Source organism: Candidatus Terasakiella magnetica (assembly GCF_900093605.1).
GTDB classification, from domain to species: Bacteria; Pseudomonadota; Alphaproteobacteria; order Rhodospirillales; family Terasakiellaceae; genus Terasakiella; species Terasakiella magnetica.
The window spans coordinates 230,687-288,357 of sequence record NZ_FLYE01000001.1 but is presented as its reverse complement, the minus strand read 5'-3'; the positions used below and the strand labels follow the sequence as shown (position 1 = coordinate 288,357).

Annotated in this window: 54 protein-coding genes and 3 tRNA genes (2 of these 57 running past the window's edge); 35 read left to right on the top strand and 22 right to left on the bottom strand. The window is 44.5% G+C overall.

Annotation, left to right across the window (positions count from 1 at the left end):
* Both MTBPR1_RS00990 and MTBPR1_RS00985 read right to left on the bottom strand, forming a co-directional pair.
* A protein-coding gene (locus tag MTBPR1_RS00990; RefSeq protein ID WP_069185680.1) for an AsmA family protein crosses the window boundary here: on the bottom strand, window positions 1-713 show its 5' portion. 1,153 nt of this gene lie to the left of the window's left edge; the window shows 713 of its 1,866 coding nt (coding positions 1-713); its start codon is at window positions 711-713; the stop codon falls past the left edge of the window.
* A 96-nt stretch (window positions 714-809) separates the two neighbouring features.
* Entirely contained in the window at window positions 810-1,208 is a 399-nt protein-coding gene (locus MTBPR1_RS00985; RefSeq protein ID WP_069185679.1) for a rhodanese-like domain-containing protein, read from the bottom strand.
* Window positions 1,209-1,307: 99 nt separating this feature from the next.
* On the opposite strand from MTBPR1_RS00985, the gene trmFO reads away from it, so the two are divergent.
* Both trmFO and MTBPR1_RS00975 read left to right on the top strand, forming a co-directional pair.
* Window positions 1,308-2,660, top strand: coding sequence for a methylenetetrahydrofolate--tRNA-(uracil(54)-C(5))-methyltransferase (FADH(2)-oxidizing) TrmFO (gene trmFO, locus MTBPR1_RS00980; protein WP_069185678.1), 1,353 nt, complete (start codon window positions 1,308-1,310; stop codon window positions 2,658-2,660).
* On the top strand, window positions 2,661-3,878 hold the full coding sequence (locus tag MTBPR1_RS00975; RefSeq protein WP_069185677.1) for a threonine ammonia-lyase: 1,218 nt from the start codon (window positions 2,661-2,663) through the stop codon (window positions 3,876-3,878). It abuts the gene before it with no gap.
* Here the strand turns inward: MTBPR1_RS00975 and MTBPR1_RS00970 are convergent, their stop codons facing one another.
* Window positions 3,879-4,706 carry a squalene/phytoene synthase family protein gene (locus tag MTBPR1_RS00970; protein ID WP_069185676.1) on the bottom strand — a complete coding sequence of 276 codons (828 nt, stop codon included), beginning with the start codon at window positions 4,704-4,706 and terminating at the stop codon, window positions 3,879-3,881. It abuts the gene before it with no gap.
* Between the two features lie 64 nt (window positions 4,707-4,770).
* Between MTBPR1_RS00970 and MTBPR1_RS00965 the strand changes: the two genes are divergently transcribed.
* The 4 genes from MTBPR1_RS00965 to MTBPR1_RS00950 all read left to right on the top strand — a co-directional run bounded on the left by MTBPR1_RS00965 (window position 4,771) and on the right by MTBPR1_RS00950 (window position 8,121).
* A complete protein-coding gene (locus MTBPR1_RS00965; RefSeq protein ID WP_240492837.1) occupies window positions 4,771-5,496 on the top strand; it encodes a squalene/phytoene synthase family protein in 726 nt (241 codons plus the stop codon).
* Entirely contained in the window at window positions 5,493-6,326 is an 834-nt protein-coding gene (locus MTBPR1_RS00960; protein WP_069185675.1) for a phytoene/squalene synthase family protein, read from the top strand. The genes MTBPR1_RS00965 and MTBPR1_RS00960 overlap by 4 nt, the downstream gene beginning before the upstream one ends.
* On the top strand, window positions 6,323-7,435 hold the full coding sequence (locus MTBPR1_RS00955; protein ID WP_069185674.1) for a hydroxysqualene dehydroxylase: 1,113 nt from the start codon (window positions 6,323-6,325) through the stop codon (window positions 7,433-7,435). Before MTBPR1_RS00960 ends, MTBPR1_RS00955 begins: the two co-directional genes overlap by 4 nt.
* 92 nt (window positions 7,436-7,527) lie before the next feature.
* On the top strand, window positions 7,528-8,121 hold the full coding sequence (locus MTBPR1_RS00950) for a superoxide dismutase (protein WP_069185673.1): 594 nt from the start codon (window positions 7,528-7,530) through the stop codon (window positions 8,119-8,121).
* 69 nt (window positions 8,122-8,190) lie between these two features.
* Here the strand turns inward: MTBPR1_RS00950 and MTBPR1_RS00945 are convergent, their stop codons facing one another.
* The 4 genes from MTBPR1_RS00945 to yajC are packed head-to-tail and all read right to left on the bottom strand — an operon-like array spanning window position 8,191 to window position 11,541.
* The gene (locus MTBPR1_RS00945) at window positions 8,191-8,571 is read right to left on the bottom strand and encodes an Mth938-like domain-containing protein (protein WP_069185672.1); all 381 of its coding nucleotides are present in this window, start codon (window positions 8,569-8,571) and stop codon (window positions 8,191-8,193) included.
* Window positions 8,571-9,524, bottom strand: a complete 954-nt coding sequence (gene secF / locus MTBPR1_RS00940) for a protein translocase subunit SecF (protein ID WP_069185671.1) — start codon at window positions 9,522-9,524, stop codon at window positions 8,571-8,573. Before secF ends, MTBPR1_RS00945 begins: the two co-directional genes overlap by 1 nt.
* 14 nt (window positions 9,525-9,538) lie before the next feature.
* Window positions 9,539-11,098, bottom strand: a complete 1,560-nt coding sequence (gene secD, locus MTBPR1_RS00935) for a protein translocase subunit SecD (protein WP_069185670.1) — start codon at window positions 11,096-11,098, stop codon at window positions 9,539-9,541.
* Window positions 11,099-11,127: 29 nt separating this feature from the next.
* Window positions 11,128-11,541 (bottom strand): preprotein translocase subunit YajC, encoded by a 414-nt coding sequence (gene yajC / locus MTBPR1_RS00930; protein WP_069185669.1) that lies wholly within the window; start codon window positions 11,539-11,541, stop codon window positions 11,128-11,130.
* Window positions 11,542-11,675: 134 nt separating this feature from the next.
* Between yajC and MTBPR1_RS00925 the strand changes: the two genes are divergently transcribed.
* Window positions 11,676-12,533 (top strand): ATP-binding protein, encoded by an 858-nt coding sequence (locus MTBPR1_RS00925; RefSeq protein ID WP_069186056.1) that lies wholly within the window; start codon window positions 11,676-11,678, stop codon window positions 12,531-12,533.
* Between the two features lie 183 nt (window positions 12,534-12,716).
* Window positions 12,717-13,589, top strand: coding sequence for an ABC transporter substrate-binding protein (locus MTBPR1_RS00920; RefSeq protein WP_165602588.1), 873 nt, complete (start codon window positions 12,717-12,719; stop codon window positions 13,587-13,589).
* On the opposite strand, the gene xth is transcribed toward MTBPR1_RS00920, so the two are convergent.
* On the bottom strand, window positions 13,579-14,349 hold the full coding sequence (gene xth, locus MTBPR1_RS00915) for an exodeoxyribonuclease III (RefSeq protein ID WP_069185667.1): 771 nt from the start codon (window positions 14,347-14,349) through the stop codon (window positions 13,579-13,581). The genes MTBPR1_RS00920 and xth overlap by 11 nt on opposite strands.
* A 47-nt stretch (window positions 14,350-14,396) precedes the next feature.
* Here xth and MTBPR1_RS00910 point away from each other — a divergent pair, with 47 nt between their 5' ends.
* Window positions 14,397-15,083, top strand: coding sequence for a hypothetical protein (locus tag MTBPR1_RS00910; protein ID WP_069185666.1), 687 nt, complete (start codon window positions 14,397-14,399; stop codon window positions 15,081-15,083).
* A 9-nt stretch (window positions 15,084-15,092) separates the two neighbouring features.
* Here MTBPR1_RS00910 and erpA read toward each other — a convergent pair whose 3' ends face one another.
* Window positions 15,093-15,422 (bottom strand): iron-sulfur cluster insertion protein ErpA, encoded by a 330-nt coding sequence (erpA, locus tag MTBPR1_RS00905; RefSeq protein ID WP_069185665.1) that lies wholly within the window; start codon window positions 15,420-15,422, stop codon window positions 15,093-15,095.
* Between the two features lie 104 nt (window positions 15,423-15,526).
* Between erpA and MTBPR1_RS00900 the strand changes: the two genes are divergently transcribed.
* From MTBPR1_RS00900 to MTBPR1_RS00830, 15 genes are all read left to right on the top strand, one after another.
* Window positions 15,527-16,717 carry a deoxyguanosinetriphosphate triphosphohydrolase gene (locus MTBPR1_RS00900; RefSeq protein ID WP_069186055.1) on the top strand — a complete coding sequence of 397 codons (1,191 nt, stop codon included), beginning with the start codon at window positions 15,527-15,529 and terminating at the stop codon, window positions 16,715-16,717.
* On the top strand, window positions 16,714-18,465 hold the full coding sequence (argS, locus tag MTBPR1_RS00895) for an arginine--tRNA ligase (RefSeq protein ID WP_069185664.1): 1,752 nt from the start codon (window positions 16,714-16,716) through the stop codon (window positions 18,463-18,465). The genes MTBPR1_RS00900 and argS overlap by 4 nt, the downstream gene beginning before the upstream one ends.
* On the top strand, window positions 18,465-19,526 hold the full coding sequence (locus MTBPR1_RS00890; RefSeq protein WP_069185663.1) for an SPOR domain-containing protein: 1,062 nt from the start codon (window positions 18,465-18,467) through the stop codon (window positions 19,524-19,526). The genes argS and MTBPR1_RS00890 overlap by 1 nt, the downstream gene beginning before the upstream one ends.
* Window positions 19,510-20,547, top strand: a complete 1,038-nt coding sequence (nagZ, locus tag MTBPR1_RS00885) for a beta-N-acetylhexosaminidase (protein ID WP_069185662.1) — start codon at window positions 19,510-19,512, stop codon at window positions 20,545-20,547. Before MTBPR1_RS00890 ends, nagZ begins: the two co-directional genes overlap by 17 nt.
* Window positions 20,548-21,240, top strand: coding sequence for a site-2 protease family protein (locus MTBPR1_RS00880; RefSeq protein WP_069185661.1), 693 nt, complete (start codon window positions 20,548-20,550; stop codon window positions 21,238-21,240).
* 5 nt (window positions 21,241-21,245) lie between these two features.
* Window positions 21,246-22,043 (top strand): segregation and condensation protein A, encoded by a 798-nt coding sequence (locus tag MTBPR1_RS00875; RefSeq protein WP_240492836.1) that lies wholly within the window; start codon window positions 21,246-21,248, stop codon window positions 22,041-22,043.
* Window positions 22,040-22,681 (top strand): SMC-Scp complex subunit ScpB, encoded by a 642-nt coding sequence (gene scpB / locus MTBPR1_RS00870; RefSeq protein WP_069185660.1) that lies wholly within the window; start codon window positions 22,040-22,042, stop codon window positions 22,679-22,681. The genes MTBPR1_RS00875 and scpB overlap by 4 nt, the downstream gene beginning before the upstream one ends.
* Before the next feature lie 121 nt (window positions 22,682-22,802).
* Window positions 22,803-23,036 carry a twin-arginine translocase TatA/TatE family subunit gene (gene tatA / locus MTBPR1_RS00865; RefSeq protein WP_205631196.1) on the top strand — a complete coding sequence of 78 codons (234 nt, stop codon included), beginning with the start codon at window positions 22,803-22,805 and terminating at the stop codon, window positions 23,034-23,036.
* Window positions 23,037-23,063: 27 nt separating this feature from the next.
* Window positions 23,064-23,459: a Sec-independent protein translocase protein TatB gene (gene tatB, locus MTBPR1_RS00860; RefSeq protein WP_069185659.1), complete on the top strand. Its 396-nt coding sequence runs from the start codon at window positions 23,064-23,066 to the stop codon at window positions 23,457-23,459.
* A 12-nt stretch (window positions 23,460-23,471) separates the two neighbouring features.
* Window positions 23,472-24,293 carry a twin-arginine translocase subunit TatC gene (gene tatC / locus MTBPR1_RS00855; RefSeq protein WP_338031264.1) on the top strand — a complete coding sequence of 274 codons (822 nt, stop codon included), beginning with the start codon at window positions 23,472-23,474 and terminating at the stop codon, window positions 24,291-24,293.
* Between the two features lie 12 nt (window positions 24,294-24,305).
* On the top strand, window positions 24,306-25,583 hold the full coding sequence (serS, locus tag MTBPR1_RS00850) for a serine--tRNA ligase (protein ID WP_069185658.1): 1,278 nt from the start codon (window positions 24,306-24,308) through the stop codon (window positions 25,581-25,583).
* Window positions 25,584-25,598: 15 nt separating this feature from the next.
* The gene (gene surE, locus MTBPR1_RS00845) at window positions 25,599-26,369 is read left to right on the top strand and encodes a 5'/3'-nucleotidase SurE (RefSeq protein ID WP_069185657.1); all 771 of its coding nucleotides are present in this window, start codon (window positions 25,599-25,601) and stop codon (window positions 26,367-26,369) included.
* Entirely contained in the window at window positions 26,366-27,001 is a 636-nt protein-coding gene (locus MTBPR1_RS00840; protein ID WP_069185656.1) for a protein-L-isoaspartate(D-aspartate) O-methyltransferase, read from the top strand. Before surE ends, MTBPR1_RS00840 begins: the two co-directional genes overlap by 4 nt.
* Before the next feature lie 78 nt (window positions 27,002-27,079).
* Window positions 27,080-28,039, top strand: a complete 960-nt coding sequence (locus MTBPR1_RS00835; RefSeq protein ID WP_165602587.1) for a murein hydrolase activator EnvC family protein — start codon at window positions 27,080-27,082, stop codon at window positions 28,037-28,039.
* Window positions 28,040-28,249: 210 nt separating this feature from the next.
* On the top strand, window positions 28,250-28,528 hold the full coding sequence (locus tag MTBPR1_RS00830) for a hemerythrin domain-containing protein (protein ID WP_069185654.1): 279 nt from the start codon (window positions 28,250-28,252) through the stop codon (window positions 28,526-28,528).
* A 159-nt stretch (window positions 28,529-28,687) separates the two neighbouring features.
* Here the strand turns inward: MTBPR1_RS00830 and MTBPR1_RS00825 are convergent, their stop codons facing one another.
* The 9 genes from MTBPR1_RS00825 to MTBPR1_RS00785 all read right to left on the bottom strand — a co-directional run bounded on the left by MTBPR1_RS00825 (window position 28,688) and on the right by MTBPR1_RS00785 (window position 41,927).
* Entirely contained in the window at window positions 28,688-31,630 is a 2,943-nt protein-coding gene (locus MTBPR1_RS00825) for an ATP-binding protein (RefSeq protein WP_069185653.1), read from the bottom strand.
* A 1-nt stretch (window position 31,631) separates the two neighbouring features.
* Window positions 31,632-32,714 (bottom strand): ABC transporter substrate-binding protein, encoded by a 1,083-nt coding sequence (locus MTBPR1_RS00820; RefSeq protein ID WP_165602586.1) that lies wholly within the window; start codon window positions 32,712-32,714, stop codon window positions 31,632-31,634.
* A gap of 206 nt (window positions 32,715-32,920) precedes the next feature.
* Window positions 32,921-34,768 (bottom strand): dihydroxy-acid dehydratase, encoded by a 1,848-nt coding sequence (gene ilvD / locus MTBPR1_RS00815; RefSeq protein ID WP_069185651.1) that lies wholly within the window; start codon window positions 34,766-34,768, stop codon window positions 32,921-32,923.
* 89 nt (window positions 34,769-34,857) lie between these two features.
* Window positions 34,858-35,379, bottom strand: coding sequence for an HAD family hydrolase (locus MTBPR1_RS00810; protein WP_126464936.1), 522 nt, complete (start codon window positions 35,377-35,379; stop codon window positions 34,858-34,860).
* A 71-nt stretch (window positions 35,380-35,450) separates the two neighbouring features.
* On the bottom strand, window positions 35,451-35,972 hold the full coding sequence (locus tag MTBPR1_RS00805; protein ID WP_069185649.1) for an AAA family ATPase: 522 nt from the start codon (window positions 35,970-35,972) through the stop codon (window positions 35,451-35,453).
* An 84-nt stretch (window positions 35,973-36,056) separates the two neighbouring features.
* Window positions 36,057-38,693, bottom strand: coding sequence for a valine--tRNA ligase (locus MTBPR1_RS00800; protein WP_069185648.1), 2,637 nt, complete (start codon window positions 38,691-38,693; stop codon window positions 36,057-36,059).
* 106 nt (window positions 38,694-38,799) lie between these two features.
* On the bottom strand, window positions 38,800-39,558 hold the full coding sequence (locus tag MTBPR1_RS00795; protein ID WP_069185647.1) for a DUF2497 domain-containing protein: 759 nt from the start codon (window positions 39,556-39,558) through the stop codon (window positions 38,800-38,802).
* Window positions 39,559-39,633: 75 nt separating this feature from the next.
* Window positions 39,634-41,031, bottom strand: a complete 1,398-nt coding sequence (locus MTBPR1_RS00790; RefSeq protein WP_069185646.1) for a TolC family outer membrane protein — start codon at window positions 41,029-41,031, stop codon at window positions 39,634-39,636.
* A 242-nt stretch (window positions 41,032-41,273) separates the two neighbouring features.
* Entirely contained in the window at window positions 41,274-41,927 is a 654-nt protein-coding gene (locus MTBPR1_RS00785; RefSeq protein ID WP_069185645.1) for a protein-L-isoaspartate O-methyltransferase family protein, read from the bottom strand.
* Between the two features lie 264 nt (window positions 41,928-42,191).
* Here MTBPR1_RS00785 and MTBPR1_RS00780 point away from each other — a divergent pair.
* The 7 genes from MTBPR1_RS00780 to MTBPR1_RS00750 all read left to right on the top strand — a co-directional run bounded on the left by MTBPR1_RS00780 (window position 42,192) and on the right by MTBPR1_RS00750 (window position 48,373).
* Window positions 42,192-42,265: transfer RNA gene (locus MTBPR1_RS00780), tRNA-Cys, on the top strand.
* Window positions 42,266-42,277: 12 nt separating this feature from the next.
* Window positions 42,278-42,353, top strand: a tRNA-Asn gene (locus MTBPR1_RS00775).
* A 44-nt stretch (window positions 42,354-42,397) separates the two neighbouring features.
* Window positions 42,398-42,473, top strand: a tRNA-Asn gene (locus MTBPR1_RS00770).
* A 237-nt stretch (window positions 42,474-42,710) separates the two neighbouring features.
* The gene (locus MTBPR1_RS00765; protein ID WP_069185644.1) at window positions 42,711-43,175 is read left to right on the top strand and encodes a helix-turn-helix domain-containing protein; all 465 of its coding nucleotides are present in this window, start codon (window positions 42,711-42,713) and stop codon (window positions 43,173-43,175) included.
* Between the two features lie 250 nt (window positions 43,176-43,425).
* Window positions 43,426-44,157 (top strand): Crp/Fnr family transcriptional regulator, encoded by a 732-nt coding sequence (locus tag MTBPR1_RS00760; protein ID WP_069185643.1) that lies wholly within the window; start codon window positions 43,426-43,428, stop codon window positions 44,155-44,157.
* A 112-nt stretch (window positions 44,158-44,269) separates the two neighbouring features.
* Entirely contained in the window at window positions 44,270-46,927 is a 2,658-nt protein-coding gene (locus MTBPR1_RS00755) for a bifunctional acetate--CoA ligase family protein/GNAT family N-acetyltransferase (RefSeq protein ID WP_069186051.1), read from the top strand.
* Window positions 46,928-47,053: 126 nt separating this feature from the next.
* A complete protein-coding gene (locus MTBPR1_RS00750) occupies window positions 47,054-48,373 on the top strand; it encodes a TolC family outer membrane protein (protein WP_165602585.1) in 1,320 nt (439 codons plus the stop codon).
* 101 nt (window positions 48,374-48,474) lie between these two features.
* Here the strand turns inward: MTBPR1_RS00750 and MTBPR1_RS00745 are convergent, their stop codons facing one another.
* Window positions 48,475-50,721, bottom strand: coding sequence for a CHASE2 domain-containing protein (locus tag MTBPR1_RS00745; protein ID WP_069185641.1), 2,247 nt, complete (start codon window positions 50,719-50,721; stop codon window positions 48,475-48,477).
* Between the two features lie 255 nt (window positions 50,722-50,976).
* Here MTBPR1_RS00745 and MTBPR1_RS00740 point away from each other — a divergent pair, with 255 nt between their 5' ends.
* From MTBPR1_RS00740 to MTBPR1_RS00725, 4 genes are all read left to right on the top strand, one after another.
* A complete protein-coding gene (locus MTBPR1_RS00740; RefSeq protein WP_240492835.1) occupies window positions 50,977-52,710 on the top strand; it encodes a peptidase domain-containing ABC transporter in 1,734 nt (577 codons plus the stop codon).
* Window positions 52,707-53,996 carry an HlyD family type I secretion periplasmic adaptor subunit gene (locus MTBPR1_RS00735; protein WP_069185639.1) on the top strand — a complete coding sequence of 430 codons (1,290 nt, stop codon included), beginning with the start codon at window positions 52,707-52,709 and terminating at the stop codon, window positions 53,994-53,996. The genes MTBPR1_RS00740 and MTBPR1_RS00735 overlap by 4 nt, the downstream gene beginning before the upstream one ends.
* 111 nt (window positions 53,997-54,107) lie before the next feature.
* Window positions 54,108-54,908: a motility protein A gene (locus MTBPR1_RS00730; protein WP_069185638.1), complete on the top strand. Its 801-nt coding sequence runs from the start codon at window positions 54,108-54,110 to the stop codon at window positions 54,906-54,908.
* A 17-nt stretch (window positions 54,909-54,925) separates the two neighbouring features.
* Complete coding sequence (locus tag MTBPR1_RS00725) at window positions 54,926-55,708, top strand: OmpA/MotB family protein (RefSeq protein WP_069185637.1); 783 nt, start codon at window positions 54,926-54,928, stop codon at window positions 55,706-55,708.
* Window positions 55,709-55,732: 24 nt separating this feature from the next.
* Here MTBPR1_RS00725 and MTBPR1_RS00720 read toward each other — a convergent pair whose 3' ends face one another.
* From MTBPR1_RS00720 to MTBPR1_RS00710, 3 genes are all read right to left on the bottom strand, one after another.
* On the bottom strand, window positions 55,733-56,134 hold the full coding sequence (locus MTBPR1_RS00720) for a hypothetical protein (protein WP_126464932.1): 402 nt from the start codon (window positions 56,132-56,134) through the stop codon (window positions 55,733-55,735).
* Window positions 56,135-56,149: 15 nt separating this feature from the next.
* Window positions 56,150-56,611 (bottom strand): hypothetical protein, encoded by a 462-nt coding sequence (locus MTBPR1_RS00715; protein WP_069185635.1) that lies wholly within the window; start codon window positions 56,609-56,611, stop codon window positions 56,150-56,152.
* A 369-nt stretch (window positions 56,612-56,980) separates the two neighbouring features.
* Window positions 56,981-57,671, bottom strand: the 3' portion of a protein-coding gene (locus MTBPR1_RS00710; protein ID WP_069185634.1) for an MBL fold metallo-hydrolase. Its footprint extends 131 nt past the window's final position; 691 of the gene's 822 nt are visible here — the last part of the coding sequence; its start codon lies off the right edge, out of view; the stop codon is at window positions 56,981-56,983.

Genomic DNA, 57,671 nt, shown 5'->3' with positions numbered 1-57,671 from the left:
TCGAGCTTTAGGGTTAACTTGCTGCGAAACCCTCTCAGAAAATCATCGGGGCGTTGTAATCTAATTCTTAAATCAACGCTGCGTTCATTGACATAAGCATTGCTATAAAGCGTAAAATCACGCACTTCAGCTGGTTTTACAATATCAATATTGATTTTCTCAGCCTTGATCGTGTGATTTTTTTTCTTATTCCAGCGAACAATACCTTCAGAAATCTTGGCATTTTCAATGACAGATCTCTCAATGAAATACTGAATAACTTCTAAATAGCGCACGTCTTCTTTGCGCGCTGTCCCCAGTTGGTTTCTTAAAAAATCTGGTAAATACGGTGTGAAATCACCATTGATTGTCATTTTTGGTGATACAAGGTCAAATTCATCAATGCTGATTGTGCCTGTTAAAAACTGAAAAAACTTGAGCCTTAAGTTCAGTTTTTTGACAGAGCCAACAATCTCTATTTTTGTATCTGTCTGGCCATAAAAGCCAATATCATTGGCAACAATATTTATTTCAGGAAACAGGCTAACGTCGAAACCACCGTCAAAATTAAATTCAAGCCCTGTTGAGCTTTCTAGGCGGCTTTCAAGGATCGACTGATAAATAACTGACGGTAAGATAAAAGGCACGGCAAGCAAAAGCAGGAAAAGACCACCAATCATGATTGGTAGTTTGCTTTTCACTAATTTGACTTCAAAACCGTCAATCTTAAACATCTATAACCCTTGTATCGTCAAACAATTAGGCAATTGTTCGTACAATTTTTCAGTACTTTACAGAGAGTTAAATGTAACGACAATAGCTGTCTTTGTTTATCCGAGCGGAAGTTTGTATTTCTGCCATGCCTTCATGCCGCCTTTAACAACAGACACATTGGTAAAACCAAGGTTTTTCATGCTTTTTGCCGCCATTGCAGCACGTTGTGAGGACAGGCACATTACATAGACCTTATGGTCAAGATATTTGCGCTTTTCCTCAATATTTTCGCCAATCTCATGGGGTTGCACATTAATGCTGTTTAAAGCATGGCCTGATTCAAATTCTTCAGGGGTGCGCACATCAATCATCACTGCATTTTCATCATCTTCCATGCGTTTAAAAACGGCCTGTGCATCCACAAAAGGCACACCAGCGAGAAGACGCGGCAACATGCGCAATGAAATAAAGGCAATGGCGATAACAACGATGGATGTAAAGAGTGGTGAATCCATAAGATTTTTCCTGTTACATTAGTTAACCATTTTGTATCTATTTTTATAAAGATACGCAAGGCTCTTGCTAATTGTTTAAACAATCTATATGTCGTGAATATGACAAAAACACTTCACATTATTGGTGGTGGTTTGGCTGGTAGCGAAGCTGCTTGGCAAGCGGCCCAACGCGGGATCAAGGTTGTCCTGCATGAGATGCGCCCCGTGCGCCCAACTGACGCCCACCATACAGGCACATTAGCAGAGCTTGTTTGTTCCAATTCCCTGCGCTCTGATGATGCACAACATAATGCTGTTGGGCTCATGCATGAAGAGATGCGCCGTTGTGGCTCCCTCATCATGCGCTCAGCTGATGAACATGCTGTTCCAGCTGGTGGTGCTTTGGCTGTGGATCGTGATGGTTTTGCCACTGCGGTACAATCAGCCCTTGAAGCCCATGAAAATGTTGAAATTGTCCGTGAAGAAATTACCGACATTCCCGGTGAAGAATGGGATCAGGTGATCATCGCCACAGGGCCGTTAACGTCTGAGCCCCTCGCCAATGCGATTAAAGCGCTAACGGATGAAGATTCACTTCATTTCTTTGATGCCATCGCCCCGATTATTGATAAAGAAAGTATCGATTTTTCAAAAGCGTGGTTTCAGTCCCGCTATGATAAAGGCGATGGTTCTGATTACATCAACCTGGGTATGACGCGGGAGCAATATGACCAGTTTATTGATGACTTGATTGCTGGGGATAAGATGGAATTTAAAGAGTGGGAGAAAAACACCCCCTACTTTGAAGCCTGCTTGCCCATTGAAGTTATGGCAGAACGTGGTCGTGAAACCCTTGCCTTTGGCCCCATGAAGCCCGTTGGGCTAACCAACCCCAATGATCCAGATACAAAACTTGCCGCTGTTGTACAGCTTCGCCAAGATAACAAGCTTGGGACGCTCTATAATATGGTGGGTTTTCAAACCAAGTTAAAACATGGCGAACAGGTGCGTATTTTCAAAACCATTCCGGGCTTGGAAAATGCAAATTTTGCCCGCCTTGGCGGTATCCACCGAAATACATTTATCAATTCCCCTCGCCTGTTAAATGACACGCTCAAACTTAAAGGCCGAAACAATATTCGTTTTGCAGGTCAAGTCACTGGCTGTGAAGGCTATGTTGAAAGTACGGCTGTTGGTTTGATGGCAGGGCGTTTTGCTACGGCTGAATTAAGTGATCAAGAAATCAGCACGCCCCCACAAGTCAGCGCCCTTGGTGGTATCTTAAATCACATCACTGGTGGCGCGGATGCCTTGACATTCCAGCCCATGAACATCAACTTTGGTTTACTCCCGCCAATGGACGTGCGAAATGAACGGGGTAAACGAGTTAAAGGTAAAGAGAAAAAAGCTGCGGTTACAGCGCGCGCGCTCAAAGCCTTGGATGAATGGCTGGAAAAAACGGACCGGGTATAAATGATATCGATTGAGGCAATAGAACAGGCGCAAAAAACCATGGCAGATCATTTGCTATGTACGCCCTTGGTTTATTCTCAATCCTTATCAGACCTAACAGGGGCAGAGGTTTTTCTAAAACTAGAAAACCTGCAAACCACCGGATCATTTAAATCGCGCGGCGCGTTGATTAAACTTGCCCATTTAAGCAAGGAAGAGGCGGCAAAAGGCGTTGTTGCGGCTTCTGCGGGAAACCATGCCCAAGGCGTGGCCTATCATGCCAAACGTTTGGGCATTCCCGCCACAATCGTCATGCCCGTTGGCACACCCTTTAACAAAATTTCCAAAACGGAAGGGCTTGGCGCCAAAGTTATTGTGACAGGTGATGCTTTTAATCAGGCGCGCGATGCGGCCCTTAAGCTGGTTGAGGAACAAGGCCTTACCTATATCAGCCCGTTTGATGATGAAGATATCATTGCAGGTCAAGGTGTTGTGGGCCTTGAAATTATAGATCAGGCAGAAACCGCTTTTGATTTTCTGTTCGTGCCCATTGGTGGTGGCGGGTTGATGGCTGGGGTGGCTTCAGCTTTTCAGGCACAATGTCCTGAAACAAAACTCATTGGCGTGCAATGTGATGCCTATCCCTCCATGCATGATATCTATTACGGGTATGATAATACTCGGGGTGGTCAAACCATTGCAGAAGGCATTGCGGTAAAATCGCCCGGTCAACTCACAGCGCCCATCATTCAACACACCGCCCATGAGATCATGGTTGTAAAAGAAAACGCGATTGAACAAGCCGTTCTTTCCCTCATGGAAAAACAGCGCCTTATCGTTGAAGGAGCTGGCGCTGTTGGTCTGGCAGCCTTGATGGATCACAAAGAAAAGTTTCGTGGCAAGCGTGTATGCCTGATCCTTTCTGGCGGAAATATAGACTCGCGTATTCTCTCCTCTGTGTTAATGCGCGGCCTTGCGCGTGATGGACGTATGGTGAAACTGCGCATCACCCTGCCCGATCAACCCGGCAGCCTTGCCACTATTGCCAAAATGATGAGCTACCAAAGCGCCAATATCGTTGAGATTTATCACCATCGCATGTTCTATGACCTACCTGTTAAAATGACAGAGGTCGATGTGGTGGTTGAAACATTAGATACCGAACATGTCGGTCTGTTGGTGGCACATTTTAAAGACAGTGGGTATCACTGTCGTATCATCAGCGATTCTGAGGCCTGATTAATATTTATTGCGCCACGCTTTAAAGCCGAGCTTGAGCTGTTTTACAAGGCGACCGGAGCCTAAGTTCGGATTAAACGGGTCAAAATCTACTTTTTCCAAACGTGCCAGATAATCTTCAATCGCTACTGTATTTAACAAAACCGCATTTGTTGAGCTTTTCGTTTCGCGCGCTGTTGCAATCATCTTTTTAATTTCCCCCACAAGCTCACGCGTGCAGGCTTTTAAGCCCTCATCACATTTCAGTTCAAAGAAAGATTTCAAATCCAGATTATGGCTCTGAGCAAGAGAGCGTGGAATTTTACAACGCCCAGAGCGCGCCTGAAACGCCATGGTTTTAATCATCTGGCACAGGCTGCTTGCTGCCCCAATCAGCTTTGCGGCGTCACTGATCTCTAATCCAATCGCCCCTTCCTTAATTTGCGCTGCTACACCGCCTGTGGCTTCAAGATAGCGCAGTAAAGCGGGGAGGTCGTCATGGGCTTGGTCTTCCATATCAAAGGTTCGTGCATTGAAATAACGCTCAAACAAATCCTGCTCTACACCTTTATCCTTTAAGGCTTGGATGATTTCTTTATGCATGCCATGTTCAACATTGGGCGCTTTATCTGCATAGATATCCCCCACCAGATCACGCCACCATTGCAGGCGGATCAATCCCATATGAGCTTCATTAACCACATCGCGAATGCGCGCCGTTTCCATATGGAAAACCTGCATGGCAAAAAACGCCTCTTGCTTGTCAGCAGGGCTAAAAAGACCGCAGAGAAACTGGTCATGATCGTTCTTTCGAACTTCTTGTGCACATAAACTTAAGGCTTCAGTCATCACATTCGCTTTTGATTTGGATAAGGACCTGTGTCATATAAGTCCTTTAAAAGGAAAAGGCAAAGTGTCAAAGAACGCAAATACAGAAAATTTCCCCGTTGCCAGTCTCTTGCTTGCGCCCTCTGTGCGCAGTGAGGTCATGGAATTTTACAGTTTTGCGCGCAAAGTTGATGATATTGCCGACTCTGCACACCTAAGTGCCGATGAAAAACACCAACAGTTGGATATGAAGACCGAAAGTCCTTTTTTAAAGGATTTACTGGTCGCTTTTCGCCAAGATGTAGATCAAAACCGATATAAAACATGGGATGAGTTGCTGGATTATTGCCAATATTCCGCAAACCCTGTGGGGCGTTTTTTATTACATGTTCATGGTGAAAGTCCTGAAGGGCAAAAAGCCAGTGATGCCTTATGTAGCGCTTTACAAATCCTCAATCATCTACAGGATTGCCAAAAAGATTATAAAGCGATTGATCGCATCTATTTACCCGAAGAATTCCTCAAAGACGGTGAAAGTTACGAGCATTTTCTAAGCCTGCCTGCAATGGAGCCACGCTTTCGCGAGATTTTCGATCTTTGTCTTGAAAGAACCCAAGCCCTTTTGCTTGAAGCCATAAAGTTACCAAAATTGATCAAAAATAAACGGCTGCGTTATCAGGCCAAAGTCACTGTTTTATGTGGATTGGCCTTGGCTGGAAAACTTCGTAGAAATGACCCATTGGCTAATCGTGTGGAACTCAGTAAGCTGGACAAACTCCTTCTTGCCTATAAAGGTTTTTATCCTCTATGACCCATGCGTCGCCTAAAGATTTTGATTTTGTCGAGACCATTGTCAAAGAGTCTAAAAGCTCCTTTGCCGCAGGCATGAAAGTCCTGCCTGTTGAGCGCCGCGGTTATCTTTATGCGATCTATGCTTATTGCCGCGTGCTTGATGATATTGCCGATGAAGATGATTTGCGCGAGAACAAGTTAGCTGAGCTTAAAAACTGGCGCACCAAGATTGATGAGACCCTTAAAGGCAAGCCCGATTGCGCCATTACACGTATCTTGGCTGATGGTATTAAGATATATGATTTACCCACCCAAGAGCTCTACAACCTGATTGATGGCATGGAAGCCGATGCCAATGGCCCGATCAATAAGCCGACCTTAGAAGAACTGTACCAATATTGTCGCAATGTGGCCGTGAGTGTTGGATTACTTTCCCTGCCTGTTTTTGGCAGAACGGATGAAGGAGCAAAAGAGTTTGCCATTGAACTTGGCTATGCCTTGCAACTGACAAATATTTTGCGCGATATCCCTGAAGATGAAAGCATCGGGCGGATTTACCTCCCTTCAGACCTGCTAGAAAAACATCACGTGGAAAGCTTGCAGTCATCTGAATTATCAAAGGTTTTAAAAGAAATCGCGCAGCTTGCGCAAAATCATTATGATAGAACAGAAATCTTATTAAAGAAAATTGGCAGCCAAAATCTGTTGCCCGCCCAAATGATGAAGGCAGGCTATTACAAGATTTTTGAAAAGATGCAAAAACGCGGCTGGCATATACTTTCCCCAAGGATTCGCCTAAGTAAAACCGAGAAAGCATTCATGGTCATGAGAATGCTCACCAAAGTATGACGGGTACCGTTCATATTATTGGGGCAGGCCTTGCCGGATTAAGTGCAGCTGTTCATGCAAAAAATATGGGGCTGAAGGTCAAACTTTACGAAGCCACGCCAATTGCTGGTGGGCGCATACGCAGGGTCGAACACCATGATAATGGCACGCATCTGATTATTGAGGGTTATAGAGATAGCTTTGAATATCTTGATCTCATCAATGCACGTGATCACTTAACGCCTTATGAGAGTGCAAACTTTCAATTTCACGAGCCTGAAACAGGCCTATCTTGGTCCCTACCCGCACGTCACCTTTTTGCACAGATTGCGAAGAAGGTTATTCCTGAGATCAGCCTGTTTAACATCTTTGGTAAGGTTGCACAGAAACGCTTATGGGACCCGTTTTTTCTAGCTGTGTTTAACACACCAGTGTCACAGACCTCCCCCAAGCTAATAGCTCAAACAGCAGTTGAGTTGATAAAGCAAGGTCCAGATGCCTTAAGGCCTTATTTCCCAATTACGACCTTAGAAGAAACGTTTTTCACTCCCGTTAAAGATCAACTTGATATTGAATTTGGTCAAAGGCTTAGGGGGCTAAATAAAAAAGAACTCATTTTTCGCTCAAAAACAGTATCTTTGAAGAAAAACGATCAAGTTATCCTGGCCCTTCCTGCTCAAGCTTATAAAAACATAGTGTCAGATATTAAAACGCCCGAGTTTACAAATAGTTCCATTGTTAATATTCACTATGAGCTTTCAAGCAGTCATAAAGAACAGTTCATCGGGCTTATTGGTACACAGGCTCATTGGTTATATGTGAAAGATAATCATGCTTGTGTGACAATCAGTCATGAAATTGATCATATTGATGAAGAGACGGTCTGGCAGGAAATTTCACCTTTCTTACCTGATGAGACACAGCCAAAAGCCAAAACCATTTGTGAAAAACACGCAACACCGCTTCAAAATAAAATATTTTCAAAGAACAGGGCGCAACAACGCACAGTCTATAAAAATGTCTTTCTTGCAGGTGATTGGGTGGAAACGGGCCTTCCCTGCACCATAGAAAGTGCCATAAGGTCTGGGAAAAAGGCAGCTCATTTGGCCCATAAAAATAGTTTATCGTAATTTTTTTACACCAAAGGGTTCTTTTTTGACCATAGCGACCCTATTTCTGTCTAAGACGATAAAACATAACGAAAACCCAAAGAGGTCCCCCTATGGCATTTGAACTTCCCGCCTTGCCTTATGCACAAGATGCACTTGAGCCCCATATCTCCGCCAATACACTGAGTTTCCACTATGGCAAGCACCATAACACCTATGTTGTGAACTTAAATAACCTGCTTGGTGATGATGCAGGCTCAACACAGGATGATTTAGAATCTGTGATTCGAGATGCCGCGGGCGATCCCGCAAAAGCAGGTATTTTTAATAACGCAGCCCAAATCTGGAACCATACATTTTACTGGAACTCCATGAAGCCCAATGGTGGCGGTGAGCCAACGGGTGAACTTGCCGCTAAGATCAATGAAGCTTTTGGGTCTTATGACAAATTTAAAGATGAGTTCTCTCAAGCCTGTATCACGGCCTTTGGCTCTGGTTGGGGCTGGCTTGTTCTTGAAAATGGTGAGCTAAAAATCACGAAGACAATCGGTGCTGATACACCACTTGCACATGGACAAAAAGCGTTGCTTACCTGTGATGTGTGGGAGCATGCCTATTATCTTGATTATCAGAACCTGCGCCCAAAATACGTAGAGACGTTCTTAAATGAGCTGGTGAACTGGGATTTTGTTGCCTCACAACTTTAAGCGCTAAAATCCAGACAATAAAAAAACCCGCGAAAATGCTTTAAAACTTTTCGCGGGTTTTCTTTTTTCTTATACGGCAATGATTGCAGCTACGACCCTTCGATCCTCCGTCTGCAGCACATTAAAGGTGCGCGCTGCAGCGCCTGAGTTCATCCACTCCAAGATCAGGCCTTTTTCTTTGACCTTCTCTTTGAGCTCTTTGGGCGGCATTTTTGAAAGCTCGCCACAGCCCACAACAAGAATGTCGTAATCTTCATCCGTATCTAATAGCTTTTCAAGGGCTGTTAGATCAATTTCAGATGCTTCACTCACTGGCCAAGGCTCAACCTTCCCATCATAGAGAAGGACAGAGCCCGTGACTTTGTGACCATTAACTGTAAAAGTCCCATCACCATATGATTTAATCATCAAGCGATTGTCAGTAATGACAGGGGTGATGTCTAAGGACATTAAACAGCACCCTCGCCTTCGACTTTTTCAATCTCAGAATTTTCTTCATCTTCATCATCGCTGCGACGAATGCTGAAATAGGTCAGGATTGGAACAGCCAAACAGATTGAAGAATAAGTCCCGATCAAGATACCCCAGATCATGGCAAAGCTAAATCCACGGATGACTTCACCACCCAAGATGTAAAGCGCAAGCAAGGCAAGCAAGGTGGTAACAGATGTCATGACTGTACGAGACAATGTTTCATTGACTGATTTATTGAGTAATTCAGCCAAATCCATTTTCTTATACTTGCGCAAATTCTCACGCACACGGTCATAAACAACCACCGTATCGTTGATGGAATAACCCGCAATTGTCAGGATCGCCGCAACTGTTGAAAGGTTGAACTCCATCCCCAACAGGGCAAAGATACCAATCGTTGAAATAACGTCATGGATTAGGGCAATCACAGCGCCCATACCAAACTGCCATTCAAAGCGAAACCAGATGTAAATCAAGATCGCACCAATGGCGAAAGTCACCGCCATCACACCATCCATAAAGAGTTCTTCAGACACTTTTGGTCCAACAAACTCGGTACGGCGATATTCAACACTATCTTTTAAGACGTCTTTTACCGCTTCCACAGCAGTTTGCTGGGCTTTTTCATCGCCATCTTGGCGTTGAATGCGGATAAGCACTTCTTCGGGCTCACCAAACTCTTGAATGGCAACTTCACCAAGACCTAAGCCGCCCAGTTGGTCACGCAAGGCACCAATATCAGCAGGCCCGCTTTTGGAGCGAATTTCCATCATGATACCGCCTTTAAAGTCGATACCGTAATTAAGGCCCTTTGTGCCAAACAATCCAAGTGAAGCAAGGATTAAGGCAACAGAGAAGGCAAAAAACATGAGTTTCTTGCCAACGAAGTCAAATTTTGTTCCAGCAGGAACCAAATGCAAATGTTTCATATTCAGCTCCTCCTTTAAAGTGCCAGTTTCTTTGGTTTGTTTTTACGCAACCAAAGAACAACTTGTAAACGCGTCACCATAATGGCGGTAAACATGGATGTGAGAATACCAATCGCCAATGTCACAGCAAAACCGCGAACTGGGCCTGAGCCAAATTCAAATAGCAAGACCGCTGCGATCAAGGTGGTCACGTTGGCATCGATAATGGTTTTAATCGCGCGTTTGTAACCAGAATCCACCGCTGCAATCGGACCAAGGCCATTGCGTAATTCTTCGCGGATACGCTCAAAGATCAACACGTTGGCATCAACCGCCATACCGATGGTCAAAACGATCCCGGCAATACCCGGTAATGTGAGTGTTGCTTGTAATAAGGACAGCGCCGCCGTGATTAAAATGATGTTAAACATCAAGGCAACATCAGCATAAATTCCAAAGCGCCCGTAAGTCACGATCATAAAGCCAATTACAGCGATCAAACCAACGATGGAGGCGATTTTACCAGCCGCAATTGAATCAGCACCAAGACCTGGGCCAACGGTGCGTTCTTCAAGAATAACCAGTGGTGCCGGCAAAGCACCCGCACGCAACAGCAAAGAAAGGTCGTTTGCTTCTTGTACGCTAAACTGACCTGTAATCACACCACTGCCGCCAAGGATTGGGCCTTGAATATTAGGTGCGCTGATCACTTTACCATCTAAAACAATGGCAAGGCTGCGATTAACATTTTTGGCAGTGACTTGACCGAACTTCTTACCGCCCAAGGCATTAAAGGTAAAGGACACTACAGGGCGGCTATCTTGAAAGGTCGGCTGACTATCAATTAACATATCGCCAGAGACTTCAACTTTGCGGCGAACAGCATAATTTCTGCTTTCGTTTTCCGCATCTGGCAGGGACAAAGTCCCCGGTGGGATGCGACCCGCCATCAAGTCTTCAGCAGAGACATTATGATTAACCAAATGGAATGTCATTTTGGCTGTTTTACCAAGCAAACGCTTCACATCTTCCGGATTATCAATACCGGGAAGCTGGATGAGAATACGCTCATCACCTTGACGCTGGATATTTGGCTCTTTCGTGCCTGTCTCATCAATACGACGACGAACAATCTCAATTGATTGTTCAACAGCTGAACGCTTAGCCTTTAAGATGGCATCTTCAGTCAGTGTAATGGAGATTTTACTCCCCTGTGTAACTGTTTCAGCACCTGTATCGATTTTGCGCACGAGGTCATATGCTTGATCAATCTGTTCAGGCTTTTTGATCTGAACATGAACCGCATCATCTTTAACCCCAAGCCCAGTGTAGCGAATACGCTCACTACGCAAAGAGGAGCGAACAGCATCTACAATTGAGACGAGACGTTCGTTGATAACGGTTTGGGCTTCAACTTCTAAAAGAAGGTGTGAGCCCCCTTGAAGATCAAGCCCGAGACTGATTTGTTGGTTGGGAAGCCATCCCGGCAGATTGTCCGTCGTCTTACGGTCAAGCATGTTGGGCGCAGCAAATGCCACGCCCAATAAGCAAACCGAAACCACGAGGGCAATTTTCCATTTGGCGAAGTAGACCATGGTTCAGGTCCCTTCCTTTATATTCGTGATTAGTCTTTTTTGCCGCCGAACAGTTTTTTCAAACCACCCGGTTCTTCAGTTTTTTCACCAGAGTCATTGGCTGCTTCGCTAGAGCCTTCTTCGTCTGATGCTGGTTCTGTTTTACTCGTTACCTGAGCGATCATCTCACGACGAACTTTAACAACAGTGTCTTTAGCGATTTCTACAGATACTTCTGTGTCGCTGTCGACTTTAGTCACTTTACCCATGATGCCACCGCTGGTAACAACATTGTCACCACGACGCAGTGCACCTAACATCGCTTTATGTTCTTTAGCGCGCTTTTGCTGCGGGCGAATCATAAGGAAGTAGAAAACAACAAAGATAAGGATAAGCGGCAAAAAGGCTTCGATACCGCCACCAGCACCACCAGCAGCTTGTGCATAAGCCGGAGAAATGAGCATTGAAAACTCCATAAGTTAGATAGAAACTAGAGATGGGTGAACCCCAAACTTGCGCGGGACTATACATTGTGATGTTTACATTTTCTATATGAATCCGTAGCTTTAAATGACTTTTTTACATGAATGAGGCTGTCATGAGCGATCCACAAATTTTATCCGTCCTTTTACGCATCGCAGATGCCCTTGAAAGACAGTCTCCAAAACTGGTTGTTGAAAACGATCTCTCCCATGCAAATGCCTATGTCTGGCAGTCAGAAACACATGGTTTGCAAGCCGTTCATAAGGTCAATCACATCCCGCTTGGTATGCTAGAAGGCATTGATTTGCAAAAAGAAATTCTATTGAAGAACACACAGCAATTTGCCAATGGCTTCTCCGCAAACAATGCCTTGCTGTGGGGGGCGCGTGGTACAGGTAAAAGCTCCATCGTTAAGGCTGTTCATGCCCAGGTCAATGAGGAAAAGCCTAATTCACTTATTCTCATAGAAATCCACCGTGAAGACCTTTCAAGCATGCCTGATTTGCTCAAAACACTCAGCCATACGGAAAAACGCTGCATACTGTTTTGTGATGACCTGTCATTTGATGATAACGACACTTCGTATAAATCCTTAAAAGCTGTCCTTGAAGGCGGCATTGAAGGACGTCCAGATAACGTTATTTTCTATGCCACATCCAACAGAAGGCACCTCATGCCACGCGATATGATTGAAAATGAACGCTCAACAGCCATTCATGCCTCAGAAGCAGTTGAGGAAAAAGTCTCTCTTTCTGATCGTTTTGGTCTCTGGCTTGGCTTCCATAATATGGATCAAGATACATATTTCGCCGCAATTGCAGGTTACATATCTAAATACAATCTAAATATTACAGAAGAAATCTGGAAAGCCGAAGCCATAGAATGGACCGTAACGCGCGGCGGGCGCTCAGGACGCGTTGCATGGCAATATATTCAGGATATTGCAGGCAGGCTCGGGCAGAAACTCACCTAATACTTTATCACACTTGCATCCTACGTATTAGTGGGTATATAAGCCCGCCTCTAAGTCTTTTTAATCAACTTTAAATATGTATCAATGAGTGCGTTTGTCTTTAGATGTGTCCTTTTTTGCACGCTGTTTCTATTTGAAGCAGTACCTGCGCTTGCATGCACAGCTGAACATAAAAGCATCTTGATGGTTCATTCCCAATTGGGTCTACCCTACGAAGGCTTTTCAACTCCCTTTATACATGAAGTTAAAAAGACACATAAAAAGCTACAGATCGACCACATCAATCTTGAGAATCATGAGAAACACTTAGTTCGTTCTCTTATTAAAACAGATTACACAAATATCTGTGCTGTTGTCGCGGTTGGGACAATTGCTTTGCGCGCTGTTCGTGATCAAAAGATATTGCCCTCAACTCTTCCCGTTATCTTTGGTGTTGTAACAGACCCTGTTGGTGAAAAAGTCATTGAGGGTTTTAACGTCAAGCCAAAGGGGCGTTTTACGGGTGTTTCTTTTTCAATCGATATTAAAGAACGCTTGCGCTTCATGCGCCAAACCTTCCCTGATGCAAAAAATATCGGCGTCATCTATTCGACCATGCCGCAATCTCTTAGCTATAAAAAATGGCTTGTTAATCTTGAGCATGATCTTGAATTTAAAGATTTGAATTTCATCTATCGTCGTGTGGGGATGATCACAAAGCAGGATGGACCATATAAGATGATTAAACGGGCTGAGCGTCCTATTCTTGCGCTTAAAGACCAAGTCGATCTTTTTATCTCCCCAAGTGATCAAATGGGTATTTTGCCACAATTTGCCCAAGCTGTTGTAAAGCTCACCAACAAACCAGTCTTTGGTCTGGCGCAGAAAGATGTTGAGATTGAGATGGGGGCTGTTGCCTCTGCCTATCCCGATATTAAAAACAGCGCCATTATTGCGGCTAAAATGATGACAGGCATCCTTAAAGGCAAAGCGGTTTCAAACTATCCCCCACAAAGGCCGCGTGCGGTTAATCTCATCAATAAAAAAACCGCTAAAGCCTTTAAAATTAAAGGCTAAGCTCACACCAAACAGGCGTGTGGTCAGAGGCTTTTTCCCAACCCCGTGGGGTTTTATCAATATTTGAATCGACTAAAAGGTCAGCCGCTTGTGCAGAAAGCAAAAGATGGTCGATCAAAACGCCATGATCTTTATTCCACCCGCCCCCGCGGTAATCCCACCATGAGAATTGCCCCGGCTCTGGGTGATAAAGTTTATAGGCATTGGTTAGACCCATATGGAGATGCTTGCGATAAAGCTGGCGACCTTCTTCGCGACAAATGGCATCACTACCCATTTTTTGGATATCGTACACATCGCCATTATCAGGGGCGACGTTATAATCACCACCTAACACGAAAGGAATTTCTTCTGCCAAGAGCTCTTTTGTGCGCTCAATCACACGCTCCATAAAGCCAAGCTTGTAGGTGAATTTCTCCGTATCAACCGGATTCCCATTTGGAAAATAGATAGAGGCAACCCGCACACCGCCCGTATTGGCCTCGATATAGCGTGATTGAACATCTTCTTCATCACCGGGAAGCTTATCTAAAACAACATCAATTTCATTTTTAGATAAAATCGCAACACCATTAAAAGATTTTTGCCCGACAAACTCCACATGATAGCCAAGCTCTTTAAGCTCTAGGGTGGGAACGGCATCGCCCGGCGTCTTTAATTCTTGTAAAAGAGCCACATCGGGGTTGAATTCTTTAAGCCAGCGTAACAAATGTTCAGTACGCGCATTTATGCCATTTACGTTCCAAGTTGCAATCTTCATGGAATTCCCCATTGAGTCTGTGTTTGGAGATAACATATACTGTCCTTATGAAGTTTCCATCATTCCTTTTTATTTTTTTCCTTACAAGCAGCATCTTTTTAGGTGCAGGTGATCTATGGGCAAAAAACGGCTGGCCCAAATGCCCTGAAAATGGACGTAATGTTGAGATTTATATGGAAACCTCCATGGGGGACTTGCGCTACCATGAAGGTTTAAATAATCATCAACTTGCCAGAATGCGCGGCAATGTGGGCAGAAGGCTCGGCCCCATGTGGACGCCGACGGGCCTAACCGTTGCTGATGAAAACTATCACCTTAAAACGGGGACTAAAATCTATCAGCTCGGGCGTGGGCGCTATTGTGCGATTTTACAATCTGCAAATCTCTTTATCGGCTTTAAAAAAATTGATGTTTATATCAGCAATAAATACCGCCAAGGTTCATGTGAGCATAACTCAATCCTAAACCATGAAAATGTCCATGTGCAGATTTTCAGGGATACACTCTATAAACACACCAGTGGGATTGAGCGCGCCATTCGCCGCAAAGCCCCACGTATCGGCCCGGTTTACTTACGCTCTGCCGATGCAGCTGCCAATAAGCTACAAAAACTGCTAGATGCGCAAATACGCCCGCTTTTTAAACGTATGTCAGCCGATATCAGTCGCAAAAACGCCCGCATTGACACAAAGGCCAATTACAGGCGTGAGCAGGCTATGTGCCAAGACTGGTAATCTTTTAAATTAAACGGAAAAAGAAGACCCACAACCACATTCAGATGTGGCATTCGGGTTTGTCATCTGAAAGCTTGAACCCATCAGGTCGGTCACATAATCAAGCTGGGAGCCTTCAACAAATGGCATGGAGGCTTCATCAACCAAAACTTCAATGCTACCAAATTTAAAGATTTGATCATCTTCTTTGATTTCATCATCAAGGCTGAAGTTATAAGAAAAGCCGGAACAGCCCCCACTGGAAATCAGAATACGAAGCTTCAGATTTGGATTGCCTTCTGATGCAATGAGCTTTTCAACCTGCTTTGCTGCACTTTCAGTTAAACCAACTTGTGACATTTTGATGTTCCTTAAAATAATTCTATTTCATCCTTTATGTAAGCTAACTTTTCAATTTGTCAAACCCATTGCATCAAAAGGCGCGCAAGAGTAGTTTCATGGGCATGAACGATTCAATTACATTTGCCCCTTATGCAAGCCAGCCTGAAGATAGCCGTGGACGCTATTATAAAGAGCCGGAAAGTACCACGCGCAGCTGTCATCAGCGCGACCGTGACCGCATTATTCATTCTGCGGCCTTTCGACGTTTACAATATAAAACGCAAGTTTTTGTAAACCATGAGGGTGATTTTTTTAGAACCCGCTTAACCCATAGCCTTGAAGTTGCGCAAATTGCACGAACGGTGTGTCGCTACCTCAACCTTAATCAGGAACTGGCAGAATCCTTAGCCCTTGCCCATGATCTGGGCCATCCCCCTTTTGGTCATGCAGGTGAAGAGGCTTTGGATGAAGCGCTAGCGCCTTATGGCGGGTTTGATCATAACGCCCAGTCTTTGCGCGTGGTGACAGAGCTTGAACAACGCTATGCAGATTTTGACGGGCTCAACCTGACATGGGAATGTATTGAAGGTGTGGTTAAACATAACGGGCCCTTGCGTGGTCCCAATTCCACCCATGCAAAGCCCCTGCCCCAATCCATCATTGATTATAATGATAATGTGATGGATTTGGACTTGGAAAATTATTCATCTCTTGAGGCGCAAATCGCCGCTCTCTCAGATGATATTGCCTATAATAATCATGATATTGATGATGCGTTGCGCGCCCGTCTTATACGAATCGATGATTTAAAAGATATCCCCGTTGTGGGCGAAACCTTCCATGCTGTTGCCAAACAATATCCTGATATAGATGATTCCCGGCTGATTTATGAGGCTGTGCGGCGTCTTATTGGCGATATGGTCAACGACCTCTTGCAGGAAACCCAACTTCGCATTAAAGATGCGGCACCTAAAAGTGTCCTTGATATTCGAAATTCGGGCAGAGCGACGGCTTCCTTTTCAGAGCGCATTCAAGAATGTGACCGTGAATTGAAAGCCTTCATGTTTGAAAATGTCTATCGCCACTATAAAATCAATCGGATGACATCAAAAGCCCGCCGGGTGGTCAAAGACCTCTTCACCCTGTTTATGGCGGAACCAAATTGTCTTGCGACTGAATGGTATAAACTCACGGACGGTAAGTCTTCAGAACTAACGGCAAGAGTCGTTGCTGATTATATTGCCGGTATTACAGATCGTTACGCGTTGGATGAACATTCACGTTTATTTGATGTACAGGCCAGAAACTCATGAATTTTTTCAAATCATTCCACAACGACATTTCTTCAATCGTCCAAAAATTATCATCTGATGGTAAATTGCCTGAAGGCATGGACCCGTCTCGCCTCACATGTGAGCCACCACGCGATGCCTCCCACGGGGATGTGGCTACAAACGCGGCAATGGTTTTGTGTAAACAAGCCAAGATGAAACCGCGCGATCTGGCTGAGATTTTAGCTGAAGAAATCAAAAATATTGACCATGTGGTTTCTGTTGATGTGGCCGGACCCGGTTTTATCAACATCAAACTGGCAACTGAATTTTGGCATGCCCGTCTAAAAGACGTGTTGGCTGCGGGCCTAAACTGGGGTGACTCAGAAATGGGCAAGGGCCAGAACATCAATGTTGAATATGTGTCTGCCAACCCAACAGGCCCCATGCATGTAGGCCATGGTCGCGGCGCTGTTGTTGGCGATGCACTTGCCCTTTTGCTTTCAAAAGCAGGCTATGATGTCACCAAAGAATATTACATCAATGATGCGGGTGCCCAGGTTGATGTGCTCGCGCGTTCTGCTTACTTGCGTTATCGCGAAGCTTTTGGCGAAACCATTGAAATCCCTGAAGGGCTTTATCCCGGGGATTATCTGGTGGGAACAGGCCAGCAGCTTAAAGAAAAATTTGGCGATAAATGGCTAAATGCGGATGAAAGCGAATGGTTAGCTGAAATCAGAGCATTCTCCATTGATGCCATGATGGATTTAATCCGCAATGATCTGGCAGCCCTTGGTGTTGAACATAATGTCTTTTCATCTGAGCGCGAGCTAGTTGAAAATGACATGGTCGGCAAAGCCATTAAATATCTTGAAGACCGTGATCTGGTTTACACAGGTGTACTTGAGCCCCCAAAAGGCAAAAAGCCTGATGATTGGGAACCACGCCCGCAATTGCTGTTTAAAGCCACAGACTTTGGCGATGATGTAGATCGCCCTTTGAAAAAATCTGATGGGTCAAACACCTATTTTGCCAATGATATCGCCTATCACTTTGATAAGTTCAGCCGTGGCGCAGACCAAATGATTGATATCTTTGGCGCTGATCATGGTGGCTACGTTAAACGTATGAAAGCTGCGGTCAAAGCCATGTCTGAAGGTAAAGGCGAGCTGGATATCAAACTGGCCCAGATGGTCAACCTGATGGAAAATGGCGAGCCTGTGAAAATGTCAAAACGTGCAGGAACGTTTGTGACCTTGCGCGATGTGATTGATAAAGTCGGCAAAGATGTTGTGCGTTTTATCATGCTGACACGTAAATCCGATGCCCAGCTGGAATTTGATTTCACAAAGGTTGTTGAGCAATCCAAAGACAACCCTGTCTTTTATGTTCAATATGCCCATGCACGGTGTTATTCAGTCTTTCGCAAAGCTATTGATGAATTTGATGGCCTTGATCTATCTGTTGAAAAGCTCGCAACGGCGGACCTTTCCCTGCTTAATGACGAGTCAGAGCTCACTTTAATGCGCCAAATGGCAGAATGGCCGCGCCTTGTTGAGGCTGCTGCTGAAAGCCATGAGCCACACCGCATTACTTATTTTCTTTACGAATTGGCCTCAGAGTTTCATTCTCTGTGGAATAAGGGAACGGGTGATGTACAGTTGCGTTTCTTACATAGCGATAATGAAGACCTTACAAATGCGCGTTTGGCTTTGTTAAAGGCTGTGTCGCTTGTGATTGCTTCTGGCCTTGTTGTTTTGGGTGTTGAACCACGTGAGGAGTTGCGTTAATGCCGCATAGGGATGATTTTGACGACGATTTGATGGACCCATCTTCTGATGCTTATGATTATAAGCCTGTAGAAAGTGATGAAGGTGGCAAAGGTAAGGCTGTAAAACTGTTTCTTGCCGTTACTGTGATTGCCGGCCTTGCCGGTGGTGCGTGGTATTTTGTTGGGGGCACGCAACAGTCATCTGACAACATCCCAGTTGTGCGCGCTGAAACCGCACCAACAAAGGAAAAACCGTCTGATCCCGGTGGCATGACAGTGCCCAACCGCGACAAAACGGTTTATGACCGTGTCAGTGGTGAAAATACCGAGCCTAAGCTTGAGCGTTTGCTGCCACGTCCAGAACAACCACTGGATAAACCAGCACGTGGCATGGATATTCCTGAGCTGAGCGAGACAGTTAGTAAAGAAACAGGCCTACCAGCTGTTAGCAAACCTTTGCCTAAGCTCGAAATGCCTAAGGTGGTTGAAAAAGCACCAGAACCTGTTGCTGCACCAAAACCAGTAATGCAAACACCAAAACTTCCTGAAGTCCCAACAGAGGATATGGCTGAGGCAATTACGCCCCCGCCCCCTGCCCCAGTTGGTGATAAAAACGCCCCGCGTGCGCTGACCAAGCGCGATGAGGTTAAAACACCACCAACCGCGCAGGATAAAGAGGATTTGGCAGCAAAAATTGCTGACGCTTTAAACGAGCCTGAAAAAGCAACAATGCCAGATGTGAAAAAGGTTGAAACAGCCCGTGTGTCACCAAAGCCACCGACTGTAAAACCAACCAAGCCAAGCACCATGAAGCCCTTGGCTCAATCTGGTTATATCCTTCAGTTGCTCTCGTCTAAAAATCAGGCTGCGGTTAAAGCAACATGGACCAAGATTAAATCTAAAAACAGCGATATTGTAAAAGGTCTTCCGGCAAATATCGTAAAAGCTGATCTGGGCGCACAAAAAGGGATTTATTACCGCTTACGCCTTGGCCCTGTTGCCACGGGTGATAAGGCTAAAAGCCTGTGTAACCAGCTTAAAAAACGCAAAGTGGGGTGCTTCATTGTCCGCGTACGATAATTCAAACCCTAAGGCCGCGATTTTCGGCTGTGAAGGTCTTGAGCTGAGCGATTGGGAACGTGAGTTTTTCACAGACCTAAATCCCCTTGGTTTCATTTTATTTGCCCGCAATATTGAAGACCCATATCAGGTTCGTGCCTTGTGTGATGATTTGCGCACATGCGTGTCTCATCCTGATGTGCCGATCTTGATTGACCAAGAAGGTGGCCGTGTTGCCCGTCTTCGCCCACCCCATTGGCGCGAAGCCCCAACGGCGGCGAAAATTGGCGAGCTCGCGGTTTTCAATCTTGAAATGGGTCTTGAAGCCGCCCACTTAAATGCACGCCTGTTTGCCTCAGAATTGACTGAGCTAGGTATTAACGTAGATTGCGCTCCTGTTTTGGATATCCCTGTTGAGGGGGCTGATCCAATCATCAGTGATCGTGCTTATGCCCCGCATCCTGAACTTGCCGCTGTGATGGGGCGATCGGCTTGTCGTGGGTTTATGGCAGGCGGTGTACTGCCTGTGATTAAACATATCCCCGGTCATGGTCGCGCGCTTGTAGATAGCCATAAAGAATTGCCTGTTGTGGATGAAAGTTTTGATATCCTTGATAGTGTGGATTTCAGACCGTTCGTTGAACTAAATGACATGCCATGGGCCATGACAGCGCATATCGTTTATTCCGATATTGACCCCCATGCCCCTGCAACCATGTCGCCCCGCCTCATTGAAGATATCGTGCGCCACCATATTGGTTATAACGGTGTTTTAATTTCTGATGACCTTTCCATGCACGCCCTTGAAGGTAGCTTTACAGCGCGCGCTGAAAGTGCCCTTGATGCAGGCTGTGATCTGGTACTTCACTGTAATGGTGAAAAAGAAGAAATGCTAAAAGTGGCTGAAGGTCTTCGCCCTATTAGTGACCAGACAGATGATCGTCTCGAAGAAGGCTGGAAAATGTGTCGCGAAGGGTTTGAAGAAATCGACTTTGACCAAGCGGAAAACCGTTTCAACACATTGATGGAACTGGTGAGCTAGATGGATTTCGCCAACATCGGATTTATGATTTCGGTGTGGATTATTCCCATCATCATTGCCGTGACCATTCACGAGGCTGCCCATGGTTGGGTGGCGTGGCGACTTGGCGATAAAACAGCCTATATGCTGGGTCGCGTGACCTTTAATCCAGCCAAACATGTTGACCCGTTTGGCACCTTGATTATGCCCGGTCTGATGTTGCTGATTTCTGGTGGCAAGATGATGTTTGGTTATGCCAAGCCAGTGCCCATTGATATGCGCAATTTCTCTAACATCCGGCGCGATATGGTCCTGGTTGCTGCGGCAGGTCCGGGCTCCAACATCATCTTGGCGGTGCTTTCTGCCTGCTTATTTTATGCCCTGCCGCTTCTCCCCGAAGATATGGATGTATGGGCAGCGCACAACCTTGCAAACTCCATTAAAATCAACATCATATTATGCGTCTTTAATCTGATACCTTTACCGCCACTTGATGGTGGGCGCATTGCAGTTGGTCTGTTACCTACCCCGCTTGCCATGCGTTTAGCAAGTCTTGAGCGCTATGGCATGTTGATCCTTCTCGGCATGATTTTTCTTGTGCCTTATCTTGGTGGATTATTCGGCATGAACCTGAATATCCTGTGGTGGCTTGTCGGTATTCCTGCTGAATTCCTGACTGATTTCATTATCCATGCTGTGGGTATAACGGAGTAAGTCACGTGGGTAACCTGATTGATCTGGACCAGCATGAAGACGACGACCTTCGGCCTAAGAAAAAAAGTGATCTGATCATTGACCTTGAAGGTTTTGAAGGCCCGCTTGATATCCTTCTTGAGCTGGCGCGTGATCAAAAAGTTGACCTTGTTCATATCTCTATTCTTCACCTTGCAGATCAATATTTGATCTGGGTATCACAAGCACGGCGCAAAAACCTTGAGCTTGCTGCTGATTACTTAGTTATGGCTGCGTGGCTGGCTTATTTAAAAAGCCGTCTTTTGATCCCTGAACAAAATGATCAGGAAGAACCAAGCGCTGAAGAAATGGCAGCCGCCCTTGCCTTTCAACTACAACGCCTTGAATCAATGCGTAATGCGGGTGAGGCCTTGTTAGAGCGCAATGTCTTGGGCCTTAAAGTCCATAAACGCGGGCAACCAGAAAATTTTGGCAAACTTGATGAAGTGAGCTACGACGCAACACTTTATGATTTGATGAAAGCCTATGGCGATCAAATGAATAAACATGTGGATCAAACCCTTCACATTGAACCGATGGATTTATATTCCATGGATATGGCGATTGAACGTTTGCGCAGTGTGCTTGGTAAAATACCACAATGGACAAAACTGGTGAATTTCCTGCCTGATGATCTCAAAAACAACCTTCATACCCGCTCTGCCATTGCCTCAACCTTTGCTGCAGCTTTAGAGATGGCGCGCGATGGCAAGGTTAAGATCAGACAGTCCGATACATTTGGTCCCATATATCTACAAAGCCCTGAAGAGGAGCCTCAGAAATGAGTACAGAGGAACAGATCCAACAGCTTCGCCTTCTTGAAGCCGTTCTTTTTGCCTCTAAGGAACCATTGGGTGAAAAGAAGCTCTCTAATTATTTTGAAGAAGGTGTTTCCATTAAGGAACTGCTTCGCATCCTTCAAGGTGAATATGAGGGGCGCGGCGTAAACCTTGTGCAACGTGGCAATGCTTGGGCCTTTAGAACAGCAGAAGATATTGCTGAACAACTCAGTGAATATCGCGAAAATGTGAAAACCCTTTCACGAGCAGCCATTGAGACATTATCAATTGTTGCCTATCACCAGCCTGTAACGCGTGCTGAAATTGAAGAAATCCGCGGTGTTTCACTGTCAAAAGGGACACTCGATGTGCTATTTGAAGCCGGATGGATTAAGCCGCGCGGGCGCAGGCGCACACCGGGTCGCCCCATGACGTGGGGGACAACAGTTGGCTTTCTTGACCAATTTGGACTTGAGAAAACTGATCATTTGCCCGGTATTGAAGAGCTTAAATCAGCAGGTCTACTTGATGCACGCCCTGCTATTAATGCCTATACCGTACGTGGTGAAATGGAGCTGCCATTAGACCATCCCGATCAGCAAGATCATGATAATGAGCTCTTAGAACCATTGGCAGATGAGTGAAAATATACTCATAAATAAAAATACATGATTGCGTCGCGTAATTGGGATTGCGAGAGCGTAATCTTTCTGCTTATATGCTCTACAACAAATTTATAAAATACTAACATGGAGAACCCTTCCAATGATGCCAAGTCTTCCACAGCTACTGATCGTTTTAGCTATTGTTGTTGTTATTTTCGGTCTTGGTAAATTCCCGAAGATCGCTGGCGATCTGGCAAAAGGTATCAAAAGCTTCAAAAAAGGCATGAAGGATGACGAGCCAGAAGAAAAATCTGAGCAGCAAGAATCCATCTCCAAAAGCGACGAAGCACCTAGTGCAAGCACTACAAATACTTCTGATAAAAAAGACGCTTAATCATAATCTCTAGTCTGGACTATTACGATGCTTGATATCGGTTGGACCGAGATTGCCTCTATTGTCATTATTGCTGTTTTGGTCATTGGGCCAAAAGACCTGCCAAAAGCCATGCGCTCAGTTGCGCGCATGGTAGGTAAGGTCAAAGGCATGATGCGTGAATTCCAAAGTAATATCGATGATATGATTAAGGAAACGGAATTAGAGGAAGTTAAAAAACAAATTCAATCCGTACGCTCTGAAGATTTCAGCCGCAAAATTGAAGAAACCGTCGATAAGGACGGGGATTTAACCAAAGCTGTTGATTTCTCAAAAGAAGCAGCGGACTTCAATAATTCCATGAAAGAATCATCTTCAGATACAGAGGCTGCGACACAGGCGTCTCCTGCTGTTGAAGATAATTCAGTAAAACCTGCTAAATAAAAGAGTGCGGCCGTGAACGACCCTCAGACAACAGCAACTACAATGCCCTTGATGGAGCATTTGATTGAACTCAAATCAAGACTCACGATTGCAATAGCAGCTTTGTTTATTGCTTTCTTGGGCTGTTATTATTTTGCTGCGGATATCTATAATTTCCTTGTCGCACCACTGGCCCAGATTTTGGCTGAGCTTGGCGGTAATCGCCGTATGATCTATACGGCCCTGCATGAAGCTTTCTTTACGCAGCTCAAGGTCTCTTTCTTTGCAGCCTTCTTGCTGGCTTTTCCCGTTATTGCCACACAGTTCTGGAAATTCCTCGCACCCGGGCTTTATAAGAATGAAAAGTCAGCTTTAGCGCCCTATCTGGTCTTATCTCCGATCCTGTTTATTATGGGCGGTGCGCTGGTTTATTACTTTATCATGCCTATGGCGTGGAAGTTCTTTCTCAGTTTTGAGACAATGGGTGTTGATGGCAGCCTGCCTATTCAACTTGAAGCCAAGGTGAATGAGTATCTCTCCCTTGTGATGAAGCTTATTTTTGCCTTTGGTATTAGCTTCCAGCTTCCACTTGTCCTGACCTTACTTGCGCGCATTGGCTTTGCCACATCGCGTGGTTTGGCGGCAAAGCGTAAATATGCGGTGGTGGTTACCTTTATTTTTGCTGCCTTTATGACGCCACCAGACATTATTTCTCAAGTAGGTCTGGCAATTCCTATTCTTGTTCTGTATGAAATCTCCATCATTTCGGTGCGTGCTGTTGAAAAGAAACGCGACACCATCGAAGAAGATGACGACGAAGATGAATTTGAAGAAACTGACTTCAATATGACTTAAGGCTACAGAGCTATGTTTGATATTAAATGGATCCGTGAAAACCCTGCTGATTTTGATGCTGCCATGGCGCGTCGTGGTCTTGAGCCACAAGCAGACCGTCTGATTGCCCTTGATGGGGAGCGTCGTGATATTCTGTCTCGCGCACAAGAAGTTCAGGCTGAGCGCAACAAGCTTTCTAAAGAGATCGGACTTGCAAAACGCGAAGGTCGCGATGCAAGCGAGATTATGGAAAAGGTTTCACAATCTAAATCCCTTCAGGCTGAGCTCGAAGAAGAAGCCAAAACAAAAGAAGGTGTTTTAGAAAATGCCCTGATGTCTTTGCCCAACGTGCCGGCATCTGATGTACCAGATGGTGCAGATGAAGATGATAACGTTGAAGTACGCACATGGGGTGAAAAGCCTTCTCTTGGTTTTGAAGCCAAAGAACATTTTGATATTGGCGAAAAACTTGGCCAGATGGATTTTGAAACAGCGGCTAAAATCTCAGGCTCGCGTTTTGTTCTCCTCAGTGGCGCGCTTGCCCGTATGGAACGTGCCCTTTCATCTTATATGCTTGATCTTCATACCATGAAGCACGGCTATACAGAGGTTAATCCCCCTGCCCTTGTTAAAGATGCTGCCCTTTATGGCACAGGCCAATTACCGAAATTTACAGAAGACCTTTATCGCACTGAAGAAGGTTTCTGGATGATCCCGACCGCAGAAGTGCCGCTCACAAACATCGTTTCTGGCGACATCCTTGAAGAAAGCAGCCTGCCACGACGCTACACCGCCATGACATGGTGTTTTCGCTCTGAAGCGGGCTCTGCTGGTAAAGACACCCGCGGCATGATCCGCCAGCACCAATTCTCAAAGGTTGAGATGGTTTCTGTTGTTAAACCAGATGAGTCTGATGCTGAGCTTGAGCGCATGACAGGCTGTGCAGAGGCCGTCTTGCAAGGGCTAAAACTACCCTATCGCGTGATTACGCTTTGCACGGGTGACATGGGCTTTTCTGCGCGTCGTACCTTTGACATTGAAGTCTGGCTTCCGGGCCAAGACCAATATCGTGAAATTTCATCTTGTTCTACAACAGGTGATTTCCAAGCCCGCCGCATGAAGGCACGCTACCGCGCAGAAGGTGAGAAAAAACCACAATTTGTTCACACCTTAAATGGGTCTGGTCTTGCTGTTGGTCGTTGTCTTGTGGCTGTGTTGGAAAACTATCAACAGGCTGATGGTAGCGTTATTGTCCCTGAGGTTTTAAGACCCTATATGGGCGGTCTGGAAGTTATTGAACCCAACGCCTAATCAGGGACATAAACCATGATTGATCTTTCTCAAGCCCGGATCCTTATCTCTAATGATGATGGCATTCATGCACCGGGCTTGAAGGTGCTGGAACATATTGCAAAAGCTGTTGCCAAAGAAGTCTGGGTTGTTGCACCTGAAACTGAACAAAGTGCAACGGGCCATTCTTTAACCCTGCGCCGCCCACTGCGCATTCATAAACATTCTGATCGACGTTATAGCGTTGATGGCACGCCAACTGATTGCGTGTTGCTTGCCATGAATGAGATTATGAAAGACTGCCCGCCTGATCTGGTTCTTACAGGTGTTAATCGCGGTGGTAATTTGGGCGAAGATGTGACCTATTCCGGCACCATTGCCGCAGCTATGGAATCCACCCTGCTCGGTGTACCTGCCATTGCACTTTCCCAGTATTTTAACGATGCCAATCGGGTTAAATGGTCCACGGCTGAAACCCACGGCCCACAGATTGTGAAACATCTTGCTGAGCTTGGTTGGGCGAAAAATACTTTGATGAATGTGAATTTCCCAGATGTTGTGGCCCAATCTGTTAAAGGTGTTGAAGTCACCCGACAAGGGCGTCGAAAAATCGGGGATGACCTTGCCAGAGGCCACGATCCACGGGGCGAAGAATATTTCTGGATTGGTGCCCTTCAATCTGCTGACACTTTTGATGTTGGTACTGATTTACATGCGGTGATGAATGGGGCTATTTCCATTTCACCCATCTCGCTTGATTTCACAGATTATGACAGTCTCAAAAAAATGGAAGGCGCTTTTAAATGAGCATTCATGCTGAAAAAATTCGCCTTCTTATGGAACTACGCCGCCAAGGCATCACCGATACCTCTGTGCTTGCAGCCATTGAAACTATTCCGCGTGAAAATTTTGTTTCAGAAAGTTTTCAAGACCAAGCCTATGATAATATTGCCCTGCCGATTGGTTATAGCCAAACCTTAAGCCAGCCTTATATCGTTGCCTTGATGAGTGAGGCCTTGCAGCTTAGCGACCGTATGAAGGTCTTAGAAGTTGGGACGGGCTCGGGCTATCAAGCCCTTGTGTTAGCCAAACTCTGTCGCAGGCTTTATACGATTGAGCGCTACAAGCCGCTTTTTGAACAGGCAGAGCAACGTTTTCATGATTTTCGTCAAAGCAATATCGTGTGTCGCTGTGGCGATGGAACACTTGGTTGGCCTGAACAAGCCCCGTTTGATCGCATCATGATCACGGCTGCGGCTGCAGATGTTCCGCCAGAACTTGCAGACCAGCTTGCTATTGGCGGGGTTATGGTTGCACCGATTGGGGAAGATACTTCAGCGCAATGGCTCATTCGTGTGACCCGAACCGAAAGCGGGTTTAATGTGGAGGAGCTTGAAAAAGTTCGTTTTGTCCCCTTAATCCCCGGCCTTCCAGAATAAAATTGAAACTCACCGCGAGCTTAGGCATAATCCGCAGCTATGAACGGATTGTTTAGATATTTTGCGCTATGTTGCGCTGTGGTTATACTCGTGTCTTGTGGCTGGGTTGAAGTCCCATCTGAGGGCACTGGTACGTCACGTTATAAGTCCTCCTCAACTGTTTCGCAAAACCGTTCTAACCAACGCCAGATACCCGGTACTGTCCTTGTGCAAAAAGGTGACACGGTTTATGGCATATCGCGAAAACATGGTGTCTCTGTTCGCTCTATCATTGATGCAAATAATCTAAAGGCCCCGTTTCATCTCAATAAAGGGCAAAGGTTGCGCTTGCCCCAAGGGCCTGTTCATGTGGTGCAACGTGGCGATACGCTCTATTCTGTCTCCAGACAATATAGAACAGACGTCTATACGCTGGCAAAAAACAACCAGCTTAAATCACCCTATACATTACATGCAGGACAGCGCTTAAAGCTGCCTGGTGGTGCGCAGAAAAAGCCAACGGTGCGCAACGCGCGAACAAGCTATACAGTACAAAGAAAGCCAACAACATCTGGCCTCTCCCCGCGTGTAAATGCGCAACCTAGCTATAAGCCTACAACGGTGGCAAAAGCCAAACCACGCATTAGCCGCAAATCCATCCCCAAGCCCCCGCCACGCTCAGGCAGCCGTTTTTCTTGGCCGACACAAGGCAAAGTCATTTCACGCTTTGGCGTAAAACGTGATGGGCTTAGAAATGATGGCATTAATATTTCTGCCAAACGTGGCAGTGCCGTTATGGCAGCGGAAAATGGCGTTGTGGCCTATAGCGGTAATGAATTGCGCGGCTTTGGCAATATGTTGTTGATCAAACATAGTGGCGGCTGGATTACGGCCTATGCTCATAATGAGAAGATTTTGGTCAAACGCGGGCAAAAGGTAAAAAGAGGCCAAACCATTGCTAGTGTGGGCAGTTCAGGAGGTGTAACTAAGCCACAACTTCATTTTGAGATTCGCCGCGGTATGAATCCTGTCAATCCAAAGAAATATCTGGGTAGTTGAGTTTTTGAAAACCTTCTTCAACTATCGTGATAGGTATGTTTCTTTATAACGAGCTATCTTAAGAGCTTGTACTTACTGCACATCGATATAATAAGTCTGCAATTTTTTTCATACTTATCTCCTCACTATCCCCAAATGGGAATATGGCGAAACAACAGCTCCCAGATATAATTAAATCATTAAATAGGAATAGCCTTTAGGAGCAAGTCGATGATGAAAATTGTATGGAATGATCGCAAATTCGACTTTGGTGACCAAACTTTAAACCTACAAAACCAACATATTGCAGACTTAATCAATATGCTGAGCGAAAAGCCATCACTCCTTGAAGATACAGAATTTATTGTAACGGCTATTGAAGAATTGCTCGATTACTCACGAGAATATTTCACACAGGAAGAAGAGCTACTGGGTGATCTTGGCTGTCGTTTTATAGAAGAACATAAAACAAGAAACTGGGGTTTCTTAACTCAATTATCTGAATTATGAAGCCAAGCAGAACAAGGCAGTAAAAGCTTTGCAACAAACTTTGATAATTTCATCAATAATTGGTGGAACCAGCATATTATGCATGAAGATTTAAAATGCAAAAAATGCATTACAAATGGCAAACGTCAGAAATGCTGTTATCCTACATCTTAAAGAAACCTACTCTTTAAGAACATGAACCTCTTTTTCCATCACTTCATTAATAGCCAAAATTAACTTGGTCCAATTAAATGGCTTGGAAACATAGCTGTTCATGCCATCTTCAATATATTTATCAATATTTTCTTTTACTGCATCTGCTGTGATGGCAATAATCGGGATGGATTTTTTAGGTTCTTCCAGACTGCGAATGACACGCGTGGCCTCAGGCCCATCCATTCCGGGCATTCTTACATCCATTAAAATAATGTCATAATCGCCACTCTTATGTTCTTCAACAGCCTTTGCCCCATCATCAACAATCGTCATCTCATGACCGTATTCTTCTAGGAACTTAAGAATAATAATCTGGTTCACACGGTTATCTTCCGCCACCAGAATTTTTAAGGGATGTAGCGCCTTATATTTACTGGCTGCGAACTCTTTTTCTTTTATCAGAACTTCCCTATCTGCTTTGTGATAAGGGAAAGTAAACCAGAAGGTACTTCCCTCACCCTCAACGCTTGAAACACCAATATTGCAGCCTAATAGCTCCGTAAGGCGTTTGGAAATGGATAAGCCTAAGCCTGTTCCTTCATATTTGCGCGAGATAGAGGCATCAGCTTGGGCAAAATCAGTAAAGAGTGTGTTTAACACCTTTTCACTTATGCCAATCCCTGTATCGCTGACTGAAAATTTGAAATAAGGCTCATCATTTGCATTTGTGATTTTTTCACAATGAACAATGATTTTCCCCTCATGGGTAAACTTGTAAGCATTGCCCACCAAATTTACCAAAATCTGGCGAATTCGCGTTGGGTCAGACTGAATTTCTTGGGAAAATTCATCCGTATAGGTAAACTCAATTGCAACCTTATTATCGGTTGCACGTGATTTTTCAAAAAGGCTCAGGGTTTCAGAAACAAGCTCAACAAGCTGAAAATCAATATTTTCAATTTCGACTTTTCCAGCCTCAAGTTTCGAGATATCTAAAATATCATTTAGAATTCGCAAAAGACCTTCAGTTGATTTCTTGATACGAACGGCCTTTTCACGGCTTTCCTCAGCAATATCATCCTGAATTAACATATCCGCAAAACCAATAATGCCTGTAATGGGCGTGCGGATTTCATGACTCATAGAGGCGAGGAATTCAGATTTTACTTTTGATGAATTAAGCGCAGCTTCCTCAGCTTCTTTCAAATCAGTGATATTCGTCACGATGGTTACTGTTCGACCATCTTCAAGGTAGCTGCGGTTAACCGAGAATGTCATGCCATCTTTGCGACGGTCTTCAAAACGAACTGGAGAAGGCTTTGAGATAGAGACGATACGCTCATTTGCCAGTCTCTCAGGGTCACCAGCACCATAATAACCATTGCGCGCAAGATAGCGAATAAACTCACGATAATCATTGCCCGGCTCTAAGAGCTCTGATGGAACATTATACAGCTCGGCAAACTGCTGGCTGCGCATAACAATTTTAAAGTTTTTATCGGTTAAAACCAAGGCACCGGGCATTTGATCCAAGGCCATTGAAAGCTGTTCATCTTTAAGTGCCAACTCTGTGATGTTTTGCCCAACACCGGCGACACCGCTGATTTCACCCTCAGCATTAAAAACCGGTGACCAGTTAAACAGAATAACTTTCAATTCATCGAACTTATCAATCAATGTAACTTCAAAGTTTTCAATAACCTTGTTTTTGAGACAGCTCGCAATAATATCGTGCAAATCAGCACGTTCTATACCTCTTAGAATTTCGACTAAAGGCTTACCAACCACATCTTCCTTATTGATATAGCTGATCTTTTCAGCCCCATGATTCCAATCATTTACGCGGCCTTCAAGGTCCACCCCAATAATGACTGTATGGGAAGCTTCGACCAAACGTGTTAGGTCATTTTCAAGTTTTTCACGGTTTTCCATGATCAAACTGGCAGAACGATTAACCTCATAGGCCAATTCCCCAAGCTCATCAGTTCTCTCTAGGGAAATGGGTGCTGTATATTCCCCTCGCCCCATGGCCTTGGCAGTATGCAACAGTAATGTAATGGCTTTTACAATGCGATTAGACACCACCATTGCCATAAGCAAGAGAATAAGGCTCATCACAGGAAAAATAAAGCCAAAGACCTTGAGTTTTAAGGATTCAACACCTGTTAAAAATGGCGCCGGGTCGACAGAAAAATGTATCGCCCAATCTAAGCCCTCAATGGATAGTTTTTCATCCACATGCCAATCATAGCCATGAATTTCATTTGCACGATGGTCTTTTTCACAAGCACCTCTTTGGCCTATCGCAACGATCACATTGTCGTCTTGATCAACCAAGCAAACACTTTCACCCTCAGTACTTAATAATCGTGAGATTTCAGAATTTACGGAATTGAAATCAACATCAAAAATCAAGACGCCAAAGGCTTGCCCAGTTGAAACATAAACCGGAACGACCCAAGATAAGGTGTGGATTTTACTGCCAAGCTTTGCTTGCTTGATCTGGAATTGACCTTTGTCATAGCGTAAAGCCGCCATGACATTTTCATCAACTGAATAATCCGATAATGACTTTTTAATTCCGGATTTTTCGACACGTAAGACTTCATGGCCTTTTGAGTTGATAAACTGGATTTTCTTAATTTCAGAACGGTTTTGTATGGTTTCTAAAAATGAAAGTTCCAAATGGCGAATGTCATTTTTTGTCGCTGCTTTATTCAGGGTCAGCTGATGATAGCGCATGGAGCTGAACATGGGCAGCTTTGCCAATGCACGAAAATCGTAACTATGCTCATTAATCCCGCGCTCAAAAGCGACTATTCGATTGCGGAAATTATCTTCAAAATTATGTTTTAACTGGCTTGTCATCTCAGCTTCCATGCGTGCGAACACAACATAGGTAATGGCAAACAAAAACAGTGTGCCACCCAAGCCGAAATATAAAATCAAGCGAGCTCTTAAAGACATCTTATTGCAGACTCTCGCGTCGTTTTTTCAAATCATCACGAACCGTTTTTAGAACCTTTTCATAAAGATGCTTGCGCGGCATATGGTCCCACAACAACATCCGATTAAAAAAGTCCAGATTATCAAGGTGCATTTCCTTGATCTGGTTTGGTTCTAAAAGGGCTAAAGTCTCAATATTTGTGGGGGCTAAACCAGTAATATTGACCATTTCTTTTTGGGTTTGCGCCGTAATTTGATGGTCAATATATTGATATGCCAAATCAACAGAGGTGCTCTTTTTACTGATCATGTAGCTATCAAACATACCGACAGCCCCTTCTTTAGGGATGATCATATGAAAGTTTTTACCTGCCTGTTGGAGGCGCAATGATGGGTTATACCAGCTATTAAAAGCGACCAGCTTGCCCTTTTTGGACAAGTTAATCATCTGTGTGCCACCTTCATAATAGATCGCATTCAGCTTATTAAATTCCAGAAGCTTTTTTTCAACTTTATCAAGTTGCGCCTTGGTGAGACTATAGACATTGGTATAGCCAAGTGATAATGCCGCTGTCCAAATCATCGAAACATCATCCCACATGGCAACTTTACCTTTATGGGCAGGATCCCATAACAGGTTCCAGCTATCAGGAGACGAAATCACATCGGTATCATATAAAAGCCCCGTTGGCCCCCATGCCCATGGCACAGCATAGACACGGCTATCAAACTGGCTCCATTCTGAATATTTCAAATTGGGGTGCATGTTCTGATATTGCGGGATTTTTTGTAAATCCAAGGGTGCAACCAGCCCCATATCATGCAAGATCTCAATACCTTCATTGGAAATGAGGAACAGGTCATAATCCTGCTCAGACTCAGCAATGGAAATAATATCATCAAGATTGCTTAAAGGTAGAAACTCAATCGTAATACCTGTTTTCTGCTCAAAACTCTTATAGCCGATTGTTTTATTGACCACATATGGGTCACCATAAACGTCCCATCCTGCAATTTTAAGCACAGGTTCCTCTGCCTTAACAGGTAGTGTTGCTATTGATAAGACAAGCAGCACCAATAACATTTTAAAAAATGAAAATTGCATCTTTTCCCCCATTTACCCCAGACCATGCCCTCATCATAAGGCATGTCATCTTATACTTAAAGCAGGATAAAACCAACTTGGAGTTTTGCATGTTCCTAAATGGTAACATCAATGCATTTTTTCTAACAAAACCATCTGTTTATAAATAAAAAACCGGGCATCTACATAGTAAATACCCGGCTCTCATAACTAAAAAATAACTTGTCTTAGCTTTCGAGCTTGCTCACATCACGAACCGCACCTTTATCGGCACTTGTCGCCATGGCAGCATAAGCTTTCAGCGCAGCACTCACATGGCGCTCACGTGGCTTAACAGGTTTCCATGCTTCTTTGCTTTTGGCGTCCATGGCTTGGCGGCGTGTTGCCAAATCAGCATCACTGACCTCAAGGTTGATCGAACGATTAGCAATATCAATAACAACCGTATCGCCCTCTTCCACAAGGCCAATTGCCCCGCCGTTTGCTGCCTCAGGTGAGGCATGACCGATTGACAAACCTGATGTCCCGCCAGAAAAGCGACCATCGGTAAGAAGGGCACATTCTTTACCCAGCCCCATGGACTTCAAATAACTTGTTGGATAGAGCATTTCTTGCATGCCCGGGCCACCTTTTGGACCTTCATAACGGATGATAACAATATCACCTGCTTCAACTTCACCACCAAGAATTCGCGAGATCGCCTCATCCTGACTTTCACAGATTTTCGCTTTACCTGTAAACTGCCAGATACTCTCGTCCACACCAGCAGTTTTAACAACGCAACCATCTTGAGCAATATTACCGTAAAGAACAGCCAAACCACCATCTTTGGTAAAAGCATCTTCAACTGAGCGGATAATCCCGCCTTTGCGATCAACACAAAGTTCTTTGTAGCGTGCAGACTGGCTAAAAGCTTCTTGGGTTGGAACACCACCCGGCGCTGCTTTATAAAACTCGTGTGTTTCATCCGTGCGGCTGATATCCCATTTATCGATTGCCTCACCAAGTGTTTTTTCATGCACCGTTGGCACATCACGATGGAGCAACCCGCCCTTATCAAGCTGACCAAGGATAGAGATGATACCACCTGCACGGTGAACGTCTTCAATGTGAACATCTGCGATATTAGGCGCGACTTTACACAAACAAGGCACTTTGCGTGAAAGCTGGTCCATATCTTTCATGGTGAAATCAACGCCAGCTTCCTGTGCGATCGCCAAGAGGTGAAGAACCGTATTTGTCGAGCCCCCCATTGCGATATCAAGTGTCATGGCATTTTCAAACGCCTTATGCGTGGCAACACCACGGGGCAAAACGCTTTCATCGCCTTCTTCATAATATGTCTTACAAAGATCAACTGCCAAACGCCCTGCACGAAGGAACAAGTCTTTACGATCGCTATGTGTCGCAACAACAGTTCCGTTACCCGGCAATGATAGACCAAGGGCTTCGGTTAAACAGTTCATGGAATTCGCTGTAAACATACCTGAACAGGACCCACATGTTGGGCAAGCAGAGCGTTCAATCGCATCAACCACTTCATCAGAGACATTTGGATCAGCCGCCTTAACCATGGCATCAACCAGATCAAGGGAATGTTCCACATCATCAATGGTCACTTTACCAGCTTCCATTGGACCGCCAGAAACAAAGACAGTCGGAATATTCAAGCGCATAGACGCCATGAGCATACCCGGTGTGATCTTGTCACAGTTGGAAATACAAACCATGGCATCTGCACAATGGGCGTTGACCATATATTCAACGCTATCGGCGATCAAATCACGCGATGGTAGACTGTAGAGCATACCGTCATGGCCCATGGCAATACCATCATCGACAGCAATGGTATTAAATTCTTTGGCAACGCCGCCTGCTTTTTCAATCTCGCGCGCCACCATTTGGCCCAAATCTTTAAGATGGACATGGCCTGGAACAAATTGCGTAAAAGAGTTCACGACAGCAATAATCGGTTTCTCAAAATCACCGTCTTTCATACCGGTTGCACGCCAGAGGCTGCGAGCGCCAGCCATATTACGACCAGCTGTTGATGTCCGTGAACGATATTCAGGCATTGTCATATCCTTTTGGGTCTTAAAACAAAACACCCCACAACTCTTTGCGGGGCGCTTAACATAACCTTATGTTTGGCTTTTGAAAAGTTTTATACGCTAAATGAAATAAAGTCCGGCTCAATTCCCATGGCCTGTGTTTTGTCTTGGCGATCCGAAATAACCAACAAGGTTGTTAGTTGATGGGATTGCCCAAGCGTGACTTCACTGACCAAATCACTACAGACCATTAAAATTCGGCGTTGTGAGGCCAAAGGAAAACGCTCTGCAAGCTTTGCCAAATCCCCCCGTTGCAGGATGCGCTCTTGGGCAAATGAAAGCCCGTGTGAATTCATTTTATCTGTAAGCTCTTGGCGAGAGTAACGATCATCAACTGTAAAAACCGCAAGTTTCTTTCCCATTTGGCGTAATTGAGGGACAAGAACGGCACCGGCTGGAAGTGTAAGGCCTTCTTTTATTAAGGTGTTTTCTACGCTGAAAAGAACCACATCGAATTTATCAACGATATCCATAAGACCATTTATTTTTAACGTGTCTTCCTGATACCAATTAAACAAACTATTCGTTGGCCCCATATCAACATATTGGGGACCAAACTCCGATTCAAACGCCATATAAGCCTCCATCTACTCAAGCAGACTACTTAAGTGGGGTGCAAATATGTAATTTCAAATATTTTTTTCAATTATTTTTTATTTGGCAGTGAGGGAACAGCACGCCCCATGGCTGCCACGGTTTTTTCCAGATCTTTGGCTTTACCCTTAAGCTCTTTTTCCATTTGTTTAATTTGACGATCTAGCGAGATGGCATTGTTATAGGCACGTTCGCGCTTTCTGGCTTGGGCTTTTTTCCACATTTTGCGTGTCATCCACTCACCTGCATGAGCAATCACAATGATACCCGCAATAAGGCAAATCATACCGGCAAGCATATAATCAATTTTACCAAAGGCCGCAGCCACACCCCAAAAACCAATGGTTGCGATGGTTGAACCTAAGATAAAGAGCATACGGCGTGTGACCTGGTTCTCATCATATTGTGTTTTTTGGTAGTCTTTCATCGCATTGGCGATTTCTGCTCGTGCGAGCTGTTGCCACTTATTAAAGTTCATCCCTTTAAAAGGTTCACGTTTTTCACGGATGAACATTTCTAAGCGCTTAACAATATATTCAGCGCGTTCCTCAGGAGTTGGTTCGTGTTTGCCCATTATTTTGATCTTTTATTATAGACGAAAAAAGCCCCACCATTATGGTGAGGCTTCAATCATAAATTATAATTCACAAAAAATGTGTTAAAGCGCAGAAACTAAACGCTCCAATGCGGCTTTAAATTTATCATTTTTCTCGGTCAGTTCCGTCACTTTCGTGCGCTCAGTCGCCACAACTTCAGCTGGGGCATTGCTGACAAACTTCTCGTTTGAAAGTTTCTTTTCTTTACCACCGATGATCTTATCAAGATTTGCGATTTCTTTTTCAAGACGGGCTTTTTCTGCAGCCACATCCATATGATCAACCACATTGATAAAGACAGTAGATTCGCCAACAACTTCTTGAACACAGCCTTGAGCTACAGCTTGATCAACCAGCTCAACACTTTCAAGGCGTGCCATGCGCAAGACTAATTCCATATTGCGCTCAAGACGCTCAGCTGTTTTTGCCGTTGCACCTTCAAGGAAGACGTTGAGCTTAACACTGCCCGGTACATTAAGTTCTGAGCGTGTAGAGCGAATGGTCGAAATCAATTGAACAAGCCAATCCATCTCTTCGTTAGCATCTTGGTCATCCAAGACTTTTTCAGGCCAAGACGCACTGATCAACTGCATGGCGCGCTCATCCGCCATAGATTCCCAGAGCTCTTCAGTGATGTAAGGCATAGTTGGGTGCAAGATATGTAAGATTTGATCAAAGACCCAAGCTGTTGTTGCTTTAGTCTCTTCAATCGCTGCTTCATCAGAACCATTCAAGATCGGTTTTGTGAACTCAAGATACCAGTCACAGAAGGTACCCCATGCAAAGCCATAAATGGAATTTGCAGATTCGTTAAAGCGGTAATCATCAATATGACGCCCCACTTCAGCAGCAACCTCACCCACACGGCCAACGATCCAGCGGTTTACAGGGTTTTTAACGGCTGAGGGGTCAAAACCTTCAACAGGCTTACATCCATTCATTTGGCAAAAACGTGCCGCATTCCAAAGCTTGGTTGCAAAGTTGCGATATCCTTCAACACGACTTGTCGCAAGTTTAATGTCACGCCCCTGTGCAGCCATAGCAGTCAGGGTAAAGCGCATGGCATCAGCGCCATATTCATCAATCATTGCGAGGGGATCAATGACGTTGCCTTTGGATTTTGACATTTTGGCACCTTGCTCATCACGAACAAGGGCATGGATGTAGATATCTTTAAACGGTACTTCACCCATAAAGTGAATACCCATCATCATCATGCGCGCAACCCAGAAGAAGATAATGTCAAAACCAGTGACCAACACGTCTGTTGTATAATAGTTTTCAAGTTCCGGCGTTTTTTCAGGCCAGCCCAATGTGGAAAAAGGCCAAAGCGCTGATGAGAACCACGTATCAAGCACGTCAGTTTCACGTATTAGCTTAACACCCTCGCCTGCTGCGGCTTGGGCTTCTTCTTCAGTCATCTCAACATAGACATTGCCATTTTCATCAAACCAAGCCGGGATTTGATGGCCCCACCAGATTTGGCGCGAAATACACCATGGCTGAATGTTACGCATCCATTCATAATATGTATTTTCCCATTGCTTGGGTACAAAGCGGGTCTTGCCTGTTTCAACAGCTTCAAGTGCAGGTTTCGCAAGTACGTCAGCTTTTACAAACCACTGGTCTGTCAACCATGGCTCAATCACCACGCCAGAGCGATCACCATAAGGCACAGTCATGGGGTTATCTTCAATCTTCACCAAAAGACCGAGTTCTTCCATTTCAGCAACGATCTTTTTGCGCGCCTCAAAACGTTCCATACCTTGGTATTTTTCAGGCACGTTTTCGTTTAGGTTGGCGTTGATATCAAGAACGTTGATGATTTCAAGATTGCAGCGTTTACCAACTTCATAATCGTTAAAGTCATGACCCGGTGTAATTTTTACCGCACCTGAACCTTTTTCAGGATCAGCATATTCATCAGCAACAATTGGAATCGGACGATTAACGATAGGCAGAATGACGTTTTTGCCAATCAGGTCTTTATAACGCTCATCATCAGGATGAACCGCAACCCCCGTATCACCCAACATGGTTTCTGGACGTGTTGTCCCCACCATGATGAATTTACCCTCTTCACCTTCAATCGGGTAATTGAAATACCACATGTGACCGTTGGTCTCACGTTGTTCAACTTCCAGATCAGAAATAGCAGTGTGAAGTTTCGGGTCCCAGTTAACGAGCTTTTTATCACGATAGATCAGGTCTTCTTTATAAAGCTGTACGAACACTTTGCGCACAGCCTCAGAAAGGCCCTCATCCATTGTAAAACGTTCTTTAGCCCAATCAGCCGAAGCCCCAAGGCGACGAAGCTGGTTTACAATCGTGCCACCGGATTCTTCTTTCCATTCCCAGATTTTATCAATGAACTTATCACGACCTAAATCATGACGCGTAATACCGTCAGCTTCTAGGCGGCGCTCAACAACCATTTGTGTTGCGATACCCGCATGGTCCGTTCCCGGCTGCCATAAGGCATCTTTGCCCTTCATTCGGTTATAACGAACAAGGATATCCTGCAGAGTAAAGGTGAGCGCGTGGCCCATGTGCAGGCTGCCTGTCACATTTGGTGGAGGCATCATGATGGTGTAAGGGTCTTTGCCCGTTTCATGATTTGCAGCAAATGCGTTGTTATCTTCCCAAAGCTTATAGTGTTTTGCTTCTACAGCACCGGGATTAAATGTCTTGTCCAACATGGGTGACAGGCCTTCTATAGGTAATGGATATTTAATGCATTTAATAAACGCCAAAACGCCCGAGGACAACCCCGGGCGTTTAGCTTTTTAGTGATTATCGTGCTTTTTAGTCTTCAAGACGTTCTGCACGGTTAATCATGATATCGATTTCTTTCTTCACAAGACGTTCGATCAAGTATGGAAGGTTTCTATCCAGCCACTCTTTGAGAAGTGGGCGCAACATTTCACGTGTTAGACCTTCCAATGTAATATCGCGTGTACCCACGGCAACATCACGTTGATCAAGAATGGCTTTTGCCAACTCAGAAAGAACATCTGTAGAGGCATCTGCTGTTGGTGGCGATACGATTCGATCCGCCACAGCAGAAGCTGTTACAGGTGCTGGTTCATAAACCGGCTCAGGCTCTTCATCGATCATCATATCTGATGTGAGATCAAGAATATCATCATCGATATCAAGTTCTTCGATAATTGGCTCAGGCTCGGGTTCTTCCAATTCAATAATCGGTTCTGGCTCAGGTTCTGGTTCCGGCTCGGGTTCTGGCTCCGGCTCAGGTTCTGGCTCCGGCTCAGGTTCTGGCTCCGGCTCAGGTTCTGGTTCTGGCTCAGGTTCTGGTTCTGGTTCCGGCTCAGGTTCTGGCTCAGGTTCTGGTTCAGGCTCTGGTTCCGGCTCAGGTTCTGGCTCCGGCTCAGGTTCTGGCTCCGGCATAGGCTCGGGTTCCGGCTCTGGCTCAGGAGCAGGTTCTTCAGCTGCAGCAGCGGCTTCTTCTTCTTCGTCTTCAGAGAGAATACGTCGAATGGAAGCTAGAATATCTTCCATTGACGGTTCTGCGCCGTCTTCTGCTTCTGTATTTTCGTCACTCATATCTAAAACACCCGATATTCATGTGTATAAAAAATAAAAATGCAATTCTTACCTTTATACACTGCCTCACCTTAATTAATTGTTATCTACTTTTTCTAGCTCGTCAATATCACCAACTGAAGAGGTCCCGATCCAAGCATCGCGAACTTCATCATAGTGAACATTTGGATCATAAATACCCGTATCCAAACCAAGCTTTTCTGCTGTCAAACCACCAATTGCCCGCTTTAACTCATAAGCGGCAACCAACTGGTCACGCTCTGCACGTACCAAACTTACTTTTGCATCAAGCAATTCCTGTTCGGCATCCAGCACATCAAGAACAGTGCGCGAGCCAACGGCGGCTTCACGTTGAACCCCATCAAGCGCAACTTCAGCAGCACGAATTTGTGAAAGGAATGACTGAATACGTGCTTTGGCGGCAACATATTCTTCCCAACCACTATGCCCGCTTTCAATAGCGTCACGTCGTGCCTGCTCCATATCCATACGTTTTTCAGCAGCTGTTTGTTTTGCCTCACGTACTTGAGAGTAAACAGTACCTTTTTGATAAAACGGAACAGAAAGAGTTAAACCGATTTTTGCCGTATCTGAACGCCCGCCAATGCTTGAGGCTTCCAATGAGGTTTCAGAGGAGGCGACAAGATTAAGCTCTGGAAGGAGTTTACCTGCCATTTCATCAATATTTTCAATGGCTGCTTCTTCATCGTAAACAGAAGCTAGAAATTCTGGATTATTTTTCTTTGCCGCAGCAATCGTTTCATCAACAGAAGTTGGAAGATTACTCGGCACCGATGGTGTTGCAACCGCTGTTGGCATTTCACCAACGAGACTATAATAGTTTGCCCGCGACGATTCGAGGTCCGCTTCTGACTGAATACGGTCTGCGGTTGATTTGGCATAGCGCGCTTCTGCTTGGCTTACATCTGTGCGTGTAAGCTCACCAACTTCAAAACGATCTTTTGTCGCTTCAAGCTGGCGCAATAAAACGGCTTCGTTATTTTTATTAAGTTCAAGTACAGCGAGATCACGCACAACATTTGAATAAGCTGTGACAGTATTAAGTAAAATCCCCTGTTCTTCCTCAATCAAGCGCCAGCGTTCAGCTTTAATTGTGGCCTCTGCTTCATCAACTGCGGACAGGGTTTGGAAACCACGAAAGAGTGGCTGGGTCACAGAAAATGTACTCGCTAGTGGCGTGAGAACCTGTCGACGATCATCACCAAGACGAGAGTTATTTTCATTGATTGAGCGATAGGCAGAACCTGTCCATGTTACATTTGGTCGCCAGTTTGCAAGAGCTTGAGAAACGCCTTCATCACTTGCACGCACACTAGCACGCTCCGCATTTAAACTTGGATTATTGAGATAAGCCTTAATGAGAGCTTCTTCCAGCGTATCGGCATGCGCAGGCACACCAAAGGCCATTGCCCCCAGAGCCACACCAAGCAGAAAGTTTTTTCTCAATTTCATTTTATTTCTCATATCACTCACACAGATTTTGCACAGTCTAAACATCTGCTACACGAAACGCAAAGGATTCAGACACTTGTAAACTAATGTTTTTTAACAGGAATTCCTAAACGTTTTATTTACATTCAAAACTGTTGTGAAAAAAGTGAACTAAATCACAATGAAGACATATATTTCTTAAATAAAAAAACGCCTTGTCACCACTGCGTACAAAGGCGTTTTTATTTCTTAATATCAAAACCTTAGAAGGAAAAACCTTTTTCAACTCCAAAGCCTGGAAGTGGTGCAACACCGGCTTCCATAACATCACGTTTGGAGAAAATTTCGTCATTTCGTGTGTAAACACTGATTGTTGACATTGTTGCTTTACCAGAGGTTACAACAACCAAACGCCCGCCATCAGCAAGTTGATTCTTAATAGAATCTGGCAATTCCTCAATCGAACCGTTAAAGAGAATCACATTATAAGGGGCTTGTTTTGCAACACCATCCTTAAGGTTCCCTGTCACGACAACGGCGTTATCAATCCCCTGTTCGTTTAATGTCTCAGTTGCTGTTTTAGCCAGCTCCTCATCACATTCAAGGGCAACAACGGTACTCACGATTTTTGCAAGCACTGCGGTTGAGTAACCAGAGTTACAACCGATATCAAGAACGATATCATCCTCGCCTAACTCAGCAGCCTCCAACATGCGTCCCATCACCATGGGCTCAAGCAAAAAGCGGCCTTTGGCAACTTCAACAGCATCGTCAATATAGGCGACACCTTTCTTTGTATTTGGAACAAAAGCCTCGCGTGGGATTTCACCCATTGCATCCAGAACCAGTGGATCAGTAACCCGGTTGGTTTTGATTTGACCTTCGATCATATTAAAACGTGAAAGTGCGTAATCCATAATGACACCGTGAAAAAGTGTTAAATCAATAAACTCATTGATATCTGTAACATTTAGTTCCGTGCTTATATTACAAAAATCATCAGCATTTTATAATCCCCTATTATCGTTGTGACAATGGTAGAGACCAATTTTATGGTAAGTTTTTTGATCTCAATGATAAAAAAATGAAAAAAAATGAAAAAACCCATTGACCGCAAAGTGCCATGGGACTAGTTTCCGGTCCGCCGATGGTTACAACCTCAGCCTTGGACAAAGTGTTTAGGCGCGGTGGTAGAGTGGTTATGCAGCGGATTGCAAATCCGTGAACAGCGGTTCGAATCCGCTTCGCGCCTCCACCTTTGCACTAATCCGCCTTAGTTCAGTTGGTAGAACGGTGGACTGTTAATCCATATGTCGCTGGTTCGAGCCCAGCAGGCGGAGCCAATATCTTGGTTGTGGGTTGTAACTTTTCGGTGATCTGGTTCTGATCCGCCTTAGTTCAGTTGGTAGAACGGTGGACTGTTAATCCATATGTCGCTGGTTCGAGCCCAGCAGGCGGAGCCAATTTAAAAACACTCCTATCTAAGATAGGGGTGTTTTTTATTGCCTATTCTTTAAAATCAATAAGTTAAACCAAGTACACATAATTAATTGCACACAAAACCACTTGTGATTGCGTTTTATGCAAGACAAGTGGATATAAGATCGCTATAATACAACCGAAATATAAAAACTGAACATTTACTATCTAAATGTATCAGGCCAAAAACTTAAAAACCGAGAATCATAGGAACTATTTTTATGGTAAAGACTGCGACAAAAGAAATTCTTCCGGGCACACGTGGTAGCGATACACCGCACCCTGTTGATGTACATGTCGGCCAACGTGTTAAATTACGCCGCACCCTCATGGGGATGACCCAAGGCAAACTTGGCGAGAGCATTGGCCTAACCTTCCAACAAATCCAAAAATATGAGCGTGGTGCTAACCGTGTGAGCGCAAGTAAATTATGGCAACTCAGCAATGTTCTGGATGTGCCAATATCTTTCTTCTTTGAAGATATGCCAGAAAGTGTGCGCGATTCTTTCCCTGGTTATGAAGGTCAAACAGCAGAAAGCGACATTCCAGAGGAGCATCTCACGCTTCATCGTCGCCAGACGCTTGAACTTGTCAGAACATTTTCACGCTTGCAAGACCCGGTTATTCGCAAACGTGTCATTGATGTTGTACGCGCCATTGCAGAAAGCGAAACTGTAAACGGCTAATCAATTCATTGATTTTAAACAATAAAAAACGGTGGCACTATCCACCGTTTTTTTGTTTATAGGCTTGATAGTTGGTCACCTCTCCCGCTATCACTCAACGGCAATAAGTTAGAGATCGAACAAATATCATTAATTTTTTGTTCCATTTAGATCATTTGACTGTAAGATGTTTTGAATCATTATAAAAGAACCACTATAATCAACTAGCTAATGTGTTGATTTTAATAGATATGGATTTCATTTGAATAAAATGGGAATTGAAGGCAAACCTATATCCGTCACCAAATGCGGTACCTGCGGCGGTGGTAAAGAGGATTCCTCTTTATGTGGGCTTGCGCGCTCAGGTCTTAATTCTGACAATCTCCAACGCTCCCATCGAACTTATGATGTGGGGCAGAATATCTATTTCGAAGGTGATAATTGTGATGGCGTCTATTGCCTAAAGGCTGGGCTCATTGCTATTCGTAAAACCGATGTGAACGGAAACTCTGCTGTTGTTCGCCTTGTGCAACCCGGTGAAGCTTTCGGTCATCGTTCATTCCTTGCCAATGAAAAGCATGCCGGATCGGCTGAAGTTCTCGTAAAATCAAAGCTTTGCTTTATCCCAAAAGCAAATTTGGATACGATTTTAGCATCCTCACCTGACGTTGCCGTGCGTTTCACAAGACGCGTTGCGCGCGACTTGCGCGAAATTGAAGAACTCTATCTTTTAACCACGACACAGCCTGTGAGAAAACGACTCGCACATCTTCTGCTTAATCTGCGTACAAGATATGCTGATGAAGATGACGGCACAGATGAGACCATCTTAGAACTGCCTCTTTCACGCCAAGAACTGGCGGCTGCAATTGGTACACGGCCTGAAACAATCGCGCGTACCATCAAAAAACTTGAAGAAGACAAACTTGCTTTCTTTAAAGGAAGAATGGTTACAATACCAAGCACGGCCTTGCTTCAAGAAGATTTCGAATCCGACGATTAAGGCTTTTTTGAAAAGTCGATTACCCTCTTGCTTTTAGCGTTAATTAGAGTACGTTCACATTCATTATGTGCAGCGCAATATTCTTTGCCAACCTAATAGGGGAATGGGTTATATGAGCATCCGTAATCTTCAAAAAATGTTTTCACCCTCATCTATTTGTATTTTCGGTGCAAATAATGAAGAGAAAAACAGCGGTCAGATCGTCATTCAAAACCTAATATCCAGTGGCTTTAAAGGTCCGATCATGCCGATCAGTGATAAGGATCGCGCCATTGCAGGCATCTTAAGTTATAAAACTTTTGATGATCTTCCCTTATTGCCCGACCTTGTTATTTTTTGCGGCCCCAGTAATCCATCTGAAGAGACGCTAAACCAACTCGGCGATAAAGGTCTTAAAGCCCTTATTCTTATGGGTCATTGTGGCGAAAACCTATGTGCTCAAACCATTAAAAAACTCAGCCAAACCCATGGCATGCGAATTCTAGGTCCAAACAGTATGGGGGCAATGATCCCGGGCAAGAACTTCAATGCGAGTACAATGCACCTTCCCGTTAAGGCAGGGAAAATCGCCTACATATCGCAATCCTCTTCCATGTCTAGCACCGTTCTTGATTGGGCAAATGCCCATGGGGTCGGTTTTTCTCATTTCATTTCTTTGGGCAATTGTTCTGATGTTGATTACGGAGATATCATTGATTATCTCGGCAGTGATCCCTTCACACGTGCAATCCTGATCTATATGGAATCGATCAATGAGCGACGTAATTTTATGTCTGCCGCGCGTGCATCTGCACGTAACAAACCAATTTTGGTGATGAAGACAGGAAAACATGAAGCCGTCTCGGTCATGACCCAATCCCATACAGGGGCCATGGCAGGCAGTGACCTTGTTTATGACGCAGCCTTTAAACGCGCAGGAATGTTACGTGTGAACAGCATTGCTGAGCTTTTTGCAGGGGCCAATACACTTTCAAGCATACGGCCCTTTAACGGTAAAAGACTCGCCATCGTGTCAAATGGCGGTGGGCTCAATATTATTGCCAGTGACCATTTATTAGATCAGGGTGGCCAATTAGCAGAATTATCTGATGATACGATCGCTACGCTACAAAAAGCATTCTCCAATAATCAAATCACGAATCCTGTTGACCTTGGTCTGAACTGCACGGGGGAGGATTATGCAAAAGCCTATGAAATTTTAAAAAGCAGCAAAGAAGTCGACTGTATTTTATTTCAACATTCCCCAAATACTTACAGTGACACAACACAATGCGCACAAAAACTTGCCGCAGCCCATAAAAGCCTTAAAGGTCAGATATTAACCTGCTGGATGGGTGAGAAAACGATTGAGCAGGCACGCAGATGTTTCGAAGAAAATGCAATCCCCACCTATAGCTCACCGCGCATGGCAATCACTGCTTTCATGCATATCGTGCACTATAAGGAAAACCAAGTCACCTTGATGGAAACGCCAGAGCGCGTTCCCGCAGAAATAAAACCTGCTCGCAAAACCGTTCGCTCTATCATCGATGCGGCACTCAAACGGGGTGAAAGTTGGCTAAAAGAATCTGATGCAAAACAAATTCTCAGCGCCTATGGCATTGAAACTGTTGAAACCCATATTGTCCATTGTGCTGATGAGGCAGAAAGAACAGCAGAAGAAATCGGCTTTCCTGTTGTCGTAAAAGTTATGTCTGCTGACATTATTCATAAATCAGACGTTCAAGGTGTGATGTTAAACCTCACCTCTCCCCAGGCTGTCAGCAGTGCCATAGAAGACATCACCCAAAGGACACACACATTTAAACCAGATGCGGTTATTGATGGTTTTATTGTTCAAAAGATGGTTCATCTCCCCCATGCCCATGAACTCATTGCAGGCATGACAAACGATCCTGTTTTTGGCCCTGTTATCTTATTTGGTGAAGGCGGTACAGCAACAGAAGTGATTGCAGACCATGCCATTGCCCTACCCCCCTTAAATATGGGGTTGGCGAAAGACCTGATTTCACGCACAAAAATAAGTAAACTGCTTGATGGTTTTCGTGACCATCCTGAAATCAACAAGAATGCCCTTTGCCAACTGCTTATTGAACTCTCAGAAATCTGTATTGATTTCCCTGAAATTCAGGAACTTGATATCAACCCGATCTTTAGCTCAAAAGAGGGTGCCCTAGCAGTTGATACAAGAATGCGCATTCAAAAATGCACTGAAAGCCACCCTAACAGGCGCTTGGCCATTCGCTCCTATCCTGCCTATCTTGAAGAAGAATTTATCCTACGCAATGGACGAAAAACAATCATTCGCCCCATTCGCCCAGAAGACGAACCCGCCCATAATGAATTTATGAGTAAAGTCTCTGCCCAAGATATCCGTTTTCGTTTCTTTGGCTCGGTTCGTGAATTGCCCCATAGTGAAATGGCACGTTTAACCCAGATTGATTATGACCGCGAAATGGCCTTTATCGCTCAAGCCCCCAATGAAGAAGACGGTCAAATGGAGACCCTCGGCGTTGTGCGCACAGGCACAGACCCCAATAATGAGGAAGCTGAATATGCGATTCTTGTACGCTCAGACCTTAAGGGGCAAAAACTGGGCTGGAAACTCCTAAACAAGATGATCGAATATACAAGAACGCGCGGCACAACCTATTTTGCAGGACAAATTCTTCGAGAAAACCGCACCATGATTGATATGGTAAAAGCCATGGGGTTTGAAACCCACACGATCATGGATGAAGACATTGTTGAGGTTAAGTTGAAACTATAAAAGTAACGTTTCGCTAAACTTTTACAGCTATAGTTAGGTATTCTTACGCAAAAAGTTTGACGAAATAAGATGTTACAACTAATATCACCAGTTAAGTGCACTAAATTTATATCGGAGGTCGTTCCCTTGCGGACGCGTTATTTCATCAGTACCTGTATGGGTGCTTTGTTGGCTTTTTCAGCCACGACTGATACGCTTGCAGCCAGTCTGGAAACAGAACTGAGCAATATGCTTATTGACCATCCGAAACTTAAGTCTGCACAGGAAAAAACCCAAGCGGCGACTAAAGATATTGATGTTAAGCAAGCAGCCCAACTGCCAACTGTCGCGCTGTCTTCCGATTATGGCTATGAATGGATTACCAACCCAACAGAACGCGCTGTCGGTGATGACAAAAACGATTCATCCATGATGCGTCGCACAGCGGGTGTGACGGTTACACAGAATCTTTTTGATGGTTTTGCTACAGAATCTTCCATTCGTACTGCGCGCTTAAATAAAGAAGAAACCCATTTTCAAGAAAACAATGATCGCCAAACCCTACTTTTAGAAGGTGTTGAGACTTATCTGAACGTCTTAAAACATGCGCGCCGCATTGATTTTGCCAAAGAAAACGAATCAAACATCAAAACACAGATGGAACTGGAAGATGAGCGCGTGCAACGTGGTTCCGGTATCGGTATTGATGTTTTAAATGCTAAATCACGCTTACAGACGGCTAAAGACACCCGCGTTGAATATGAAGGTGATCTGGCAAAAGCTGCTGACCAATATATTCAGGTCTTTGGTCATGCGCCTGACATTGCTGCCATGGTTGACCCCAACCCACCCCTTGACCTCATTCCCGAGACAATGGATGAAGCAATTGAAATTGCCCTAAAAACGAACCCGCAGCTTCTGAAAACTGATGTTTCAGCAGAAATTGCCAGCGAAAACCGCAACACAACACGTGCGCAATATTACCCAACTGTCGATCTTGTAGGTGCAATGAATTACGAAAACGACAAAGGTGCCACAGCGGGAACGCGTCGTGACTACTCTGTTTTAGTTGAGGCTAACTGGGATTTGTTCAGTGGTTTTTCCACCGAATATTCCATGAAAAAAGCCGTATTTGATTATGCTGCTTCAAAAAGCACCTATGAATTTACAGCACGCAAGCAAATTGAAGCCACACGTAAAGCATGGCACAACCTTGAAACAACACGTGAGCGTCTTTCCTTAAAAGAGAACGATGTCATCTTGAAGGAAGAGATTTTCAACGATACGCGTAAACAGCGTGAAAATGGTGCTGAAGGTGTTGACGTGATCAATGTTCTTGATCGCAAAAAAGAAGTGTTTGAAACCAAGATCAAATATGCAGAGCTTTATTACGATACCCGCTATGCCATCTATTCTGTCCTTTTTGCAACAGGTCAACTCACACCTGATATGCTAAATCTCGAATAGACTTTTAAAAGTATAAATCAAAAAAGAGGACCCAATTTTCAGGTCCTCTTTTTTTATGCCTAGAAAAAAGAAACTCCGGCACAAGGACCGGAGTTTTCCTATTATTTACTGGTTGCAACAAACACACCATCCCAGTCATCACCGGGTGGGGTTTGTTCGTAATCTTGCATACGATCTTCATACAGGTCGTAAAGCCCGTGGTGCTCCATTCCAAGATCATCAATCATCTTGTTTGCAACGATGATATCTTCACGAACCTGCGCCCATTCTTGATTGCGATATGCTTTAAGTAATTTCGCATGGAAATCAGCATATTCAATAAAGAGTGGTTTCTGCGCAACCTGATCATCACCAAGAACAGAGAAGATACGCACAGCTTCAGTTTTACCTTTAACCATGATCAAATCGAGCTCAATACAGGCAAGGTCTGTTACATTTTTATAGGTGCTTTCACCAATTACAATGGTCACGCCATAAGTTTTAGACTGCCCTTCAAGACGTGAGGCAAGGTTTACCGCATCCCCGAGTACAGAATAATCAAAACGCGCATCTGACCCCATGTTACCCACACAACAGGTACCTGTATTAAGACCGATACCAATGCGAAGCGGGATATGAGGACGCCCCTCTTCTTCAGCTTCTTTTTCAAGACGCTCGTTAAGGATTTCTAATGAGTCAATCATTTCAAGGGCAGATAAACACCCTTCCCTTTCCTGATTGGGTACATCAAGCGGCGCATTCCAAAAGGCCATGATACAATCGCCCATATACTTATCGATTGTCCCTTGGCGATTCAAAATCACATTGGTCAGCGGGGTGAGGAATTTGTTGATCAGCTTGGTCAAACCTTCTGCATCAAACAGTTCCGAAATGGAAGTAAAGCCACGCACGTCACAGAAGAGCAACGTCATCTCACGGTTTTCACCACCAAGCTTAAGTGTACTTGGGTCTTCTGCCAAACGCTCCACAAGAGCAGGTGACATATAGTGAGAGAAAGCCGAGCGCACTTGCTTTTTCTGTGCTTCTTCTGCGGCATAGCCCATATAGGTTAACTGCACATAAATACCAAGCGTGGATATCATGGCAAACCCGGCATCAAACAGAAGTTTTTTCTCTGCAAACAAATACCAAGAAGCACCACCAGAGCCCCCTGCAATTAACAAGAAGAGCGCCAATGTCCATTTTGCACCGATCATAGGAACAAGAATAATCATCACCAGACCTGCAAATAGGGTAAGCAGGAACTCAGCCCCATTCATATTTGGCGGGCGGCTTAGGAAGGCTTTATCAACAACAGCCTCAATCACGTTGGTATGAACTTCTACTCCGGGCAATGTCCCTTCAACAGGAGTGGACCGAATATCAAGCAGACCAACCGCAGATGTCCCCACGATAATGAGTTTTCCACGGATCATGGCGGGATCAACAACACCACTTAGGACATCGCGCGCTGAAACATATTTAGACTTATCATGCTTAGAAAAATGCGGCCAGACACGGCCCTTTTTATCAGTTGGCAAGATCAAGCCTTTTGCCACACCAACCTGTTGCACCCCTAATGGATCAGATGTCACAAGAATAGTGCGCCGCCCAGTTGCCACACGTAACATTTCAATGGCAAGGCCGGTGTAAATATCCTTTTCAAACTGAAAGAGGGTGGGAACACGGCGCACGATGCCATCTGGTTCTGGAAAGAGAGAGAAAAAACCATGACCCGCCGCAGCCTTTTCAATCACAGGGACATTTCGCACCAGCGAGGGCAAAATAGGAACAAACGCATGTGGTTTTGTTCCCCGAAAGGCGATGGATTTTTTAACTGGGGGGCGATATTCCTGATCTTCAATTTTGCGATCAAAACCAGCTTGGCCCAAAACAACACGGGTTTGTTTAATAATATTGGCAAAATATTTGTCATTACTGGGCAACCCACGAATGGTTTCTTCCAAAACCGGATCAAGGCCACTGACGTTTTCAGCAATCATGTTGGGAGAAAGACGATCAGGCTCGGGAAATGCAATATCGAATGCGACCACCCCAGCCCCCATTTTAAAGAGGTTGGCAACCATATCGCCAATGATGGTACGCGGCCATGGCCATTGCCCGACCTCAGACAAGCTTTCCTCATCAAGGTCAACAATAGTAACTGGTCGCGTTTTCACCTCACGCGGTTGCGCACGTTGATACATATCAAAGGCTTTTACCCGCATAAATTCAACTGGATACGGGTCAATAATCTGAATGACCAACAAGCCGATTAACACAACAAAACCCGTTAAGCGCACTGCAGAGAAGAATTTACGAATTCTTCCGGGTTTCTTTTTATCTTTTTTCTTTTCGTCTTCAGCCACGGTTCTCGTCCCTTTTTCCATGGTCAATATATGTCCATGACACCAGTTAAGCCGTCTCAGGTCAAGAAAACATGGTGATGAATTAAAATTTTCCTACAAAAAACAAACATATACAGTCGTTTTTTGTTTAAAAGTACGTTACGTTTTATAACAAAAGAAAAACAAGAGACGGAATCGCGCATGTTACCTGCAAGCTTTGACTGGCTAAGACCCATTATCAAACCTCTGATGAAAACATTCAGAGAAGTCATGACCATGTCATTTTTTGTGAATATGATGGCTCTTATTGTCCCCGTATTCGTTCTCCAGGTTTATGACCGCGTTGTGTTTAATGCGGGTATTGAAACACTCCAAGGCCTCGTCATTGGGGTTATACTTGTCTTGGTCTTTGACTATATCTTACGCCAGACACGTTCTAAAATCATGCAGCGCGTGGCTTTAAAAATTGATGTGGAAGTTGGGCGTAAACTGTTTAAACAATTTACGTCCGTGCCTTTACAAACCCTTGAAAGCAAACCTGCGGCCTTTTGGCAAACCATGTTTCGTGATGTGGATACCGTTCGCAATACATTAAGCGGCGGTACGGCTATTTTGCTGGTCGATCTCCCTTTCGTCTTTCTCTTTCTCGGCCTTATCCTCCTGCTTGCTCTGCCTATTGCATGGGTCTTTCTGATTATTTTGCCCATGTTCCTGTTTGTTGCGTGGCGCTCAGGTAAAGTGATTAATTCAGCAAGTCAGGAAGAAAAGAAAACAGCTCTCAGCCGCGATGACCTTGTGGCTGGTGTGATTGCGGGGCGTACAACCATTAAAGCCTTGGCAATGGACCGCACGCTAGAAGCCACATGGGAAGACCGCCACGCTGATAATATTGAAAATTCAATCATCCGCGGTGGTAAAGCTGATGCCTATACAAACCTTGGCATGACGCTCACCCTGTTAACCACAATCTCGCTTACCACGGTTGGTGCTATTGCCATTATCAATCAAGAACTCACCATGGGGGCCTTGATTGCAACCAATATGCTATCGGGTCGTTTGCTTGGCCCTATGAACCAACTTGTGGGCTCATGGCGCGCATTTGGTGGGTTTAAACAATCGGTTGAGCGCCTTGGTCAGCTTTTTGAAATGCCGATTGAGCGCCAGGAAAGCTCCGTTGAGATGGGCCGCCCAGAAGGGCATATTTCCCTTGATAAAGTCACCTTTGCCTATAGTGAAGAGTCAGAGCCTGTTGTTGACGGTGTCAGCTTCACCTTAAAGCCCGGTGCCCTGACCGCCCTTGTGGGGCGAAACGGCAGTGGTAAAACCACGTTGGTCAAAATCATTCAAGGTCTCTATACGCCGAGTTCGGGTCGTATTTTGCTTGATAAGGCCGATATCAAACAATTCACCCGTTACGAGCTGGCAAGTTGGATTGGCTACGTCCCCCAAGAATGTGCCCTTTTGCATGGAACGGTCCGTGAAAACCTTGCTTTTTCACGCCCAGAAGCAACCGATGAAGAAATCATTGCTGCATGTGAAGCAACAGGTGTGCATGAAACCATCATTGACCTACCCGAAGGTTACGGCAGTGATATCGGGGAAGCCGGGCGACGCTTATCGGGCGGGCAAAAACAACGGCTCACCATTTCACGCGCCCTTTTGGGGAACCCGCCTGTCTTACTGCTAGATGAACCATCCGGCAGTTTAGACCGTCAAGCCGAAGAAGAGTTACGCGATTTATTGGCTGAACTTTCCCATGATCATACGATCATTCTGGTCACCCATAGCCCGATCCTGTTAGGGGCCTGTGCCAATATGATCGTGATGGATCGTGGTAAAATTGCACTTGCAGGGCCAACCAAAGACGTTCTGCCCAAACTTGCTCAATCAACACAAAATAAAAAAGATCAAGAAACACCTAAAAAACCTGCTGTTCCTTCACAGGCACAAGCACAGCCAAAGCCAACCGCACCTGCCCTCCCCCTTGAAGTGATGGGAGATAAGAAATGACGCGGCTTGATCAACTGGTAAATGAAAACCCGGTTCAAAACTTCAAACCCGTTGCCTATGGCATCATGGTGGCCTTGCTAACCTTTATCATTTGGGGCTTTTTCACCATGCTTGAAGAAGTCTCTGTTGCCATGGGGGAAGTCGTACCACAAGGCAAAGTCAAGGCCATTCAACACCTTGAAGGTGGGATTATGACCGAGGTTTTTGTCAAAGAAGGTGACCTTGTGCGCAAAGACAGCAAGCTTGTTCAACTTGATCTCGGCACAGGTGGCGTTAATAAAGAAGAGTTAGAAGTCCGCCTTGATGGGCTATTGCTCAACCGTGCCAGACTAAATTCTGAAGCCTATGGTAAAGCACTTGAGTTTCCTGATGAAATTGTCCAAGCGCGCCCGGGTATGGCCGCTGCTGCAGAACAATCTTATGCGGTGCGACAGCGTGGCTTAAAAAATAGATTAAATGTTCTCAACGATAAACTACGCCAAAAAGAACTGGCCGTTGAAGAACTGCAAACAAAGCTAAAAAACACAAAAAACGATCTCAGACTCACCAAAAGACGCTTCACCATGTCACGCAATCTATTGAAGGATCGCCTGACATCTAAAATGGATCACCTGAAGCTTGAATCAGAAGTTCAAAAGCTTGAAGGTGAGACAATCACCTTGATGAAATCTGTTCCTAAAGCCAAAGCATCCATGCAGGAAACAGAAAACACGATTAAAGAAGAAATTACGGCCTTTCAAAGTGAGGCTATTGAAGAGTTAGGTACGGTTGAACAATCTATTGCCCAAACTTTTGAACTTCTTTCAAAGGCCACAGACCAAGGTATTCGCGCGCTGATTAAAAGCCCGATTGATGGTGTTGTTAAAAATATGACCTACAACACGGTTGGTAACGTTGTGAGTGCGGGTGAGCCCATTATGGAAATTGTTCCCATTGGTGAAAATCTTGTGATTGAAGCGCGCCTTAATCCCATTGATCGTGGCTATGTAGAAGAAAGTCAGGATGCAACTGTTAAAATCAACACCTATGATTTTGTCAGATATGGCGGGCTTGAAGGCAAAGTAATCCATGTGGCACCTGATTCCACAACCTCACCTGAGGGAGAAACCTACTTTCGCGTTATCGTGCAAACAGACAAAACATATTTAGGTGCAATGGAAGGGCTTTACGAGATCACACCGGGTATGGAAGCCACTGTTGATATTCACACAGGTGAGAAGTCTGTGATGGAATATTTGATTAAACCCGTACTCAAAATGAAGCATGAAGCCTTCAGGGAAAGATAAAATTAGATACTCGTTATGATTCTGTTAGTATTTTTAATGCAAAATAGGGTCTAATAGCTTTATATTAAAGCAACTTGAGCCAACTAGAGTAATAAGGCAGAGGCGTAAAAAATGTCGTTTGCAACGATAATCGGGATCATTGGTGGTATTGGCCTTTTTGTAGGCGCCATCTTATTAAGTACAGATAACTTTCTTATGTTCTTGGATTTACCAAGTTTCATTATGGTTATCGGCGGTACCTTTGCTGCAACCTTTGTATCGTATGAACCACGATACGTCATGTTGGCCTTAAAATTAATCAGCCGCTTGGTTTTTGCCCCTAAAGTTGCTCGTAATATTCTTACAGCTGAAGTAGGGCGTATCATCAAATGGGGCTATACGGTTCAAAAAAATGGTATCCCTGCCCTTGAAGCTGAATCAAAAAAAGCGGCACGCGCGGATCGTTTCATCGGCTTTGGTATGGATATGGTAATCAGTGGCTATACAGGTCAGGAAGTCCGTGAAATTCTGACCAACACCATTGAAACAACATTTGTGCGTAACACCATTCAAGCAAAAATCCTAAAAGACATTGCTGCAACCCTGCCTGCCTTTGGGATGATCGGAACATTGATTGGTCTGATTATCATGCTAGACGGTATGGGTGGTGACCCGGCTGAGCTGGGTGCGGGCCTTGCCGTTGCACTTTTGACAACACTTTATGGTGTGATTTTTGCCCGAATGATTTTTCTGCCAGCAGCAAACAAAATTCAACAACGTGAAGAGATCGTACGTTTTCGCAACTATCTTGTTGCAGAAGGCCTATGCCTTTTGGCAGACCGTAAGAGCCCACGTTTCATTCAAGACCGTATGAATAGCTTCCTTGACCCTGCTATTCACTACAACCTTGATAAAATGATGAAGAACAAGTGATAAGTTGAGGTAATAAAATGCCACCTCCTGCGCCCCAAGAAGAACCAGCTGATGAATCCTGGCTTGCGACTTATGCCGATGCCATTACCCTTTTGATGGCCTTCTTCGTTTTACTTGTTGCAGTTTCAAAAGTCGATATTGCTGCCTTTGAAGATATGGCCGATGGTATTAGTAAAACCGTAAGTAAAAAGAAAGAACGCAAAAGCCCTTTAAAAGAACTTAAAGAAGACACCAAAGAGATTGTCGCAGAAATGACTGACGGCAAGGTACTTCAGATGGGTGTGGATGATAGTGGTATTGTCCTTGAATTTGATAGTTCAACGTTCTTCTTACCCGGCACAGCACAAATTATTGATGCAGCCTACCCTGTTATTGCTGCCGTCTCTGAATTGGTTAACGCCCCACAATATGTGATGTTTAATCTTGATATTGAAGGCCATACAGATGATGACCCAATCAGCACCGCACAATTTCCCTCAAACTGGGAACTTGGTGCCGCACGTGCTGGTGCAGTCCTTCGCTTGATGAATGAAACAGGTACTGAAATTAAGCGCATGCGCGTGCTTTCTTATGCATCAACACGCCCCAAAGCACCAAACAGAACTGAAGACGGTACACCTCTGCCAGAAAACAAGGCGCAAAACCGTCGTGTGGTTATGCGTATCCACCAAAAGCCATTTGAATATTCACCGCCTAAATATGTTCCCGTAACCTCTATTGCGCGCGATGCAGAAGGTGTTGAGCCCACATCACAACAAGAGCAGCCTGCCCCTACACAAGAAGGACAGGCAGCACAATAAACATAATAATGCAGTATAGGTTACTTAAAGACCGCTATGGCGGCAATCTGTACAGCTTACTTCTTCGGGCATGAGAACATGTTGGATTAAATTTTCCACATACTTCTCGGCCCGTTTTTTATTTGTCGACATATCCATTTCGCAGAGCTTTTTAAGCTCGCGCAAAATACAATTTTGAAGACTAATTTTACTAAAGCAAAGCTTATTAAACTCAGAATACGGAGTTACAGACTCAGCCTTTTCCTTACAATGCGTATATGCTGTAGAGATAAGCTTTTCAAGGGCTGCATGTTTGCTCTCTTCCTCATCTTCATAAGCTTTAGTTATGAGGTATTTTGTATAGAGTTCATGCAGGTCCACAAAAGTAGGGTAAAAATTATCAAGATACCCGCAGGTAGCGATTTCTTCATTTGAAATATTCATCATAATAATCATCAAGACTTAATTGGTTAAGTCCAGCACCCTCTCACATGTCTGAGGACACGTTTTATCGTCCTCATAACGCATCTGTTTATGCGTGCAGCAAAAGCGTACACTTTGTACAAGCGACGTATCAGTGATCTCAGTATGTAAATGGGCTTTACGGCCCTTTTCTGCTTCACAGACAACCACTGTTAAAGGTGTGTTTTCTGCAAGGATCGCGACACACGGCATGGCGCGCGTGTCTTTAAAATCGATCAACCCACAAACTGCCGTAATCGGGATATCCTTTTCAATGGATGTTACCCAATATTTCTTCACACGTTTTGCAATTGCAGCACGTCCAACATTAACAGCTGGTTCATCCTGCCTTGAAACGACGACTTCATCTTCAAACAGTTCTTCTAGGTAATCGATATCATATTCATTAAATGCGGTTACATAATCATTCGTAACTGCTTTACATCTTGCTCTATTTGCCATTCTACCCGCCTATGAGACACTTCTTGTCCCACTCTTTAAAACCTCACTACTCGTAGTTGCTTCTTTGTTATAATTTTTATGAGCACATTCTACCAATTCAGAAAGCCTCTAAAAACTACGTAATGCGCACTAACCCATTTGCACCATCGAAATCAACAAATGTAGTACGTATTAATGCGTATTAACGTCCGACTTTAGTACGCTAAAAGCCTGAATTATCAAGTATTTTTAGATAAAATTTTATCTATTGGTCAATTTATTGTGGGTTTATGCATTTCCGATTCGCATAAAAAAGGGGAAATTAATATTACAAAATATTTCAAAGATGTATAAAAAAAGTAACGCACACGATTAAATCTACAGTTACTTTTAAACCATAACGAGCATTTGCTCTTTCGCGGCAAAACAATGCTCCCATGAAGCAATTGCCTTATTCTCAATTTCCAACATGATATCATCTGTATGTTCTGGATCATGATGAAACAGAGCCAATTTTTTAACGCCTGCTGCCTTACAAAGGCGAATAGCTTCCTGCCATGTTGAATGGCCCCAACCTATTTTGGTCTCAAAACTCTCATCACTGTAAGTCGTATCATAAATAACCAAATCAGCCCCTTCAATAAGGCCAAGTACATTTTGGTCCGGCTTTCCAATGACATGTTCTGTATCGGTTACATAGCAAATCGCCTTAGCGTTATATTCAATACGGTATCCTGTTGCACCATTGGGGTGGTTAAGAGGTGCTGTAACCACCTTAATCCCATCATGAAAAGAAAAACTATCCCCACTTCTAAAATCTTCAAATGTCAGGTCTGCCTGCATAACTTCTAAAGGGACAGGGAATGTCGGGTTTGCCATTTGGCTAGCAAGGACCTGCCTGATCCCCCCAATATCCATTAAATGCCCTGCCATCACATGAAAGCTATTGCCCGGAACGTAGGCCGGTGCAAAAAAAGGAAAGCCGTTGATATGGTCCCAATGGGTATGGGTTAATAAAAGGTGGGAGTTTTTATGGCCAGATTTAAGTAAGTCTTGCCCAAGGCTACGTATGCCTGTGCCC

Coding starts and splice junctions, on each gene's coding strand:
- MTBPR1_RS00985 (WP_069185679.1), bottom strand. CDS start 1,208: ATGGATTCACCACTCTTTACATCCATCGTTGTTATCGCCATTGCCTTT.
- trmFO (WP_069185678.1), top strand. CDS start 1,308: ATGACAAAAACACTTCACATTATTGGTGGTGGTTTGGCTGGTAGCGAA.
- MTBPR1_RS00975 (WP_069185677.1), top strand. CDS start 2,661: ATGATATCGATTGAGGCAATAGAACAGGCGCAAAAAACCATGGCAGAT.
- MTBPR1_RS00970 (WP_069185676.1), bottom strand. CDS start 4,706: ATGACTGAAGCCTTAAGTTTATGTGCACAAGAAGTTCGAAAGAACGAT.
- MTBPR1_RS00960 (WP_069185675.1), top strand. CDS start 5,493: ATGACCCATGCGTCGCCTAAAGATTTTGATTTTGTCGAGACCATTGTC.
- MTBPR1_RS00955 (WP_069185674.1), top strand. CDS start 6,323: ATGACGGGTACCGTTCATATTATTGGGGCAGGCCTTGCCGGATTAAGT.
- MTBPR1_RS00950 (WP_069185673.1), top strand. CDS start 7,528: ATGGCATTTGAACTTCCCGCCTTGCCTTATGCACAAGATGCACTTGAG.
- MTBPR1_RS00945 (WP_069185672.1), bottom strand. CDS start 8,571: ATGTCCTTAGACATCACCCCTGTCATTACTGACAATCGCTTGATGATT.
- secF (WP_069185671.1), bottom strand. CDS start 9,524: ATGAAACATTTGCATTTGGTTCCTGCTGGAACAAAATTTGACTTCGTT.
- secD (WP_069185670.1), bottom strand. CDS start 11,098: ATGGTCTACTTCGCCAAATGGAAAATTGCCCTCGTGGTTTCGGTTTGC.
- yajC (WP_069185669.1), bottom strand. CDS start 11,541: ATGCTCATTTCTCCGGCTTATGCACAAGCTGCTGGTGGTGCTGGTGGC.
- MTBPR1_RS00925 (WP_069186056.1), top strand. CDS start 11,676: ATGAGCGATCCACAAATTTTATCCGTCCTTTTACGCATCGCAGATGCC.
- MTBPR1_RS00920 (WP_165602588.1), top strand. CDS start 12,717: ATGGTTCATTCCCAATTGGGTCTACCCTACGAAGGCTTTTCAACTCCC.
- xth (WP_069185667.1), bottom strand. CDS start 14,349: ATGAAGATTGCAACTTGGAACGTAAATGGCATAAATGCGCGTACTGAA.
- MTBPR1_RS00910 (WP_069185666.1), top strand. CDS start 14,397: ATGAAGTTTCCATCATTCCTTTTTATTTTTTTCCTTACAAGCAGCATC.
- erpA (WP_069185665.1), bottom strand. CDS start 15,422: ATGTCACAAGTTGGTTTAACTGAAAGTGCAGCAAAGCAGGTTGAAAAG.
- MTBPR1_RS00900 (WP_069186055.1), top strand. CDS start 15,527: ATGAACGATTCAATTACATTTGCCCCTTATGCAAGCCAGCCTGAAGAT.
- argS (WP_069185664.1), top strand. CDS start 16,714: ATGAATTTTTTCAAATCATTCCACAACGACATTTCTTCAATCGTCCAA.
- MTBPR1_RS00890 (WP_069185663.1), top strand. CDS start 18,465: ATGCCGCATAGGGATGATTTTGACGACGATTTGATGGACCCATCTTCT.
- MTBPR1_RS00880 (WP_069185661.1), top strand. CDS start 20,548: ATGGATTTCGCCAACATCGGATTTATGATTTCGGTGTGGATTATTCCC.
- scpB (WP_069185660.1), top strand. CDS start 22,040: ATGAGTACAGAGGAACAGATCCAACAGCTTCGCCTTCTTGAAGCCGTT.
- tatA (WP_205631196.1), top strand. CDS start 22,803: ATGATGCCAAGTCTTCCACAGCTACTGATCGTTTTAGCTATTGTTGTT.
- tatB (WP_069185659.1), top strand. CDS start 23,064: ATGCTTGATATCGGTTGGACCGAGATTGCCTCTATTGTCATTATTGCT.
- serS (WP_069185658.1), top strand. CDS start 24,306: ATGTTTGATATTAAATGGATCCGTGAAAACCCTGCTGATTTTGATGCT.
- surE (WP_069185657.1), top strand. CDS start 25,599: ATGATTGATCTTTCTCAAGCCCGGATCCTTATCTCTAATGATGATGGC.
- MTBPR1_RS00840 (WP_069185656.1), top strand. CDS start 26,366: ATGAGCATTCATGCTGAAAAAATTCGCCTTCTTATGGAACTACGCCGC.
- MTBPR1_RS00830 (WP_069185654.1), top strand. CDS start 28,250: ATGATGAAAATTGTATGGAATGATCGCAAATTCGACTTTGGTGACCAA.
- MTBPR1_RS00825 (WP_069185653.1), bottom strand. CDS start 31,630: ATGTCTTTAAGAGCTCGCTTGATTTTATATTTCGGCTTGGGTGGCACA.
- MTBPR1_RS00820 (WP_165602586.1), bottom strand. CDS start 32,714: ATGCAATTTTCATTTTTTAAAATGTTATTGGTGCTGCTTGTCTTATCA.
- ilvD (WP_069185651.1), bottom strand. CDS start 34,768: ATGCCTGAATATCGTTCACGGACATCAACAGCTGGTCGTAATATGGCT.
- MTBPR1_RS00810 (WP_126464936.1), bottom strand. CDS start 35,379: ATGGCGTTTGAATCGGAGTTTGGTCCCCAATATGTTGATATGGGGCCA.
- MTBPR1_RS00805 (WP_069185649.1), bottom strand. CDS start 35,972: ATGGGCAAACACGAACCAACTCCTGAGGAACGCGCTGAATATATTGTT.
- MTBPR1_RS00800 (WP_069185648.1), bottom strand. CDS start 38,693: ATGTTGGACAAGACATTTAATCCCGGTGCTGTAGAAGCAAAACACTAT.
- MTBPR1_RS00795 (WP_069185647.1), bottom strand. CDS start 39,558: ATGAGTGACGAAAATACAGAAGCAGAAGACGGCGCAGAACCGTCAATG.
- MTBPR1_RS00790 (WP_069185646.1), bottom strand. CDS start 41,031: ATGAAATTGAGAAAAAACTTTCTGCTTGGTGTGGCTCTGGGGGCAATG.
- MTBPR1_RS00785 (WP_069185645.1), bottom strand. CDS start 41,927: ATGGATTACGCACTTTCACGTTTTAATATGATCGAAGGTCAAATCAAA.
- MTBPR1_RS00765 (WP_069185644.1), top strand. CDS start 42,711: ATGGTAAAGACTGCGACAAAAGAAATTCTTCCGGGCACACGTGGTAGC.
- MTBPR1_RS00760 (WP_069185643.1), top strand. CDS start 43,426: ATGGGAATTGAAGGCAAACCTATATCCGTCACCAAATGCGGTACCTGC.
- MTBPR1_RS00755 (WP_069186051.1), top strand. CDS start 44,270: ATGAGCATCCGTAATCTTCAAAAAATGTTTTCACCCTCATCTATTTGT.
- MTBPR1_RS00740 (WP_240492835.1), top strand. CDS start 50,977: ATGTCATTTTTTGTGAATATGATGGCTCTTATTGTCCCCGTATTCGTT.
- MTBPR1_RS00735 (WP_069185639.1), top strand. CDS start 52,707: ATGACGCGGCTTGATCAACTGGTAAATGAAAACCCGGTTCAAAACTTC.
- MTBPR1_RS00730 (WP_069185638.1), top strand. CDS start 54,108: ATGTCGTTTGCAACGATAATCGGGATCATTGGTGGTATTGGCCTTTTT.
- MTBPR1_RS00725 (WP_069185637.1), top strand. CDS start 54,926: ATGCCACCTCCTGCGCCCCAAGAAGAACCAGCTGATGAATCCTGGCTT.
- MTBPR1_RS00720 (WP_126464932.1), bottom strand. CDS start 56,134: ATGATGAATATTTCAAATGAAGAAATCGCTACCTGCGGGTATCTTGAT.
- MTBPR1_RS00715 (WP_069185635.1), bottom strand. CDS start 56,611: ATGGCAAATAGAGCAAGATGTAAAGCAGTTACGAATGATTATGTAACC.